The 56453-nt window shown below is 59.2% G+C and carries 57 protein-coding genes, 1 tRNA gene, 1 pseudogene and 1 riboswitch (2 of these 60 only partly in view); of the genes and pseudogenes, 9 read left to right on the top strand and 50 right to left on the bottom strand.

Features of this window, described 5'->3' with window-relative positions; genetic code table 11:
- Together rbsK and deoC are read right to left on the bottom strand one after the other, a co-directional pair.
- A protein-coding gene (gene rbsK, locus HMPREF1147_RS10610) for a ribokinase (protein ID WP_037351505.1) crosses the window boundary here: on the bottom strand, window positions 1-905 show its 5' portion. It extends 37 nt beyond the left edge of the window; only the first 905 of its 942 coding nucleotides appear in the window; the start codon lies at window positions 903-905; the stop codon falls past the left edge of the window.
- Between the two features lie 12 nt (window positions 906-917).
- Complete coding sequence (gene deoC / locus HMPREF1147_RS10605) at window positions 918-1559, bottom strand: deoxyribose-phosphate aldolase (RefSeq protein WP_009658809.1); 642 nt, start codon at window positions 1557-1559, stop codon at window positions 918-920.
- A 191-nt stretch (window positions 1560-1750) separates the two neighbouring features.
- Here deoC and HMPREF1147_RS10600 point away from each other — a divergent pair, with 191 nt between their 5' ends.
- The 4 genes from HMPREF1147_RS10600 (at window position 1751) to HMPREF1147_RS10585 (ending at window position 5395) form a co-directional block, all read left to right on the top strand.
- Window positions 1751-3799, top strand: a complete 2049-nt coding sequence (locus HMPREF1147_RS10600) for a TonB-dependent copper receptor (RefSeq protein WP_009658810.1) — start codon at window positions 1751-1753, stop codon at window positions 3797-3799.
- A gap of 410 nt (window positions 3800-4209) precedes the next feature.
- On the top strand, window positions 4210-4644 hold the full coding sequence (locus HMPREF1147_RS10595; protein WP_009349413.1) for a hypothetical protein: 435 nt from the start codon (window positions 4210-4212) through the stop codon (window positions 4642-4644).
- 43 nt (window positions 4645-4687) lie between these two features.
- Window positions 4688-4761: transfer RNA gene (locus HMPREF1147_RS10590), tRNA-Gly, on the top strand.
- A 160-nt stretch (window positions 4762-4921) separates the two neighbouring features.
- Window positions 4922-5395 carry a hypothetical protein gene (locus HMPREF1147_RS10585; protein WP_009658888.1) on the top strand — a complete coding sequence of 158 codons (474 nt, stop codon included), beginning with the start codon at window positions 4922-4924 and terminating at the stop codon, window positions 5393-5395.
- A gap of 503 nt (window positions 5396-5898) precedes the next feature.
- Here the strand turns inward: HMPREF1147_RS10585 and HMPREF1147_RS10580 are convergent.
- The 8 genes and pseudogenes from HMPREF1147_RS10580 to HMPREF1147_RS10550 all read right to left on the bottom strand — a co-directional run bounded on the left by HMPREF1147_RS10580 (window position 5899) and on the right by HMPREF1147_RS10550 (window position 11919).
- Window positions 5899-6354 (bottom strand): hypothetical protein, encoded by a 456-nt coding sequence (locus HMPREF1147_RS10580; RefSeq protein ID WP_009439359.1) that lies wholly within the window; start codon window positions 6352-6354, stop codon window positions 5899-5901.
- A gap of 718 nt (window positions 6355-7072) precedes the next feature.
- Entirely contained in the window at window positions 7073-7513 is a 441-nt protein-coding gene (locus tag HMPREF1147_RS10575; RefSeq protein WP_009439545.1) for a hypothetical protein, read from the bottom strand.
- A 44-nt stretch (window positions 7514-7557) separates the two neighbouring features.
- Entirely contained in the window at window positions 7558-7998 is a 441-nt protein-coding gene (locus tag HMPREF1147_RS10570) for a hypothetical protein (protein ID WP_009658795.1), read from the bottom strand.
- Window positions 7999-8135: 137 nt separating this feature from the next.
- Window positions 8136-8314, bottom strand: a pseudogene (locus tag HMPREF1147_RS12110) (alanine:cation symporter family protein); the annotation flags it as partial.
- Between the two features lie 399 nt (window positions 8315-8713).
- Entirely contained in the window at window positions 8714-8956 is a 243-nt protein-coding gene (locus HMPREF1147_RS12105) for a hypothetical protein (protein ID WP_156791334.1), read from the bottom strand.
- 71 nt (window positions 8957-9027) lie between these two features.
- Window positions 9028-9993 carry a D-2-hydroxyacid dehydrogenase gene (locus HMPREF1147_RS10560; protein WP_009658823.1) on the bottom strand — a complete coding sequence of 322 codons (966 nt, stop codon included), beginning with the start codon at window positions 9991-9993 and terminating at the stop codon, window positions 9028-9030.
- 66 nt (window positions 9994-10059) lie between these two features.
- A complete protein-coding gene (locus HMPREF1147_RS10555) occupies window positions 10060-11400 on the bottom strand; it encodes a sodium:alanine symporter family protein (protein ID WP_009658878.1) in 1341 nt (446 codons plus the stop codon).
- A gap of 120 nt (window positions 11401-11520) precedes the next feature.
- Window positions 11521-11919: a hypothetical protein gene (locus HMPREF1147_RS10550; protein WP_009658816.1), complete on the bottom strand. Its 399-nt coding sequence runs from the start codon at window positions 11917-11919 to the stop codon at window positions 11521-11523.
- 206 nt (window positions 11920-12125) lie between these two features.
- Here HMPREF1147_RS10550 and HMPREF1147_RS12100 point away from each other — a divergent pair, with 206 nt between their 5' ends.
- Together HMPREF1147_RS12100 and HMPREF1147_RS10545 are read left to right on the top strand one after the other, a co-directional pair.
- Window positions 12126-12281: a hypothetical protein gene (locus tag HMPREF1147_RS12100; protein WP_009658880.1), complete on the top strand. Its 156-nt coding sequence runs from the start codon at window positions 12126-12128 to the stop codon at window positions 12279-12281.
- 80 nt (window positions 12282-12361) lie between these two features.
- Entirely contained in the window at window positions 12362-13402 is a 1041-nt protein-coding gene (locus tag HMPREF1147_RS10545; RefSeq protein ID WP_009658819.1) for a low specificity L-threonine aldolase, read from the top strand.
- Between the two features lie 447 nt (window positions 13403-13849).
- Here the strand turns inward: HMPREF1147_RS10545 and HMPREF1147_RS10540 are convergent, their stop codons facing one another.
- The 3 genes from HMPREF1147_RS10540 to HMPREF1147_RS10530 are packed head-to-tail and all read right to left on the bottom strand — an operon-like array spanning window position 13850 to window position 16857.
- Window positions 13850-14956, bottom strand: coding sequence for an ABC transporter permease (locus HMPREF1147_RS10540; RefSeq protein WP_009350770.1), 1107 nt, complete (start codon window positions 14954-14956; stop codon window positions 13850-13852).
- A 4-nt stretch (window positions 14957-14960) separates the two neighbouring features.
- Complete coding sequence (locus HMPREF1147_RS10535; RefSeq protein ID WP_009439469.1) at window positions 14961-15875, bottom strand: ABC transporter ATP-binding protein; 915 nt, start codon at window positions 15873-15875, stop codon at window positions 14961-14963.
- On the bottom strand, window positions 15865-16857 hold the full coding sequence (locus tag HMPREF1147_RS10530; RefSeq protein WP_009658833.1) for an HlyD family secretion protein: 993 nt from the start codon (window positions 16855-16857) through the stop codon (window positions 15865-15867). Before HMPREF1147_RS10530 ends, HMPREF1147_RS10535 begins: the two co-directional genes overlap by 11 nt.
- Before the next feature lie 245 nt (window positions 16858-17102).
- On the opposite strand from HMPREF1147_RS10530, the gene HMPREF1147_RS11795 reads away from it, so the two are divergent.
- Window positions 17103-18194, top strand: coding sequence for an alpha/beta hydrolase fold domain-containing protein (locus HMPREF1147_RS11795; protein WP_009658886.1), 1092 nt, complete (start codon window positions 17103-17105; stop codon window positions 18192-18194).
- Between the two features lie 205 nt (window positions 18195-18399).
- On the opposite strand, the gene HMPREF1147_RS10515 is transcribed toward HMPREF1147_RS11795, so the two are convergent.
- The 15 genes from HMPREF1147_RS10515 to HMPREF1147_RS10450 form a co-directional block, all read right to left on the bottom strand.
- Window positions 18400-18711: a helix-turn-helix domain-containing protein gene (locus HMPREF1147_RS10515; protein ID WP_009439516.1), complete on the bottom strand. Its 312-nt coding sequence runs from the start codon at window positions 18709-18711 to the stop codon at window positions 18400-18402.
- A complete protein-coding gene (locus tag HMPREF1147_RS12445) occupies window positions 18708-18812 on the bottom strand; it encodes a type II toxin-antitoxin system RelE/ParE family toxin (RefSeq protein WP_369791753.1) in 105 nt (34 codons plus the stop codon). Before HMPREF1147_RS12445 ends, HMPREF1147_RS10515 begins: the two co-directional genes overlap by 4 nt.
- A gap of 13 nt (window positions 18813-18825) precedes the next feature.
- Window positions 18826-19104 carry a hypothetical protein gene (locus HMPREF1147_RS12440; RefSeq protein ID WP_369791752.1) on the bottom strand — a complete coding sequence of 93 codons (279 nt, stop codon included), beginning with the start codon at window positions 19102-19104 and terminating at the stop codon, window positions 18826-18828.
- Between the two features lie 123 nt (window positions 19105-19227).
- Window positions 19228-21120, bottom strand: coding sequence for a tRNA uridine-5-carboxymethylaminomethyl(34) synthesis enzyme MnmG (mnmG, locus tag HMPREF1147_RS10505; RefSeq protein WP_037351485.1), 1893 nt, complete (start codon window positions 21118-21120; stop codon window positions 19228-19230).
- A 386-nt stretch (window positions 21121-21506) separates the two neighbouring features.
- The gene (mnmE, locus tag HMPREF1147_RS10500; protein WP_009658813.1) at window positions 21507-22892 is read right to left on the bottom strand and encodes a tRNA uridine-5-carboxymethylaminomethyl(34) synthesis GTPase MnmE; all 1386 of its coding nucleotides are present in this window, start codon (window positions 22890-22892) and stop codon (window positions 21507-21509) included.
- Window positions 22893-23001: 109 nt separating this feature from the next.
- A complete protein-coding gene (locus tag HMPREF1147_RS10495) occupies window positions 23002-23316 on the bottom strand; it encodes a hypothetical protein (protein WP_009658852.1) in 315 nt (104 codons plus the stop codon).
- A 166-nt stretch (window positions 23317-23482) separates the two neighbouring features.
- Entirely contained in the window at window positions 23483-24811 is a 1329-nt protein-coding gene (gene glpT / locus HMPREF1147_RS10490; RefSeq protein WP_009658791.1) for a glycerol-3-phosphate transporter, read from the bottom strand.
- A 141-nt stretch (window positions 24812-24952) separates the two neighbouring features.
- Window positions 24953-25606 carry a response regulator transcription factor gene (locus tag HMPREF1147_RS10485; RefSeq protein WP_009658811.1) on the bottom strand — a complete coding sequence of 218 codons (654 nt, stop codon included), beginning with the start codon at window positions 25604-25606 and terminating at the stop codon, window positions 24953-24955.
- The gene (locus HMPREF1147_RS10480) at window positions 25603-26982 is read right to left on the bottom strand and encodes a histidine kinase (protein WP_009658846.1); all 1380 of its coding nucleotides are present in this window, start codon (window positions 26980-26982) and stop codon (window positions 25603-25605) included. Before HMPREF1147_RS10480 ends, HMPREF1147_RS10485 begins: the two co-directional genes overlap by 4 nt.
- Window positions 26982-27887, bottom strand: a complete 906-nt coding sequence (locus tag HMPREF1147_RS10475; RefSeq protein ID WP_009658854.1) for a PhnD/SsuA/transferrin family substrate-binding protein — start codon at window positions 27885-27887, stop codon at window positions 26982-26984. The genes HMPREF1147_RS10480 and HMPREF1147_RS10475 overlap by 1 nt, the downstream gene beginning before the upstream one ends.
- Before the next feature lie 31 nt (window positions 27888-27918).
- Window positions 27919-28380 (bottom strand): pyridoxamine 5'-phosphate oxidase family protein, encoded by a 462-nt coding sequence (locus HMPREF1147_RS10470; RefSeq protein WP_009658863.1) that lies wholly within the window; start codon window positions 28378-28380, stop codon window positions 27919-27921.
- 345 nt (window positions 28381-28725) lie between these two features.
- Window positions 28726-29391, bottom strand: coding sequence for a hypothetical protein (locus tag HMPREF1147_RS10465; RefSeq protein WP_071604427.1), 666 nt, complete (start codon window positions 29389-29391; stop codon window positions 28726-28728).
- Between the two features lie 128 nt (window positions 29392-29519).
- Window positions 29520-30143 (bottom strand): N-acetylmuramoyl-L-alanine amidase, encoded by a 624-nt coding sequence (locus HMPREF1147_RS10460; protein ID WP_009658775.1) that lies wholly within the window; start codon window positions 30141-30143, stop codon window positions 29520-29522.
- Window positions 30140-30334 (bottom strand): hypothetical protein, encoded by a 195-nt coding sequence (locus tag HMPREF1147_RS10455; protein WP_009658847.1) that lies wholly within the window; start codon window positions 30332-30334, stop codon window positions 30140-30142. Before HMPREF1147_RS10455 ends, HMPREF1147_RS10460 begins: the two co-directional genes overlap by 4 nt.
- Window positions 30335-30857: 523 nt before the next feature.
- Window positions 30858-31787, bottom strand: a complete 930-nt coding sequence (locus tag HMPREF1147_RS10450; protein WP_009658868.1) for a LysR family transcriptional regulator — start codon at window positions 31785-31787, stop codon at window positions 30858-30860.
- 248 nt (window positions 31788-32035) lie between these two features.
- On the opposite strand from HMPREF1147_RS10450, the gene HMPREF1147_RS12185 reads away from it, so the two are divergent.
- Entirely contained in the window at window positions 32036-32200 is a 165-nt protein-coding gene (locus tag HMPREF1147_RS12185; RefSeq protein ID WP_009658838.1) for a hypothetical protein, read from the top strand.
- Between the two features lie 235 nt (window positions 32201-32435).
- Here HMPREF1147_RS12185 and HMPREF1147_RS12095 read toward each other — a convergent pair whose 3' ends face one another.
- The 4 genes from HMPREF1147_RS12095 to HMPREF1147_RS10430 all read right to left on the bottom strand — a co-directional run bounded on the left by HMPREF1147_RS12095 (window position 32436) and on the right by HMPREF1147_RS10430 (window position 35138).
- Window positions 32436-32600 (bottom strand): hypothetical protein, encoded by a 165-nt coding sequence (locus HMPREF1147_RS12095; RefSeq protein WP_156791332.1) that lies wholly within the window; start codon window positions 32598-32600, stop codon window positions 32436-32438.
- A 186-nt stretch (window positions 32601-32786) separates the two neighbouring features.
- Entirely contained in the window at window positions 32787-33794 is a 1008-nt protein-coding gene (hypE, locus tag HMPREF1147_RS10440; protein ID WP_009658820.1) for a hydrogenase expression/formation protein HypE, read from the bottom strand.
- Window positions 33784-34893, bottom strand: a complete 1110-nt coding sequence (gene hypD / locus HMPREF1147_RS10435; protein WP_009658801.1) for a hydrogenase formation protein HypD — start codon at window positions 34891-34893, stop codon at window positions 33784-33786. The genes hypE and hypD overlap by 11 nt, the downstream gene beginning before the upstream one ends.
- Window positions 34893-35138: a HypC/HybG/HupF family hydrogenase formation chaperone gene (locus HMPREF1147_RS10430; protein ID WP_009658857.1), complete on the bottom strand. Its 246-nt coding sequence runs from the start codon at window positions 35136-35138 to the stop codon at window positions 34893-34895. Before HMPREF1147_RS10430 ends, hypD begins: the two co-directional genes overlap by 1 nt.
- A 433-nt stretch (window positions 35139-35571) precedes the next feature.
- Here HMPREF1147_RS10430 and HMPREF1147_RS10425 point away from each other — a divergent pair, with 433 nt between their 5' ends.
- The gene (locus HMPREF1147_RS10425; protein WP_009658859.1) at window positions 35572-36315 is read left to right on the top strand and encodes a hypothetical protein; all 744 of its coding nucleotides are present in this window, start codon (window positions 35572-35574) and stop codon (window positions 36313-36315) included.
- Between the two features lie 16 nt (window positions 36316-36331).
- On the opposite strand, the gene hypF is transcribed toward HMPREF1147_RS10425, so the two are convergent.
- The 18 genes from hypF to rplI form a co-directional block, all read right to left on the bottom strand.
- Window positions 36332-38731: a carbamoyltransferase HypF gene (hypF, locus tag HMPREF1147_RS10420; RefSeq protein ID WP_156791336.1), complete on the bottom strand. Its 2400-nt coding sequence runs from the start codon at window positions 38729-38731 to the stop codon at window positions 36332-36334.
- Window positions 38731-39261, bottom strand: a complete 531-nt coding sequence (locus HMPREF1147_RS10415) for a HyaD/HybD family hydrogenase maturation endopeptidase (RefSeq protein WP_009658836.1) — start codon at window positions 39259-39261, stop codon at window positions 38731-38733. The genes hypF and HMPREF1147_RS10415 overlap by 1 nt, the downstream gene beginning before the upstream one ends.
- Window positions 39251-39925: a hydrogenase nickel incorporation protein HypB gene (gene hypB, locus HMPREF1147_RS10410; protein ID WP_009658821.1), complete on the bottom strand. Its 675-nt coding sequence runs from the start codon at window positions 39923-39925 to the stop codon at window positions 39251-39253. Before hypB ends, HMPREF1147_RS10415 begins: the two co-directional genes overlap by 11 nt.
- Before the next feature lie 4 nt (window positions 39926-39929).
- Entirely contained in the window at window positions 39930-40268 is a 339-nt protein-coding gene (gene hypA / locus HMPREF1147_RS10405; protein ID WP_009658793.1) for a hydrogenase maturation nickel metallochaperone HypA, read from the bottom strand.
- 7 nt (window positions 40269-40275) lie between these two features.
- Window positions 40276-40521, bottom strand: a complete 246-nt coding sequence (locus HMPREF1147_RS10400) for a heavy-metal-associated domain-containing protein (RefSeq protein WP_009439398.1) — start codon at window positions 40519-40521, stop codon at window positions 40276-40278.
- Window positions 40522-40613: 92 nt separating this feature from the next.
- Window positions 40614-41297, bottom strand: a complete 684-nt coding sequence (gene cybH / locus HMPREF1147_RS10395; protein ID WP_009658826.1) for a Ni/Fe-hydrogenase, b-type cytochrome subunit — start codon at window positions 41295-41297, stop codon at window positions 40614-40616.
- Between the two features lie 11 nt (window positions 41298-41308).
- Window positions 41309-43222, bottom strand: coding sequence for a nickel-dependent hydrogenase large subunit (locus HMPREF1147_RS10390; protein WP_009658890.1), 1914 nt, complete (start codon window positions 43220-43222; stop codon window positions 41309-41311).
- Window positions 43219-44307, bottom strand: coding sequence for a hydrogenase small subunit (locus HMPREF1147_RS10385; protein WP_009658824.1), 1089 nt, complete (start codon window positions 44305-44307; stop codon window positions 43219-43221). The genes HMPREF1147_RS10390 and HMPREF1147_RS10385 overlap by 4 nt, the downstream gene beginning before the upstream one ends.
- 274 nt (window positions 44308-44581) lie before the next feature.
- Window positions 44582-44724: riboswitch (molybdenum cofactor riboswitch) on the bottom strand.
- A gap of 103 nt (window positions 44725-44827) precedes the next feature.
- Window positions 44828-45739, bottom strand: coding sequence for a hypothetical protein (locus tag HMPREF1147_RS10380; protein WP_009658870.1), 912 nt, complete (start codon window positions 45737-45739; stop codon window positions 44828-44830).
- Between the two features lie 29 nt (window positions 45740-45768).
- The gene (locus HMPREF1147_RS10375; RefSeq protein ID WP_009439327.1) at window positions 45769-46674 is read right to left on the bottom strand and encodes a M23 family metallopeptidase; all 906 of its coding nucleotides are present in this window, start codon (window positions 46672-46674) and stop codon (window positions 45769-45771) included.
- A gap of 227 nt (window positions 46675-46901) precedes the next feature.
- Window positions 46902-46952 carry a hypothetical protein gene (locus tag HMPREF1147_RS12435; protein ID WP_353935320.1) on the bottom strand — a complete coding sequence of 17 codons (51 nt, stop codon included), beginning with the start codon at window positions 46950-46952 and terminating at the stop codon, window positions 46902-46904.
- A 1033-nt stretch (window positions 46953-47985) separates the two neighbouring features.
- Window positions 47986-48507, bottom strand: a complete 522-nt coding sequence (locus HMPREF1147_RS10370) for a DUF4446 family protein (protein ID WP_009658808.1) — start codon at window positions 48505-48507, stop codon at window positions 47986-47988.
- Window positions 48508-48535: 28 nt separating this feature from the next.
- Window positions 48536-49615 (bottom strand): ParB/RepB/Spo0J family partition protein, encoded by a 1080-nt coding sequence (locus HMPREF1147_RS10365; protein WP_009658831.1) that lies wholly within the window; start codon window positions 49613-49615, stop codon window positions 48536-48538.
- Entirely contained in the window at window positions 49602-50366 is a 765-nt protein-coding gene (locus HMPREF1147_RS10360; protein WP_009658778.1) for a ParA family protein, read from the bottom strand. Before HMPREF1147_RS10360 ends, HMPREF1147_RS10365 begins: the two co-directional genes overlap by 14 nt.
- 39 nt (window positions 50367-50405) lie before the next feature.
- Window positions 50406-51368: a 6-phosphofructokinase gene (pfkA, locus tag HMPREF1147_RS10355; RefSeq protein WP_009439524.1), complete on the bottom strand. Its 963-nt coding sequence runs from the start codon at window positions 51366-51368 to the stop codon at window positions 50406-50408.
- Window positions 51369-52341: 973 nt separating this feature from the next.
- Window positions 52342-53664 carry a replicative DNA helicase gene (gene dnaB / locus HMPREF1147_RS10350; RefSeq protein WP_009350816.1) on the bottom strand — a complete coding sequence of 441 codons (1323 nt, stop codon included), beginning with the start codon at window positions 53662-53664 and terminating at the stop codon, window positions 52342-52344.
- A 34-nt stretch (window positions 53665-53698) separates the two neighbouring features.
- Window positions 53699-56143 carry a S16 family serine protease gene (locus tag HMPREF1147_RS10345; RefSeq protein ID WP_009658866.1) on the bottom strand — a complete coding sequence of 815 codons (2445 nt, stop codon included), beginning with the start codon at window positions 56141-56143 and terminating at the stop codon, window positions 53699-53701.
- A 3-nt stretch (window positions 56144-56146) separates the two neighbouring features.
- Window positions 56147-56453, bottom strand: partial view of a 50S ribosomal protein L9 gene (rplI, locus tag HMPREF1147_RS10340; protein WP_009439470.1) — the 3' portion only. It continues 137 nt past the right edge of the window; 307 of the gene's 444 nt are visible here — the last part of the coding sequence; its start codon lies beyond the right edge, outside the window — the gene reads right to left on this strand; its stop codon occupies window positions 56147-56149.

Raw genomic sequence — 56453 nt, 5'->3', positions numbered from 1 at the left:
GCAATGAACGTCTCCACCGCATCCTTCGCCGGATAGGACATCTGCGTCCCCTTCGCCGTAACGCTCAGCGCGGCAAAGGCGCTCGCCGTCTGCATCGCCGCCCGTACATCCCCGTGCCGCACATAGCAGCCTGCAAAACAGCCGATGAACGCATCCCCTGCCCCCGAAGTATCCACGGCAGCGACCTGATACGCCCCCAGGCTGTATTTCTCCGCGCCCGTCATCCAAAGACTCCCGCGTCCGCCCATCGTGACAATAACGTTCTTCAGTCCCCGCGCAAGCAGGGTCTCGGCGGCACGCTCGATCTCCTCAACGGTCTCCGCAGGCATTCCCGTCAGGATCGCAAGCTCCGTCTCGTTCGGCACGAAGAAATCGCACGCGCACACCTTCTCTATGGAGAGATCCTTCGTCGCGGGGGCAGGATTCAGCAGGACGGGGATGCCGTGTTTCTGCCCGAAATCGATGGCATAGTAAACGGTTTCAAGAGGAATCTCGAGCTGCAGCAGGATCATGCCGCATTTTTTCAGATCTGCCTCCGCCTCGTCGATGTCACGCGGCAGAAGGCGGTTGTTCGCGCCTTTGATGATCAGGATGCTGTTCTGTCCGCTGCGGTCGACAAAGATGGGTGCAACACCGCTCGAGCCCTCCGTTTTCCGCACATAGGTTGTGTTGACCCCGCACGCCTTAAAGTTTGCGATCGTGTTGTCAGCAAAGATATCGCTGCCGACCTTTGTCACCATCCACACGTCCGCATCGTACTTCGCGGCAGCGACCGCTTGATTCGCGCCCTTGCCGCCGCAGCCGAGTGCAAAGTCCGGCGCCTCAAGCGTCTCGCCGGGCGCCGGCATCCGATCAATATACGCGGTCAGATCCACCATGTTCGAGCCGATGACTGCGATCCTCATCATGTATCCCTCCTATCCTACAATATCCACGCCGCGGCTCGTGCCGATGCGCGTGGCACCTGCGGCGATCATCGCCTCCGCGTCCGCGCGCGAGCCGATACCGCCCGCCGCCTTAACGCCCATCTCCGCACCGACCGTTTCGCGCATGAGCCGGACATCCTCCACAGTCGCACCGTGCGTACTGAATCCCGTCGAGGTCTTAACGAAATCCGCCCCCGCTTCCTTGGCGAGACGGCACGCAATCTTCTTCTCCTCATCGGTGAGAAGGCAGCACTCGATAATGACCTTGACCAGTGCCTTCCCCTTGGCAGCGCTTACAACGGCGGCGATGTCCTTTTTCACATAGTCCTCGTCGCCGTCCTTCAGCATCCCGACGGCGATGACCATATCGACCTCCGTCGCACCGTCCGCGATCGCCTTTTGCGTCTCGAACGCCTTCACCTCGGTCGGTGTTGCGCCCTGCGGGAACCCGACGACGGTGCAGACCGCAACGCCCGTCCCCGCAAGCCGGTGCGCCGCATACGCAACACGAATCGGGCTGACGCAGACGGAGGCAAATCGATATGCCTTCGCCTCGGTGAGCAGTTTGTCCAGATCCTCTTTCCGTGCATCCGTACGCAGCAGGGTATGATCGATACACTTTGCAAGTTCCATACAGCTGACCTCCTAAATTTTTAGATATTTCAATACCTAAATTGTAACATTGAATCAAAAATAAGTAAATACAATAAATAGTCTGCACTTATAGAAAAATGATAGATTGATTAGTTTTCAAAACTATGATATTATTCTATTGTTGTTAGAATCAATCTCATTTACATGATAAACGCACAGGAGGTATTCCAATGACTCGAATGACGCGCCGCCGCATACTCCCACTCCTCGGTCTCTTGCCGGGGCTCGCGCTGATGAGCGCACATGCTTATGCGGCGGACACGATGCACAATATGGAGATGGGCATGAACGGGATGACGGGTTCTGCCATTGCTCAGACAGTCCCCGACGAGTCCTATGAGTTCACGCTGCCGGAGATCGTTGTGACGGGCTATCGCTCCGAATCGCCGTTGACGATCGTGACCGATCCGAGGAGACCGCGCCAGCCAATCCCCGCGGCGGATGGCGGCGGCTATCTGAAATCCATCCCCGGGTTCTCCGTCGTGCGCAAGGGCGGCATCGGCGGCGATCCGATGATGCGCGGCATGGGCGGTTCGCGCATGGTGATGCAGATGGACGGCATGAGCATGGCGGGCGGCTGCCCGAACCGCATGGATCCGACGGCGACGTACGCGTTCCTGGAGACATACAGCCGCATCATCGTGAACAAAGGACCGCAAAGCGTGCGCTACGGCGCAAGCATCGCGGGCAGCGTCATCTTTGAGCGCGAGACGGAGCGGTTCGAGAAACCGGGCGTGCGCGGCAACGTCTCGCTGATGGGCGCCTCCAATCACCGTTTTGACGAGATCGTCGATGTCACGGCGGGCGGCAAGGAGGGTTACGCACGATTCATCCAGACGCGCAATTATTCGCAGGACTACAAGGACGGCGACGGGAACCGCATTCACTCAGGCTACGGACGGCACAGTCTTTCGGGCATCATCGGTCTGACCCCCGATGTGGACACGCTGTTCGAAGTCGCCTATGATTCCAGCCGCGGCTGGGGCAAGTTTGCTCACGGCATGATGGACGGGAGCAAGTTCGACCGCGACAGCTGGGCGGTGAAGTTCGAGCGCGCGCATATGTCTCCTGTGGTTGAAAAACTCACGCTGAATTTTAACCACGCCGATATCGATCATCTCATGGACAACTATACGTTCCGCAAGGGCATGATGGGTACGGATGTCAAGCGCCGTCAGTACGGTGTGCGCGTCGTCGCCGATCTGAAGTTTTCCCCGCGCACGACGGGTGCTGTCGGCATCGAGCTGGCACAGCAGGAGCACGCCTTTGCCCGCGCGATGAAGAATATGCCGCGCGCACCGTTCTCCACCGATATGACGATCAAGAATCTCGGCATGTTCTTCGAGTACAGCCGTGAGATGAAGGAGCGCGACCGCCTAAAGGCAGGTCTGCGCTGGGATCGCACAACGGATCACTACCATCCGTACATGGGGCGGCAGTCGGGCACGACCACCGACAACATGATGAGCGGCTTTATCCGCTGGGAACACACGGCAAAATCACAGCCGCTCACATTCTACATCGGTCTTGGTCACGCGGAGCGTCCCGCCGACTACTGGGAAGCGTATCACACATGGAACGTGCACCATAATCTTTCCACGCGCCCAAAGAAGGAACGCAATACGCAGCTCGACCTCGGCTGGGTCTACGGCGGTGAGAAGAACAGCGGCAGCCTCTCCCTCTTTTACAGTCATGTGCAGGACTTCATCCTGCGCCGCCCTGCAAACGACTACGCGAACGTGAATGCGCGGCTCTACGGGTTCGAGGCGGACTACACGCACAGCTTCTCCGATGCATTCTCCATGAACGCCGCGCTCGCCTACACGCGCGGCGACGACCGCACGAACGACGCAGCGCTCCCGCAGATCGCACCGCTCGAGGCAAATCTCACGGCGAAGTACGCACACGGCAAGGCCGAGGCAAATGCCGTCTGGCGGCTCGTTGCCCGGCAGAACCGTTTCCACACGGGCTACGGCAGCGTCACGGGTACGGACAGCGGCGCAACGGGCGGATTCGGCATCCTCTCGCTGAGCCTCGCCTACCGCCCCGACCCGAACCTGACATTCTCGCTCGGCGTTGACAATCTCTTTAACAAGACCTACAGTGAATTCGTCAACCACACGGAGCTGGCGGATGTCGCCGGTTTCTCGCCGCCCTCCAAGGCACATATCAACGAGCCGGGGCGCACCGTATGGTTCAAGACCAATTATCGGTTCTAAGCAAAGCAGATTCCGACACATCCCTCTTGAAAAATAATCGGGCTCGTGCCAACATGAGCTATAAATGAAGCTAGTGTCAATGACACAAACGTGAACCACTAGGAGCAGCCACTCCTAGTGGTTTTTCATGTTGCTCGTTTCAATTGTCACTCTCAGGAAGGCGCCGGTGCGGCATATCGCAGGCATAACACACCGCCCCCGCGCATAAACAACACAATTTTTTCCGCCATATCACATCGCCCCACGCCGCCCTCATAGGGGCAGCACGGCGTGCTGCGCCCTGTAACGGCATACGGCGGCATATCTTCATCGCCCACAGCCGCGCATAAATATCCCTATGTCTCCTTTCACTTTTTCCTTCAGTATGTTATAATGATTTTAATTTCAACTGCGGCAGGAGGTGATTGGTCGTGACAGAGGCGGCCAAGGCATTCGAGGAATACATCAAGAAGGAAAACATCACGGGATTTCAGATTCGCGAACCGGGCGATGAGCGCCAAACCACCGTCTTTGAGAGCGAGCTTGAGATCGAGGGGCGGCGACTCCCGATCCTCGTCATCATTGACGCCACCGCGTACGCGACCGTGCGCATCCGCCTCGCGCAGAACGCCGTCGACGACACGAACGCCATGCTCCTCACCGGCTGGCTCATGCGGCAGAACCAAGACAGCCGCCTCGTGAAGTTCTACCTCACCTCCGACACGACCATCATCGCCGACGTCGTCGTACCGCATGCGCCCGAGCAGTTCGATCCCGACGTTATGGGGAGCGTTCTGCGCGTCTTTGTCCGCGACATCACAGCCCTTATGCCCGAGCTCATCCAGCTCCTGCCCGAGGCGGAATGAACGATTGACAAAACGCCGGATGTCTGCTATCATGTAGAACATCGCGGGCATAGTTCATCGGTAGAATGAAAGCTTCCCAAGCTTTAGAGGTGGGTTCGACTCCCATTGCCCGCTCCATAGGAAATAATAAGCCGTCCGGTTGGACGGCTTTTTTCGTATATTTTCATATTACAGATATGTGATATGGACAAGGAATAGAGCTTTACAATCATTGCCTCGCATTGTAAAATAAGATACAAATTATACGGATACAGTGACACACGAAGGAGAATCCCCCATGCGGATGCCGGAATTATTTGACAACACCAAAAACGTGGTCAAGGATGATTTGGCGCAGACCATCAAAAAGGGCGATCGGCTGTCCATTGCCGCCGCCTGTTTCTCCATCTACGCATACAGCGTCCTCAAGGAGCAGCTTGACGCCATCGACGAGCTGCGGTTCATCTTCACTGCGCCCACATTTTTGAAAGAAAAAGCGCCCAAAGAAAAACGCGAATTTTACATTCCGCGCCTCGGACGTGAGCGCTCCCTTTACGGAACAGCGTTCGAGGTGAAACTCCGCAACGAGTTGACACAGAAAGCCGTTGCGCGCGAATGCGCCGACTGGATTCGGAACAAAGTCCGTTTTCGCTCCAACCGCACCGGCGACACCATCCCGGGCTTTATGAACATCAACGGCACCGACGCCGTGACCTACATGCCGCTCAGCGGATTCACCACGGCGGACATCGGGTGCGAGCGCGGACTGTAGAAAAACACGTTTCCTATCTTCCGTTGAGGAAAAATGTCTGCAAGCAATAAACTCAATTGACTCGATAGTTCAGCCTTCAAAAATAATCTTCTCAGGTCCGTGAGCGCTAAGTCTCTATAATAATTATGGAATAAGCCCTTCCCCCAAAATAATATCAGTATATATCAACCAATTACTATTTTTAATTACATAAGAAATTATTGTCCTGAATTAGATAATAAAGATAATAAATTTACCATTCATAACGAAGATACTCTCAAAAAGCTTCTCTACGGAATTGAACAGCGTTACTATACAACGCCGGTTGGAGAAGAACGTCGTCTTGCAAACTCTGTGATATCGCTAAAATAAAGTGTGAGATGTTCAGCGACGAGGTACACGGGCATACAGGAGTTTTCTCGTTATGAGTCCTTTTCTTTGTTAAATTGTGTTGCACTTAGATTGTACATCCAAGACATGAAAACTCGAACTTGAACGCTGCCAATCAAATACTAATAGCTCCTCTAAAATTGCTCGGTGCAGATCAGCCACAACAAATAAAGCAGGGCGAACATCGAAAGGGGAACGCCCCATGCGAGAATTTCCAACCGCCATAGGAACGCAAAGTACTTGCGGTCAACGCGCGGCAGCAGCCCATCAATCAAAACACGCCGCCAATAACGCGTATAGACGCTAATCCCATAGCACGGGATGAGGTTCATCATCCAAACATAGAAGACAAAGACCTTCCCCCCTAAATCTGTATGTACAAATGAAAGAACAATACCGGAATACAGATCCACAAGATAGGGGATCACCCCCATCATCACCGCGCAAAAGATACTCGACATTACAAAGAGCAACGGCGTACTCGCTTCGCCCTTATGATGCCAATACAGGACATGAATAAACGCGCGCCCCGAGAGAATGGCAACCGCCGCAATCAGCGCGCGCATGAAATATACTTCTGATTCGCTCATATGCGCTTCCTCTTTTAATATAGTATCTCATGTCAGCCAAACAGGATCGGTACAGGCGAGCGCCTGCGCGGGCGATTCGACAAAGATAAAGACAGCACCGATCGAGATCAGCCCCATCATAAAGATGAAGTAGTCGAGTATCTGCCCGCAGACGAATGATTGAGCACAGCAGCGAAGGCAATCGCCGTTAAAAACATAAGCAGCAGTTTTTTGAAGAACCGGTCGCCGACTTGTATGTTGGGAGGAGATTCTACGGCAGCCTCCTTTGACTAAACCGCAGCCATTGACGCCATTATAACATAGACTGCCGTGCCGCGATAGAAAGAATCCGCGCGGCACGATCGTTTTTCCTGCGGCGGACTTGCGGGCAGCGGTACGATCTGCTATAATGGACACAGAAAGAACGCCCCCGGGCGGCATCTTTCCAAAATCGAATCGTTATTTACAGAGAAATAACCGCTCGACCTGGGAGAAGGGCGGTTATTTCTTTTGTATGATGAGCAGGTAACCAGTTGCCGCGACCAGTAAAACTATCGCATCAAATACAGTCATTGCCATCACCCCCTTTCGGGGGAAAGACACCGCCTCTGTCCGAGGAACGTTCCACGCACATGATAGCCGATACGCGGCTAAAAATCAAACATTTTTTCTGATTTGTCGAAAAGAATCCGTGCGCCAGCGGTTTTGTGCCGTGGATCCTTTTCGGCTGAGGCCGATCTCACGATGTGAAAAACGTATAGAGTCCGCCGATGACCATCCCGAGCGGCAGCGGACAAAGCCAATACGTGCCGCACGTCAGCCAAAGACTGAGGGAGCGATGCCGTGCGTCCGGCGGGGGCAGCGCGCCGACGTCCGGCCCTTTCAGATAGCGCCGATACCGGCAGCCCGGGTACCAACTAGTTAAGAGTGTGCATCCTATATAGAACGTAAGCAATCCACTCCCAACATCCGTTAAATGTCGCGGCAGGATAAAAGCGGCGGCAAATCCCCATAGCGCCAACATCCCCGCGGCAAGCGTCTGCCCGATGAGCCAGCATACCGCCTGCCTGCTGACACGCCCCTCCCGCTGCGCCGTCCACGCATGGTACGTCAGCCGGCCAAGGCCGACAGACATACCGAGAAACAAAGATAACCAAAGCGCCGCAAAAATCATCCACATAGCGCGCATCCCTCCTCCCGGCGATACATTTTTCTCACGAACAGCTACAGCGATGCGGCGACCATCAATATCCCGATCAGCATGACGAGCCCCCCGATAGGCCATATACAGAACCCATGCATTAAATATCCGTAGGAACGATAATGTTCCGCATCCATCGGAGGCAGATCATGCATATCCGTCCGCTTCAAATAGCGAATATACCTTCGATCCGTATACGATCCAATAAAAATTACACTCCCCATGCAAAAAACAAGCATTCCTCTCGCCGTCCCCGTTTGCATAAAGGGCGCCGTCCGGATCAGCGGATCCAAAAGGCCTAAAATCAGCACGATGACGATACCGTATAGCCGCCCCGCCATACGACAGAGCCTCCGTCCGCTGACCCGCCCTTCCCGATAATAGCCGACGAACCTGCACAGCCGCCGACCATAGAGGAACGTCCCCGCTGCAACGAGCAGAATACATAAAATATTTCCCCACATGGGAACCTCCCTCCCCGCTCCTGGTCATACGGTATTTCCTTCAGAATATCCCTTGATCATGGCACTGTCAATTGAAAAATGGTACCCTCACTCATGCATGCCGCTCCGACATAAAGTGCCGACATGAAAAGCGCGCGTCACCGCCCCATCTGCTCCATATACGCACGTGTCTCCCTCACAACGACGTCCGAAAGCGCGAGCAGGGCGATGAGGTTTAGGATCGCCCCGGAACCGTTGACGATGTCGGCGGACACCCAATCGCCTCGAGTTTGAGGAACGCGCCGAGCACAATGCGCATGATAAAGACGAGGTGGTACCGGGGCGTATGCCTCCGTGCCCATCATCCCTCCCTACCGCTGTAACACAACAAAAAGAAGGGGCTGTAACGAAATACTACAAACAAAGATTGGGTACATATCAGCCGGAAGCCCTGTATTTATTGCATAAGAAAAGGACTGTAACGAAAGTGCGAAAAACGCTATTTCGTTACAGTCCCCAATTCCACTTATCATAATGCTGCTTATTTTTAGAACGATACTCAAAAGGATCAGAACCCCGCCGAGCCACAATAATGCAAAACCTTTATACAAGCTGTCTTCGAACATCCTGCGGGAGGACAGCTTACGATCCATCGCGGGAAGGTCGTCCGGAGCAGTAGCTTCCAGGTATTTCAGATATCTTCGTGCCGTATGCCCGACAAGAACAGACGCGCCTCCTATAGAAAAAATCCATACGAGAAACGCTGTATCCTTCGATGTAAAACCAAATAAAAGGTCTCCCGAGCTACAGCAACTGAAAAAAGTCCCGCAAGCACTAAAACATAGATCAGTATTCCCATATAATAAACTGCGCGCTGTCCGCTTGCCGCCCCTTTTTCATGTTGGCGGCATCCATGCACAAACAGCGCGACGAAGATAAAAATAATCACCCATGCCCCTATGATATATTCTACATCCATGAGGGATTCTTATCTTTTGCCGAGATCCTTTTTAATTTTTACGCTGTTTTTTAGGATCGTCATACGGATTTTCAGCGATTAACGACGTTCTGCGGATGCCCTTCAATGAACGATCGCACGTTGTCTGCGGTGATCTGCATGATGCGTTCGCGGGCTTCCTTTGTTGCCCACGCGATGTGCGGGTTGATGATGCAGTGTGGGGCGTTGAGCAACGGATTGTCCGCGGTGATGGGCTCTGCGGATACGACGTCGACCGCCGCCCACGCGACCTTGCCGCTCCTGAGGGCGGCGGCGAGATCCTGCTCGACGATGAGCTGTCCGCGCCCGTTGTTGACGATGATCACGCCGTCCTTCATCCGGGCGATCGCCGCCGCGTCGACGATCCCCTCGGTCGCGGGGGTCAGCGGGCAGTGGAGGAAGATGAAATCAGAGCGCGCAAAGAGCGTATCGAGCGGCACATAGTCCGCGACGGCGCGCCCCTCGTCCGTCTCGGTGCGGCTGTAGGCGATGACGTTCACGTTCAGCGCGCGCAGGACGCGCGCGGTGGCTCTGCCGATGCGCCCAAGTCCGATGATGCCCGCGGTCTTGCCGCTGACCTCGATGAGGGGACGCTGCCAATAGCAAAAATCGATGCTGGACGTCCATTCGCCCGCATGGACGGAGCGGTCATGATGCCCGACCTGCGAGCACGCCTCGAGGAGGAGTGCGATTGCATTCTGACTTACATTGTCCGTACCGTAGCCGGGTACATTCATGACATCGATATTCTTTTTGCGTGCATAGGCAGCGTCGACTGTGTTGTATCCCGTAGCGAGTACGGCAACGGCACGCAGGTTCGGACAGGCGTCCATGGTTGCGGGGCTAATCGGCGTCTTGTTGATGACGATGATCTCGGCGTCGCCGATGCGTTCGCGGATGCGCGGCGATTCGTCGTACGATGTGCGGTCGTAGACCGTGAGGTCGCCGAGCGCCGCGAGGGGCGACCAGCTGATGTCGCCCGGATTCTCCGTATATCCGTCCAAAACAACGATCTTCATGCGCAGTCCTCCCATGAGATTATTTCGGTCATATTCCTTCTCAATAGGATTCGACGGTGCCCGCGCTCAGTCCTGCTTTTCCATGTATTTCCGCGTCTCGCGGACGACGACGCCCGAGAGGGCGAGCAGGGCGATGAGGTTCGGGATCGCCATGAGTCCGTTCACGATGTCGGCGAGAATCCAGATCGCCTCGAGTTTTAGAAATGCGCCGAGCGCGATGAGTACGATAAAGACGACGCGGTACGGGAGGATGCCGCCGCGCCCCGCGAGATAGACGACGGCGCGCTCGCCGTAGTAGTTCCAGCCGAGAATTGTGGTAAATGCGAAAAGGGCGAGCGAGACGGTGAGAAGCGCACCGCCGACCGCGCCGTAAAAGCTCGTGAACGCCGCGCCCGTCATGGCGGCGCCCGCCGTGTCCCCGTTCCATGCGCCCGTGAGTACAAGAACCAGTCCGGTCATAGAGCATATAATGATGGTGTCAATAAATGTGCCTGTCATGGAGACAAGTCCCTGCTCGGCGGGTTCGTTGGTCTTTGCCGCAGCCGCCGCGATCGGTGCGGAGCCAAGTCCCGATTCGTTCGAGAATACGCCGCGCGCGATGCCGTTTTTCATCGCCATCATGACGGTCGATCCTGCAAAGCCGCCCGCAGCCGCCGTTCCGGTAAAGGCACCATCAAGGATGAGCGCGATCGCGCCGGGGATCTCGCCGAGATGTGCAAGGATGATGCCGAGGCAGATGACGACGTAGAGCGCCGCCATAAAGGGGATGACGCGCGCCGCGACTGCCGCGATGCTCTTGAGTCCGCCGATGGTGATGGCGGCGATGACGAGCGTCAGCGCGATGTCCGTATAGAGACGCGGCACGCCGAACGACAGCTCCACCGAGTCCACGATCGCGTTGACCTGCGGGAACGTGCCGATGCCAAAGAACGCGACGAGGACGGTTGCTGCGGCAAAAAACGCGGCAAGCGGGCGGTATTTCTCTCCCATGCCGCGCCGGATGTAGTACATGGGGCCGCCCGCGATCTCGCCGCGCGCGTCCGTTTCGCGGTATTTGACGGCGAGCAGCCCCTCGGCGTATTTCGTCGCCATGCCGAAGAACGCCGCCGTCCACATCCAAAAGATCGCGCCGGGGCCGCCGACCTTCACCGCCGTCGCAACGCCGACGATGTTGCCCGTGCCGATGGTCGCGGCGAGTGCGACGCAGAGTGCCTTAAAGCTCGATATGTCACCGAGCCCCCGGCTCTTTGCTCGGAGAATCAGGCGCAGCGCCTGCGGCAGACGGACGACCTGGATCAGCGAGAGCCGCACGGTCAGCAGAATGCCCGTGCCGACAAGGAGCACGATGAGCGGCGCGCCCCAGAGAAAGGAGTCGATCGCATTTAGGATGGGAAGAAAGGATTCCATGGCACATACCTCCAAAAAAATGAAAATATGCGTGTATCGTATCAAAAATTGGCGCGAATGTCCAGGTATACAAAAAGACCTCTCTCCGGCAAGCGGACAAGAGGTCTTTGATCGTCGGCACTACACCGCCCTATTGACCAGTGCGGCAACGGCGCCTGCGCCCTGTGCTGCGCGAGAGGCAAGCAGGGACGCACGCCCGGGGGAGGTATCCGGGTACGGGTATCCCGCAATGCTGCGCAAGAGCCGGCGCTGCGCGGCTGCATTCGCCCCGCGCATGTGAGTCTCCGATATGAGCTGCTGCCCACGGTAAACCTGCACAAGAACCGAACCATCCGTGAGGAGACGCGTAAAGACGGCATCGCCCTCCGCCTCGGCGGAATGATTCGTTTCCGCAGGCTTAGAGCGCCTAAAATCCTCCAGGGCATCCTCGAATGCGCCCGAAGTGCCTTTCTGGGCAACACGCTGCACCGGTTTCACCGGCGATACAATGCGGTCGACATCAATTTTGTCAAGTACCATCAAGGTCTCCTCCTTTCACGGATGCGATTATTCTGTGCATCTTGTAAATAGTATCGGGGATATAGGTTAAGTCTTGCTTTGTAGAATGTTATGATACCATTTATAATTTATATGTCGTTAAAGTTAATGTATCCATCATACGCGTCTTCATACGTCTAAATAAGTACAAAAGACCTCTTATCCGGTCATCGGATAAGAGGTCTTTGTTGGCTTTTGCGATTTACATTACCGTGTTCATCACGGCTGCCGCCGCTCCCATTGCGCCCTGTGCGGCGCGTGAGTTTTCCCTCCTTTCGCGCTCCTGCAAATTTTTCGCTTCCTTTGATCATATCATCGGAATTTTTCACATAGAGTTTAAGTAAGAATTTGCTGAGCGAGCAGCGCAGCATTGTGTTTTGCTTCGCAGCACCGTATAATCAACGCATGGAATGGAGGAATACCAATGAGTAAAACGAATCGTCCCGGCTTTACGTCGGACTATATGGAGGGGGCGCACCCGACGATCCTGCAGCGTCTCGTCGAGACGAATATGGTGCAGGCGGCGGGCTACGGCTGCGATGAATTTTCCGAGGCGGCGCGTGAAAAAATCCGTGCAGCGTGCGGCGCGCCCGATGCGGAAATCCACTTCCTCGCAGGCGGGACGCAGACGAACATGACGGTGATTTCGGCGATGCTGCGCCCCTATCAGGGCGTCGTTGCGGCAGAGACGGGACACATCGCGCTGCACGAGGCGGGCGCGATCGAGCGCGGCGGGCACAAGGTACTCGCGCTGCCTGCCGTGGACGGGAAACTCACGGCGGAGGCTGTCGCTGCGTGTCTTTCGGCCTATGCGGACGATGAGAACCGCGACCACATGGTGATGCCCGGCATGGTCTATGTCACGCACCCGACGGAGTACGGGACACTCTACACGCGCGCGGAGCTGACCGCCATCAGCGAAATCTGCCGCGCACACGGCGTGCCGCTCTTCCTCGACGGCGCGCGCCTGGCGTACGCGCTCGGCTGCGGCGCGAACGATGTGACGCTCCCGGATATCGCGCGGCTGACGGATGTGTTCTACATCGGCGGGACGAAGTGCGGCGCGCTCATCGGCGAGGCGGTCGTCTTCCCTCAGCCGGGAACGGTGCCGCATTTCTTCTCCATCGTGAAACAATGCGGCGCCCTGCTCGCAAAGGGGCGCCTGCTCGGCATCCAGTTCGACACGCTCTTCACGGACGATCTCTATCGGCGCTGCGGAGCGCACGCGATCGCTGGCGCCGACCGCATCCGTACAGCGCTCCGGGAACGCGGCTATCGGTTCGCATGGGAAACGCCGACGAATCAGATCTTCCTCGCGCTGAGCCCTGCGGAGCGGGAACGCCTCGAACGCGATGCGCAGATCGATTTCTGGGAGAAGGTCTCGGACGAGACGACCGTCATGCGCATCGCCACGAGCTGGGCGACGCGCGCCGAGGATGTCGACCGGCTGATTGCGGTGCTGTAAACACTGGGCTTTCTGAATGGGAGGCACACCACCGGAACTACCGTGCGGCAGCAGCACGCTATCCTGTACCGTTCCCCGGGGAGGAAGTCCCCTGCGATAATTTTATTGCACGTTTATAGAACGCCGCTTTGCGGTTTTCCCACACAACAAAAAGACACGTTGCATGCGTGTCTTTCCACTGATATAATGTGTACAGGCGCTGCCACAGCGGTAGGCGGTCGAATCTTGCCCCTAGAGAGGGGCGATGCTTATGGAGCTCTACGATTTTTTATCGTTGGTTTTCCTCGTTACAATTTGCTTTGCAGCGTTACGAGCATAAGAATCCCCGCCTCTAGTCTCCAGCTCTAGGCGGGGTTCTTACTCAGTTGATTGTTTGGGGCTGACCGTCTGCCGGCAGCGCCTTTTTCTATGCTCATTATAGCTTTTCCCCGGAGCTTCGTCAAGCCCTCACCCGACGGAGCGCTTGAACTTGCGGACGGCGACGCCGAAAAAGAGGAGTGTAAAGCCCGCGAGGAAGAGGGTCTGATGCCAGAGCGCGGCGATGCCGCCGCCCTTGAGAAAGATCATGCGCTGGATCTCGATGTAGTGGGTCATGGGGATGGCGAGGCTGATGTATTGAAAAATCGCCGGCATGGCATCGCGCGGGAACATGAATCCCGAGAGGAGAACGGCGGGCAGGAGGGTCGCGAGGCTGAGAAGCCCTGCCTGTAACTGGCTGCGCGCGAGTGAGGAGATCATGAGCCCCATCGTGAGGGAGGCAAGCAAAAACAGGGTCGTGAGTGCATAGAGAAGCGGAATGCTGCCGCGCAGCGGCACGCCGAACACAGCAAGCGCAACGATGATCGAGACGGTTGCCTGGATATAGCCGAGGGCGATGTACGGCAGTATCTTTCCAACGAGCAGCTCCCACACATGCAGCGGCGTGACAAGAAGCTGCTCCAGCGTGCCTGTCTCGCGCTCGCGCACGATCGCCATTGAGGTCATGAGCACCATCGTGAGACTGAGGATGATGCCCATAAGCGCGGGCAGCATGTAGTAGGCGGTGACGGCATCCGGGTTGTACCACGCACGGATGCGCACATCGTACGCGGGCGTGATCGCCGGTGTGCCGCGCGCGGCAACGGGTCGGACGTGTATGCCGAGCCCTGTAAGCGCAGCGATCGCAGAGGTCGACCCGATAGAGTCGGAAGCGTCCACGATCGCCTGAATCGGCACCGTCCGCCCCCGGTTTGCCTCCGCCGTGAGATCAGGCGGGAAAACGATGCCGATGCGCGCATCCCCGTTTTGAATCCGCTCATCAAGCTCCTCATAGCTGTAGGCGATATAGCGCAGGTCAAAATACCCGCTCGCCGTCATGGCCGCAAGGAAACTGCGGCTCTCCTCACTCCGCGACTGGTCGAACACGACGGTCGACTGATGCTTCACATCCGTACTGATTGCCATCCCGAACACGATGAGATAGACGAGCGGCAGGAGGAAGGTCACACCGATCGTCATGGGGTCGCGCCGCATCTGTATCAGCTCCTTGCGCAGGAGCGCAACAATGCGCATCATCTCCTCACCCCCTCTGCTGTCGATCGTAATAGATGAAGACATCCTCCATCGAGAGTGCTGCGGGCTGTGCCTGCACCTCCGACGGCACTTCCGCGCCCCTTGGGATGAGCGCACGCACCTGGCGTCCGAACACATAAACCTCGTCATACTGCGCATGTGCCGCACGCAGCGCGGCCTCCGCCTCTCCCGTGCTCTCATAGGGCAAAACGAACAGGCGCGCCGGCAATTCATCCTTGAGCTCGGCGGGCGAACCCGCGGCAATCTTACGCCCCGCCTGTAAAAAGGCGATCTCATCGCAGTGTTCCGCCTCGTCCATGAAATGTGTCGTGACAAAGACAGTCGTGCCCTCGCCGCCCGCCATCTCCGAGAGCAGGTTCCAAAAGAGCCGCCGCGACGTAGGATCGACGGCAGACGTCGGTTCGTCAAGGACGAGCAGTGCCGGACGGTGCAGAATCGCACAGCCGAGCGCAAGACGCTGCTTCTGCCCGCCCGAGAGCCCGCCTGCGAGGACGTCCCGCTTTTCAACCAACTGCATCTGCGCGAGCACGTCCGCGCAGCGGCATCGGCGCTCCTCTTTTGCAAGGCCGTAGAGCCCGCCGTAGAACATCATATTCTCCCACACCGTAAGGTTCTCATAGAGACTGAAGCGCTGCGACATATAGCCGATCGACTGTTTCACCCGTTCAGGGTGTACGGCTGTATCGCAGCCGAGGACGAGCGCTGTGCCGTGCGTCGGGGAGAGCAGCCCGCAGATCATGCGGATCGCGGTGGATTTTCCCGAGCCGTTCGACCCAATGAAACCAAAGATCGAGGCGCGCCGCACGGTAAGGTTCAGCCGATCGACGGCCGTATAGCTGCCGAATACGCGAGTGAGGTCGTGCGTCTCGATGACGGCGCCTTCGGATATTTTATCTTGCATGATGCCAGTCCAAATCTACATCAGCCGGCATGCCCGGCTTCAGCGCGCCGTCCTCGTTGTGCACCGCGACCTTAACCGCAAAGACAAGATTGGCACGCTCGTCCTTCGTGATGCTCTGACGCAGTGTGTACTCGGCCGCATCGCTGATCTCCTTGATCGTCCCGTTGAGCGGTTCCGCACGGCCGTCGATGTAGACAAGCGCCGCATCCCCGATGCGCAGATCGCCGAGGACGTCGGTCGTCACATAAACCTTCACCCAAACGTCCTGCGGGTCGATGATGGTCGCGAGCGCCGCGCCCGCACGGACGTACTCACCCGGCTCATAGTTCTTCGTAAGGACGACACCGTCCGCGGGTACGCTGACCGTGAGGTCGTCGACCGCAGCGTCGTCGATCGCGAGGATCGCCTGCTGTCGCTTCACATCCTCGGCGGCCATGCGGATATCCTCGGGGCGGCTGCCATTTTTGAGAAGCGCTTCCTGCTGCTCGGCAGCGCGCAGATTTGCCTCGGATGCCTCCCGTTCCTCACGCAGGGCATCGAATGCCTGCGGTGCGATCGCTCCCTCCGCGAGGAGCTGTGCCCCACGTTCATAGTCTGCCGCCGCCTTATCCGCTGCCGCGCGTGCCGCCCGCGTGCGTGCCGCCGCCGCAGAGATATCCTCCGCCCGGCTGCCGTGCACCGCACGGTCGAGATGTGCCTGTGCATACGCAAGTGCCGCCTCATCCCGCAGCCGTGCTGCCATAAGATCATTGCGCCGGATGCGTGCAGCAATATCCCCTTGATGTACCTCCATCCCCTCCGTGAGCAGCAGTTCCTCAATGGTTCCGCTCTCCTTCGCACTGATGTCGATGCGCGTTGCTTCAACTGTGCCCGTGAGGAGATTCGTCCGTGCTGTCTGCGCACTGTAAGAGCGGTAGGCGATCACAGACAGTATGATGACCGCGATAAGAATGAGCGCAATACGTATGTGTTTTAGTTTCATCCGGTTCATCCTTTCTAGGGCGATAAATATACTCTGTTGTTGGTATAATAATTACTGAATTAATAGAAAATATTATAGCATACGATTTTAAGGGGCAATCACTAATTTTCGATTAGATATGCGGATCAACATATTACATATACGCCTATGCACGCTAAACCACGCTTCACGATTGAAAGCACGAGGTGCACGTCATACAATGGATACAGAAGCTTTCACAACACTCCCCGAAAGGAGCGTGCACCATGAAGAAGATGCTCACTCTGCTCGTGTTGGCGGTTTTCCTGCTCAGCGCTGCGGGCTGCGGCTCTGCGCAGGAAGCCGATGTGCCGGCACAACATGCGACGGCAAATGCCCGGTCGGCTCCCCCTGCGCTAAAAACGAAAGTACTCTTCATCAACACAAGCCGTGACCCAAACGGCAATACGTACAAGATGGGAGAAGCGTTCCTCGCCGGCGTTCCGCACGACACGCTCTTTCTGAACGACTACAAAATCTACCAGCTCGGCCAGCACTATGACGACGACCGGCTCGCCGACGTTCTTGCGGCGACAGCGCAGGCGGATACCATCGTCATCGGCACGCCCGTCTACTGGCACACGATGAGCGGCGCGCTCAAGACCTTCATCGACCGCACCGTCCTCTTCCTTCATGGCGGCGGCTATATTGGGGGGCTGCACGGTCGGTATCTCGACTGGGGGCTGCACCAGGGCGACCTCGCGGACGCCGGCACGCTCTTTGCCGTGGACTACCGCCTCGCCCCGGAGAACACCTATCCTGCGGCGCTTGAGGATGCCGTGACCGCATATCGCGCAATTCTAAAAGCGGGAACCGATCCGCAGCAGATTGTGCTCGTCGGAGACTCCGCCGGCGGAAACCTCGCCGCAGCGCTGCTCCTCTCTCTGCGCAACAACAACATGCCGCTGCCAAAGGCGGCCATCCTCATATCGCCATGGGGTTATCTCGGCAGCGACCTGCCGTCGCATATGAACAACATCCCGAAGGATCAAGTGCTCGGCGAAAAGAACGTCCGCCTCGGCGGTGAGGTCGCCCGTCCGTCCTACCGCAAGGATGCCCCTGTCACCGATCCGTACATCTCCCCCGTCTATGCCGACCTCACGGGACTGCCGCCCATGCTGATCACGTCGGGCGGCGACGAACTCTTCCTCGATGACGCGGCGCTCCTCGCGGCACACGCGACGGCCGCGGGCGTCCCCGTGCAGTTTACCATCTACCCGCGCATGTCGCACGACTGGACGCTCCTCCTGCCCGAGCTGCCCGAATCCGCCGCAATGGACGCGGAGATCCGGCAGTTTGTCGATGCGCAGCTGAGATAAACGATCGCGCCGTCTATATCGATTATAGCGTCGTGACATGGATGGGCGGCATCATCGACATCGCGCCTGAGACGCTGCACGACTAGAGCGAACCGATACCGGAACCGAATCCTGCATAATTTACACAATATCAAAAGCCTCCGTACGGACACCCTATACGGAGGCTTTTACATATACAATAGATGTCGATTCGTGACACTAGATGTCAATTCGTGACACTCATGCGGTTACCGGAAAGTGGGACGATAGCAAGCGTTTTCCCAAGCGGCGCCAATACCTTGAGCAGTGTGCCAAGCTGCGGGTTCGCATCCCCGCGCTCCATTCTCGCGATTTGCGGTTGTTTGATCCCCGTCAACTCCTCGAGTTGACGCTGACTGATGCCTTTCTCCTCACGCGCGTTGACGAGTGCCGTAATCAGCGCTGCCTGCATATCGCTTTCCGCGATTTCCTCCGCCGTATAATGCGCGCGGTCGAAATCGTCATCCCATATGGGAAATCCGCCTTTGGTGCAGTTCATGCCTGTCCCTCCCTTGCTTTGAAATCCGCCAATTCGTGCTTGGCTTGCTCTATTTCTCTCTTCGGTGTCTTTTGGCTCTTTTTCACAAAACTGTGGAGCAGGACAAATGCGCCGTCATGCCAGCCTGCAAATAAGATGCGATCCCTTATGGGGCCGCAGTTCCCAAATTTCTCCTTCTAGGTGTTGGCAATATGTTTCGGGAAGTCGTGTGCCATTCATCACAAGAGCCTTCACATACGCGCGGATTTTGGTGCGCTTGATGCGGCTGTCCTTGCTGCCATCATTTTCTAATGACTCTATGTAATCAAGCAGAGGCGACTTCCCGTTCCTATCGACGTAAATGATAATTTGATGCACCCGTCTCCCCTTCTCTCTTCCCTCAAGATAATTCATATGTTATCGCCTGTCAAGCTCTTTACGTTATCCAAGTAACGATTCCTGACTGCAAGTGCATATACAAAAAGCCCCCGAAAGTGCCGCCCACACTCTCAGGGGATTCGTCGTTTGGTGACAATTTTATCGGGATGTTTCCGCGGTGAGCGTCAACTTCTCGAGATAAACCAGCAGCACCGAAACATCCGCCGGCGACACACCGCTGATGCGGGACGCCTGCCCGATGGAGTGCGGACGAACGGCGGCGAGTTTTTCCTGCGCCTCAAGACGCAGGCTCGTAATAGCAGCGTAGTCGATCTCCTCCGGGATACGGCGCCGTTCGAGCCGCTCCATGCGCGCGATCTGCTCCCGCTGTTTGCGGATATAGCCGTCGTAGCGCACGGTGATCTCGACTTCTTCCTTCACATCGTCCGCGAGTATTGGGAGGTTAAAGATGCGTGCGAGCACGTCGTAGCTGCCCTCGCGGCGCAGGAGCGCGGCGAGATTCATCGGCGTGCGCAGAGGGAGAAGTCCCGCATCCGCAAGCCGCCCTTCCGTCGCCGCGTCAGGCGTGAGTTTCGTAGTCTCAAGGAGACGCAGCGCCGCCGCGATGGCGTCGCGTTTCGCGGTAAACTTCGCCCAGCGCGCATCGCTCACGAGTCCGATCTCGCGCCCGACGGGCGTCAGGCGCAGATCGGCATTGTCCTGACGTAGGATCAGCCGATACTCGGCACGGCTCGTCATCATGCGGTAGGGTTCCTCCGTCCCCTTCGTCACGAGGTCGTCGATGAGGACGCCGATGTAGCCGTCGCTGCGCCCGAGGATGAGCGGTTCCTCGCCTGCAGCCTCACGCGCGGCGTTGATGCCCGCGATCAGCCCCTGCGCCGCCGCCTCCTCGTAGCCGCTCGTGCCGTTCGCCTGCCCGCAGCTGTAAAGCCCCGCGATGCCCTTCACGGCGAGCGACGGTTCGAGTCCAAGAGGGTCAAAACAATCGTACTCGATGGCGTAGCCGGGGCGCATGATGCGCGCGTGCTCCAGCCCCGCGATGGTCGTGAGGAACGCCTCCTGTACATCGGTCGGCAGGCTTGTAGACATCCCCTGCACATACATCTCATTGGTATGCAGCCCCTCCGGCTCGAGGAAGAGCTGATGCCGCTCCTTGTCCGGGAACCGCGCAATCTTCGTCTCGACGGAAGGGCAGTAGCGCGGCCCAATGCCCTCGATGACCCCGTTCGCCATCGGCGCGCGGTGGAGATTTGCACGGATGACTTCGTGCGTCTCGACATTGGTATAGGTGAGCCAGCAGCGCACCTGCTCACGCGGCATCTTCTCGGTCATAAAGGAAAAGGGCGGCGCGCTCTCCTCGCCCTCCTGCACCTGCGTCCGAGCAAAGTCGACCGTACGTGCATCCACACGTGCGGGCGTGCCGGTCTTGAACCGCATGATTTTGAGCCCCAACGCCCGCAGGGAATCCGAGAGCTGCATCGCGGGGCGCTGTCCGTTTGGCCCGCCGTCGTAGATGGTTTCGCCGAGGATAATGCGTCCGCGCAGATACGTCCCCGTCGCAAGGATGACGGCGCGCGCAGTGATCTGTTCGCCCGTCTCACAGCGGACGCCCGTGACGCGTCTGCCGTCCTCCGTCTCCTCGCTCAGCAGCTCCGTGACGAGAAGCTGACGCACGTCGAGGTGCGGCGTATTTTCGAGTGTTTCCTTCATGATGCGCTGATAGAGGAATTTATCCGCCTGCATCCGGAGCGCGTGGACGGCGGGTCCTTTGCCCGTATTGAGGAGCCGCCGCTGGATGGACGCCCTGTCCGCCGCGATGCCCATCTCGCCGCCGAGCGCATCGATCTCGCGCACGAGGTGGCTCTTGCCGGGCCCGCCGACGGACGGGTTGCAGGGCATCATCGCGATGTTGTCGAGCGAAAGCGTCACGCAGAGCGTACGCCGCCCGAGCCGCGCCGCTGCGAGCGCCGCCTCGACACCCGCGTGCCCCGCACCGACGACGATAATGTCGTAATCTGTCGAATGATTCATAATTCCTTCCAAAGTTTTCCGGTTGATTCAGACAAGAAAAAATCCGTCCCGGCGGACGGCTATACTCATGGCAAAGTAAAACTTGCACGGTATGTTTCATTTTGCTATACTTACGATAAGGCACTGTCAGTCACAGGCAGGCGGTCAATTCTCGCCCCCAATATTCAGAGGGGGTGATTGGTATGGAGATATATGAGTTCCTAACGGTTCTTGTGCTGCTCCTCGCGCTAATCGTAGCGATTAAGTCGTAAACGAGAAATCCCCGCCTTCGCATCTCCAAGCAGTAGGCGGGATTCTCGTTCACTTGCTCTGGGGGCAATCGCTTGTCGACAGTGCCCCTTTTATGCTCTTATTTTACCATCCAACATATATTTCGTCAAGCGTCCCTACTTCCCGATGCAGAATTCGCTGAAGATCTTGTCGATGAGGTCGGTGTCTACTGTCTCGCCCAATATCTCGCCGAGGATTTCGTAGGCGGCGCGCAGGTCGATGGACACAAAGTCTGTGCCCATGTCCGCCGCAAGCGTCTCCTGCGCCGCCTGCAGATGCTCTGCCGCACGGCGCAGTGCCTCCGTCTCGCGCTCCACGTTCGGGAGCGCGCCGTCACCGAGGTCTCCTTCCATACGCCGGACGATCTCCGCAATCGCGCGGCGCAGGTCGTCCAGCCCCGTCCCAGCCTGTGCCGAGATAACGAGCACGGGCGCATCGAGCATCGAGAAATCCGCCGCTGTGAGGACAGAATCGCGATCCTCCTTGTTGCAAAGGATAATCATCTCCGCCGCGCAGTTCCGGAGACGCACGATCAAGTCCTCGTCCTCCGGCGTAAGCGGAGCCGCCCCGTCAAAGACGGCGAGGACAAGCTCGGCATCGGCGAGGTGCCTCTGTGTTCGCGCGACGCCGATCTGCTCCACGGCATCCTCCGCCGCGCGCAGTCCCGCCGTATCGAGCAGACGCAGAGGGATTCCCTCGATCACGATCTGCTCCTCGATCACGTCGCGCGTCGTCCCCGGCACATCCGTCACGATGGCACGCTCCATGCCGAGCAGGGCGTTGAGGAGACTCGATTTCCCGACGTTCGGCCGCCCGACGATCACGGTCTTCATCCCCTCGCGCAGAATGCGTCCTGCATCCGCCCCCGCGCGCAGCCGCGCGACATCCGCGGATGCCGCTGCGATATCTGCCGCGAGCGCCCCTGTTCGTGCCTCCGGAATATCGTCCTCAGGGAAATCAATCCCCGCCTCGATGTGTGCGATTGCCCCGAGGAGACGCGTACGGATCCCCGCAATTTTCTCCGCGAGCGCCCCCGCCATACGCTCCCGCGCCACACGCACCGCACGCGCGCTCTTTGCAGAGATCAGCTCCATCACGCCCTCGGCGCGCGAGAGATCGAGCCGCCCATTCAGGAAGGCGCGCTTTGTAAACTCACCCGCCTCGGCAGGTCTTGCCCCCGCCTCCCATGTGCGCAGCAGCACCTCACGCAGAACGAGCGTCCCGCCGTGGCATTGGAGCTCTGCGGTATCCTCGCCCGTGTAGGAATGCGGCGCGCGCATATAGAGCAGCACGCACTCGTCGATCACCGTACCGTCCGCCGCCACGATATGCCCGTAGCGCGCCGTATAGGGCTCGATGCCCTCGAGCCGCCCGCCGCGTGCAGGACGGAACACCGCGCGCGCCACATGCAGCGCATCCGCCCCGCTCACACGGACGATTCCAATGCCGCCCGCCCCCGGCGGCGTTGCGATCTGACTGATGGTATCGCGCTCTCCTCGCATCATAGCTCCTTTATCCTATCGTCAAAAAAAGCAGCCCGCGGCTGCGCTGTTCCTGTGCACATATTATACTGCCGCCCCGCCCAAACTGCAAGCATCGCCCCGCAGTCCTTCAATCCCGCTCCGCAGTTATTTTCCTCCACAAGAGGCGCACAATATACAGGATAGAGGCGCATGCGGCAACGACCAGGATCAGTACCACAAACGCGGTATGAAGTCGGCTCCATAGGGTGACGCCAAAGAGAACCAGCCCCATACAGTTTATCGGCAGCAGAACCATGACGATGAGGATCGTATGGTGCGATTGGCATTTGCCTAATTTTTTCAGCGCTGCATTGAGCAGCAGCATAACGCCCGTGCCAATCACAGTGTTCCCTATGATGGTTCCTACCATAAATCCCAATTCATAGGGCGTAAGATGATCCATATGCTTCGTCCCCTTTCATGGATCCAGCGGCCTTATATATCTGATTATAGCACATTCCCTCGCAATATTTCAGCGATGCTTTATGCCGCCGTCCTCACAGCACAAAACCGCCGCACCTTAGCTTTTCCACTAAGATGCGGCGGCTTTTCTATAAAGGAGGGAGATTTTATGCCTTTGCCCTTTTCCCGCCCATGGTCATGAACAGGAAGAAAATGGCGAGGACGCAGGAGGTGAGGAGGCTGATGAAGCCGCCCGTCCATCCGAAGTGATCGACGACGAATCCCATGTAGACGCCGGCGAACGCAGAGCCGACGATGTAGCCCATGAGTCCGGTGAGCCCTGTGGCACCGCCGGTTGCGACGCGCGGCACCATGTCGGCTGCCTGCAGTCCGATCATCATGACGGGACCGTAAATGAGGAAGCCGATGGCGATGAGGGCGAGGTTGTCGACGAGGATATTGCCCGGCGGGTTGAACCAGTAGACGAGGATGGCGACGATGACGAGCGCCATGAAGATCATGGTCGCGGGCGCGCGCCGTCCGCGGAACACGCGGTCGCTGAGGTAGCCGCTGACGAGCATTCCGGGGATGCCCGCCCATTCATAGAGGAAGTACGCCCAGCGCGAGCTCTCCTTGCTGAATCCTTTGATGGCAGCGAGGTAGGTCGGCGCCCAGTCGACGACGCCGTAGCGGATGAAGTAGACGAAGATGTTCGCGATGGCAAGATACCAGAGGAGTTTGTTCTTGAGGACGTACTTCATGAGTACTTCCTTTGCCGTCATTTGCTTCTCCATGAAGGCGCCGTGCTCTTTCGGGTAGTCGTTCTTGTACTCCTCGATGGGCGGCAGTCCGCAGGACTGGGGCGTGTCGCGCAGGAGGAAAAAGGTGAGGATCGCGAGCGCGATGGAGATCATCGCGGGGAAGAAAAAGATGCTGTTCCACGTGCCAAAGATGGCGATGCCGATGGTCGCAAGCGGCGCAATGAGCCCGCCGCCGAGGTTGTGCGAGACGTTCCACCATGACCACCACGCGCCGCGCTCGGTCTGGGAGAACCATGTGACCATGGACTTTGCGTACGGAGGATAGCCCATGCCTTGGAACCATCCGTTCATAAAGCTCAGCGCGCACATGATGGGGATGCTCGTCATGACGCCCGGCACGACGCCGAACGCGAGGGTGACGAGGGCGCTGAGGAGGAGTCCAACGGTCGCAAAATACTTCGGATTCGACCGGTCGGAGATATTTCCCATGACGAATTTGCTGACGCCGTACGCGACGGAGAGCATGGTAAGGACGATGCCGAGATCCGCCTTCGAGTAGCCGTAATCCTGTATCATGTACGGGATCGCAAGGCTGAAATTCTTGCGGATGAGGTAAAATGTCGCATAGCCGATGAATGTGCCGAGGAACACCTGCCGGCGGATCGATTTGTACCGCTCGTCGACGAGGTGCGCGGGCAGCCGCTCGATATGCGGTGCGGGGGAAAAGATAGACATGCCGCTTCATCTCCTTTGTGTGTTTTTCATCTGTAATTAGTATACAGAATGAAAAATCGGGAGACCATCGGCAAAGTTCTTCTTTTTCATCAGATTTTCAGAGAAAAATTCCGCCCCCGCATCAGGAAAATTCTGATGGGACTATACGCCCGGTGTCTGTAAAAGTCCGTGGCGGATGGCGAGCGCGACGAGGTCGCTGCGGCGGCTGCATCCGAGTTTTTCGTAGATGTGCGTCTTGTGCGTGTCGACGGTCTTGCCGCTCAGGTGGAGCTGCTCTGCGGTCTCGGTGACTGTGTAGCCGCGGATGAGGCGGTCGAACACCTCTTTTTCGCGCTCGGTGAGCCGTGCGCGCGGGTCTTCCTCGGCGTCCCCGGGGCGGCTGAACATGGCAGCGAGGAGCGACTGCTGTGCGTTCGGGCTGAGGTAGCGGCGTCCCTCGGCGAGGGCGTGCAGGGCGTCGAAGAGTTCGTCGTCCGCCGAGGTCTTTGGGAGATAGCCCATCGCGCCCGACTGCATCGCCTTGTAGATGTATTCCTCATCCTCGTGCATACTGAGGACGAGGATCTTCACAGTGGGATACTGCGCGCCGATGGCGCGGATGGCGGCAAGCCCGCCCATGCCGGGCATGGAGATGTCGAGGATCACGAGGTCGACGGGCGTCTCCCTCAGCAGCGCGAGCGCTTCCTCTGCGCTGCCCGCCTCGGCGGTGACGCGGTACTCGCGCGCGTTCTTCAGCAGGAGCTTGATCCCCGCGCGGATCAAGAGGTGATCGTCGATGATCATCAGGTTCATCATGTGCGCGCCCCCTTTGTGCGAAATTCGATGCGGTAGACGGTCGCCCAGTCGGGCGGCTCGCTGCCGATCTCCATGCGTCCCGCGAGCAGGCGGACGCGTTCCTCGATGCCGTAGATGCCCATGTGGTTCTCGCGGCGTGCGGCACGCATCCGCTCGCCCGTGATGCCGACGCCGTTGTCCTTGACCCACAGGGTGATGCGCTCCCCGACGTCCAGGCGGACGAGTGCGCGCGTCGCGCCTGCGTGGCGGATGATGTTCGTGAGACATTCCTGCACGATGCGGTAGACGGCAAGGCTCTCGACGTCGCTGAGCGTGCCCTCGATGCGACAGGAGAGTGTGATCGCGGGCGCATCGCCGCCGCGGTAGTCGTGGACGAGCTTTTCCAGCGCCGCCTCGATGCCGAGCTCGTCGAGCGCGGGCGGGCGCAGCTCCACGGCGAGACGGCGGAGTTTCGTCAGGGTATCGGCGGTCTCGTCGCGAATGGCGAGGAGCGCCTTTTGCATATTTTCATCCGCGGTCTCGTTGGCGAGCGCGCGCAGGGAGAACAGGAGCGCGGTCAGCGTCTGCCCGGTCTCGTCGTGCAGCTCCATCGCGATGCGCTTGCGCTCCTCCTCCTGCGCGGTGATGATGTGGCGGATCAGGCGGGTGCGCTCGCGCGCGCCTTCTTTCAGGTGCTCCTCCATGCGGTTCATGGCGTTCGCGAGACGTCCGATCTCGTCCGACGAGGAGAGCGCGATGCTGCGCGGGGAGAAATGCCCCTTTGAGATGTGCTCGGCGCGCTCCATGAGGTGAAAGAGCGGGCGCGTGAGGATTTCGGACAGGCGGAAAATGAGCAGCGTCGCGAGCAGCAGAATACCGAGCGTGATGCCGCTGAGCTTAAAGAGATTCGTCCGCAATAGTCCCGCGAGCGCGTCCTCACTCACGCCGACGCGCACCGTGCCGAGCGCGCCGCCCTCGATGGGCGCGCTGACATCGCGGATGCGCCCGCGGTCGGTGCGGATCTCCATGACGTCGGGTTCTTCCCCTGCCGCCGTGTGCAGTTCGCGCAGGTGGAGCGGCATTCCCTTCGAGAACGTATGCGCCATGACGCGCCCCTGCTCGTCGAGGAGGAAGATGTACGCGACGAAATCGTTGTTGCGCTTCGTCGTGTGGATGAGTTCTTCGAGGGCAAAGAGATTGCCCGTTTGGATCGCCTCGCTGCTCAGCTCCGCCACCTCGACGGCAACGCTCGTGCCGCGCCGCTCAAGCGATGCGCGCATGACGTCTGAGATCGTCGACCAAAAGAGCAACCCCGTCAGGAGGGCAAAGAGGAGCACGATTGCCATCATGACGGCGGTCAGTTTCCCCGCAATGCGGAGTTTTGCAAACCAGCGCATCAGATCCCCTCTTCCGGTGAAAACTGCGGGTACAGCTCGGGCTGCGGCGGGACGAAGCGGTCAATGAGCAGATGCTGCATCGCTTCTTTTGCCTCGGCGTCCGCATCGAGATGGAGCAAAATCTCCTGCACGGCGTCCGCATCTCCGAGATCGCGGCGTGCGACGACGGGCCCCATGCCGCTGCCGGGCATCGCCTCAAGGAGGTGAATCCTGTCGAGGATCGCGGGCGCGTTCACGCGGTAATAGTCGTAGGTGAGACTCGCGATGACGCCACCGTCCACGAGCCCGTCCGCGACGGCGCGCAGCGAGTCGTCGTGACTATAGGTAAAGTAGTACGAGCCGAAGAAATGCTCGGGATCTTCGCCCATTGTGCGCAGGCGCGCCCGCAGCTCGATGTAGCCGGAGTAACTGAGGGGATCGACATAGACGAACCGCCGCCCGCGCAGATCGCTCAGCGCCTGTGCGGGAGAGGTGCGCGGAACGATAATGTACGAAAAATAGCGGTTCGCCCCGTCCCGCTCCGGCATCGCGAGCAGGCGGACATCCTCCTTTTTCCCGTAGACCATGTACGCCCCGCTCGACAGGAACGCAACGTCGGCGTCGCCGCGCGCGAGGAGCTGATTGATCTCCGCGTAGCTGCGGCGGTGCAGCAGGAGCACCGGGCGCCCGAGGAGCCGCCCGATGCTGCGCACCATCGCGTGCTGATATTCGTCCGTCGTTTGATGGTTCAGCACCGAGATCATCGCGATCCGCAGCGGCTGCTCACGCAGCTCGACCTTATACCCCGGGATCGCTTCCACCCGATCGAAATAGACCTGTATCCGCTCCTCCGAGAGCGTGTGAACGAGGACGGCGGCGAGTACCGCCAGCACTGCCCCGAGGAAAATGTATTGCCGCACCCGCATCACGTCCCCTCCTTTGGCTTTTCCCTTGCCTTTACTTCTTGCGCGCCTTCCCGGTCAGCGTCTCGATGTGCAGGCAGAGCGCCGCCGTCCGGTGCAGATTCGCGGCGATGTAACGACGCCCCGCCCGCATATAGTCCGCGCTGTATTTCACGAGGAGATGTTCGAGCGCGGCTGTCTTTGCCGCCTCCTCCGTGATCTCCTCCATGCGCCCCGCCGCGATCACCGACCAATAAATCGTCGCGAACTGATCCGGCAGCACCTGCGTATCCGTCACAGCGGTAAAGACCGCGCGGCTGTCATGCGCCATGCAGTCCATCTTCGCGCCGCCCTCCGTCGTCCCATGGAAATAGATCGTGTCCCCGACCGCCGCATAGCTCATCGGCACGGCATACGGCGCGCCGTCCGCCGTCACGAGCGAGAGCACACCGTACTCTCCTCGCTGCAGCACCTCGCGCGCCTCTTCCTCCGTCAGCTCCCTGTCTTTTCGTCTCATTTTCGATTCCCTCTCATCGTGCAGAAAAACAGCCCGCCGCGGCGGCAGGCTATACGAACCAATCACCATTCAACGTTGCAGAAATACGGCATATTTAAGTCGATAAGCCGCAAGCCAGGCATCTCCAGGGATCACTCCGGCGCCTCACCTTCCTTTGCAGGAATGAAATAGTATCCAAAGCCCACTCCACAGCATGCCCTCTCTCGATTTTATTTTACTGGATTGTTGCTCTTCTTGCAAGAATCAGCACAATAAAACCTCCCGCTGCAGCTCTTTCTATTTTACAGCAAGAGGTTTTTTCATGGTCAATTATTTAGAACACCGTCCAATGGAACCCTTTCAGAACTATTGGATTGTAATCGCGACGCCGTGCGGTTTCTCCGGATTCATTGCTTCCGGCAGTTCATCAATCGTAACGTTGAGATCCGTATCAGCCGCAACCTTTGCTTCAAAAACTGATCCCTCAGGAAACGATACATTTGCCCCCCTCATGAGTGCACCTCCGAGAATACTGACCACAGCGACGACAGCAACAGCACCGCCATCGTTGTGTCTCTTCCGCTCAGCAGTGTATTCAAGCGGAATCTCCACGCCATTGACAGCCTTTACGCTATCCACAGTGAACTCTAGTTTTCCCGCACGGCCAAACATACCGGATCTCGTGACGCGTGTGACTTTCGCAAACACCTTCGCTCCAGCCGGTACAACAACCACGCCATTGACGATTAAATTCTCTGCTAACTTCAAGGGAACCATATCCCCTTTGCGAGCTCTTTTGGATGTCAGTTCACTGGTCAAAATAACGGATAAAACGGTATCCTTTGGAATATATGCGTGGTCTTTAGGGATTTTAGAAATGACAGGCTTGCCCCCATCCAAAGACGGCTTAAACGGCTCCCATGTACCTGTCTCATGAGTACGCTGCACAGGCTCAGCAGCAAAGGCAGGCACAGCAGTGGACAGAGTTGCGGCACATAGTCCAAGTGCCATTGTTTTCTTAAATTTTCTCATCACGGTATCCTTTCCTGAACAAAACATCCAAAATATTGAGTCAAGCATATTATAATATTATTCTCACCTTAGGTCAAGATGTTCTATATACAAAATCATCTGCCTACTTGATACACTCTATCCCTGCCTTATCTCTTCCATAGCTCCCTATAAAATGCCGCCTTGCCCCGGAGGACGTCGCCGCCGCGCGTGCCGTCCGCCGACCACGGCGCGAACGCGGGGCTCTCGGGCGTGCCGAGATACTCGAGATCCCAACGCTCGCAGGTCGAGTGCGGTCCATAGGGCGCATGCGCGTACACGCCGTCCTCATTATCCGCCGCCTCGCCGTGCGTCATGATGCGTTCCTTATCGATCGTCAGCCAAAGCCCGCCCGCAAGCGCGGCAATCGTCTGTGCCGCCGCCTCGATCTGCGCGCCCGTCGGCGGCTCATCCCCGAGATGCTCGGTCGTTGCCCCATAGGCGCAGAGGAGCGCGATACTTACACTCCCGCTGTTGCGCATGTAGGTCGCGGCGCGCAGTGCATCGAGCGCACCGTCCCCCACGACATAGACGCCGCCGTCCGCATCGATCTGCACATGATAGTCCGCAAAGAACTGCCCGTAATGCCCCGCCGTCCAGTGCAGATACAGCTTTGTCTCCCGATCATAGCGTGCCGCCGCATCGTGCAGAGCGGCGCGGTATCTTGCACCGAGCGATACAAGATCATGCAGCGTCACACGCGTCATCTCCCCACGCGGGAGTACGCCGCTCATCGGAGCACCCCCTGCTCATTTTGTCGTGACCGTCGTTCCTCCCGTCCGGCGACCGTCCGCCCGAGGAAGCCGATCAGCCCCGACGCAATATTGCTCGTCAGCTCCGCGCTCCCGTAGAACACTGAGAGAATCGCAAGCGCGACCAGCCCCGTCCCCACCATCCAATCCACACGCGGCAATTTTTCATGCATATGACGCACTCCTTTCTGTTCCTACCGGCTCAGGTACATATACTGCCTATGTACCTGCATGAAGCGCGGAAAAGAAGAGGTGCGCATAAAAAGAGGTTCTGTACGAAATAGGTACAGAACCTCTTTTTTGAACGCGTGAAAAATTGCCCTTGCAGGGACACATTACATACGCCATTCTCCACAACGATCCGCGCTGCCGCGCCCTGTAACGATATGCGGCGACGTAATTTGCCATGCGCGAAAATCCCGCGTCACGTCTCTCTACCGCAACCTGAGTGAAGCAGAAGTTTGGATGCAGAGCAGGGAATGAGAGAAACACAAGCGCCGGCGTAGTTAAAGCCCTACGTCAAGCGCAGTGTTTTTCGATATGACACAGCTATGCGTCCCGTCATACCGCAACGTAAGTGATGCGGAAGTTTCGATGCATAGCTAGGAGATGAGGAGAACGCGAGGAAGGCGTAGCCAAAACCTACGTCGACGAAGCGTTCGACGAAACGACGACGCTAGGCGCGAAAATCCCGCGTCACGCCTCGCGCGTCACGCCGAGTCCTTGGGGGCGATCCTTCCCTTCTATCAGCATCTCCTTCGTCAGTGTCCTCAGATAGTTCATGACGAGGCGCACGTCGTCGAGGGTTTGGCGTCCTTTTTTGACGACGAGTCCGCTGTTGATGAAGATGGGGTCGAGGAGGGGGATCTGTACGAAGTCGTCGGACGGGAGGACGGACGGACGGGCGAGGATGGTGGAGGCGATGCCGCTGCGCACGAGATTTTTGACGGTGTGGAGGTAGGGCGAGTAGTGGACGACGTTCGGTTTTTCGCCGATGTGTCCGAAGGCGTCCTGGACGAGGCGGTCGATGAAGAAGCTGCTGTCGAGCATGACGAGCGGTTCGTCGCGCAGTTCGCGGATGCTGACGGTGTGGCGTTTTGCCAGGGGATGTTCAAAGCGTGTGACGAAGGTGCATTCGCAGTCAAAGAGTTTCGAGTAGTTCAGGCGTGCGCTGAAGTCGACGGTGTAGTTGGTGAGGGCGAAGTCGAGTTTTTCTTCTTCGACCATTTGAAGGGCGCTGACGCCGCCGGTTTCGATGATTTCGAGTTCGATTTCGGGGTGCGCTTCGTGAAATTCGCCGAGGAGGTACGGCAAGAAGACGACGCCGAGCTGGAGGGGCATGGCGATGCGGACTTTTGCGTGGCGGTGTGCCATGTCGCGGATCTCGTCGTCGAGGCGGGTGACTTCGCCGAGGATGAAGGAGATTTTGCTGAGAAGTTTTGCGCCGTCGCTTGTGACGGTGATTTTACGCCCTTCGCGGTGAAAGAGGTTGAGTCCGGTTTCGGTCTCGATCGCCTGCATGGCGACGGTGACGGTCGGCTGGGAGACGTGGAGCTGCTCTGCCGCCTTGGTGATATTTTGCCATTGACAAACTTCATAAAAATACCGCATTTGTACAAGCGTCATAGGGTCATCTCCTTCCGCCGCCTACGGGCGTCTCCAACCGTGCTGTGTTATTAGTTTACTATATATATAAATATTCAAATATGATAAATATCACAAAATCGATAGTTTTCATCGATAGTTTAGCACTATTTTTGATTAAAAAGGGGTATTTCTCTTTTGGTCGTGTTCGTGCTATGTTAATTCTAGTTCAAATGCGCCGATGTGCGGCGCTTTACGATAGTTGAAAAGATGAGAAAGGGGAATTTACGATGGCAGTGTATTTTGCAGATGCGGTGGAGCGTTTTGTGGAGGATATGCTGGAGGCGAACGCGGACAATCTGAAGGCGTTCGAGACGAAGCCGGGTGTGTATTCGAATGTGGATCTGGAGACGCATCACGAGGTGGAGATTCCCGATGTGCATCTGACGAAGTAAGATGGTACGGTGAAGAGCGGTCTATAGGATCGCTCTTTTTTGTTGGGGTTTGTGGTAGGATGAGGGTATATGTTATAGAGTGGTGCAAGGTGGAATTATAAGGGGATTTTATAGCGCGGCTCAGGGCATATTTCTTGCCGCTGCGCAAACGGTACGGCAGGAACTTTTCATCATATAGATAGTCCCGCCGCACAGTCCTATGCCGCTGCGCGTCATGGACTGCAAAGCGGCGGTCTCACATTCCCCTGTCTTGAATCGCTATGTGCCGTACCGCCCCCTGCGGGGGTAAATGCTCCGCGGCTGCGATCATACGCCCGTTCGCCGCACGTCCCTGTTCCGTTCTATACGCGTGGATCGTATCGCCGCCCCTGCGCAGATAGGCGATCCACGGCGGCGTCACGTACCGCCAACGCTATGCGCCAAAATCCCGCATCCCGCCCTATGATATGCCGTAACCTGAGTGACGCGGAAGTTTGGATGCAGAGCAAGGAACGAGAAAAATACAAGCGCCGGCGTAGTTAAGAGCTACGTCAAGCGCAGTATTTTTCGCAGTGACACAGCTATGCGCCAAAATCCCGCGTCACCTTTAGCAAATTCTAGGGACGAGTTCCCCCGCTGGCATATCCACAACTCTCACTCCTCCCAGCGGGGTGCGTATGCCGACGGCGCCGGGGGCGTCGGCGCCGGTCTCGCCGATGACGACGGCTTCTTTGCCGTAGACGTTCTCGTGCATGACGCGGAGGACGCACGCGGTGTCTTCGGGCGGGACGAAGGCGAGGAGCTTTCCTTCGTTGGCAAGCGTCAGGGGGTCGAATCCGAGCAGTTCGCAGACACCCTCTACTTCGGGGCGCACGGGGATCGCATCCTCGTCGAGGAGGATGCCGACGCCCGCGGCATTTGCGATCTCGTTGAGCGATGCCGCCGCGCCGCCGCGTGTGGGGTCGCGCAGGACGGCGATGCGGGGCGCAGCCTTTAGCATTTCTTCGACCATATGGGAGAGCGGGGCGCAGTCGCTCGTGATGCCGGGCGGGAGGGTCAGATTGTGCCGCGCCGCCATGACGGTGGCGGCGTGGTCGCCGAGTGTGCCGGAGACAATGATGTCCATTCCGGGGCGCACGTTCGTCGGGGCGATATGCGCACCCTCGATGAGCCGCCCGACGCCCGCTGTGTTGATGTAGATGCCGTCGCCCGCCCCGCGCGGGACGACCTTGGTATCGCCCGTGACGATGAGGACGCCCGCCTCCTCTGCCGCGGTGCGGATGTCCGCGACGACGCGGCGCAGGGTCTCTATGGGAAGTCCTTCTTCGAGGATGAGGGCGAGCGAGAGGTACTCAGGGCGCGCGCCCGTCATGGCGAGGTCGTTCACGGTGCCGCAGACGGCGAGCCGCCCGATGCTGCCGCCCGGGAAAAAATGCGGCTGTACGACGTAGGAATCTGTGGTAAACGCGATTTTCCCCTCTGCCGGCAGAACCACGCCGTCATGCAGTCCGTTCAGCAGTGTATTGCCGAGCGCGGGGAGGACGATCTCCTCGGTCAGGGCGCGCGACAGCCGCCCGCCCGCGCCGTGCGCAAGTGTGATCATTTCATGCTCCATAGCGGAACCTCCCCGCACCGTATTTGTACCACGCGGCGCACGTTCCTTCGACGGACACCATGCAGGGTCCGACGGCGTGCTCCGGGACGCAGCTCCGTCCAAAAAGTCCGCAGTCCTTCGGCACGATTTTCCCGCGCAAGACCTCGCCGCAGCGGCATCCGCGCCGTCCGTCGGGGACGTCGATCGCGCCGAGGGGGCGCACGGCGGCGAAATCATAGGCGGCGTATTCTGCGCGCATTCTGAGCCCCGATGCGGGGATCATGCCGAGTCCGCGCCACGCTGTGTCCGCGGGTTCGTAGACGCGATCCACCGCCGTCTGCGCGGTGGGATTTCCCTCAGGGCGCACGACGCTCCCGTAGGCGTTCTCGACGCGCGCTTCGCCCACCGCCAGTTGGCGCACGAGCATATGAAGGGCGCACAGGATCTCCTCAGGGCGAAATCCGCCGACGACGCCCGGCATATGATAGTCCTCGGCGAGGAAGTCAAAAAGCCGCGTCCCGGTGACGACGGCGACATGCCCGGGCAGGAGGAATCCGTCGACCTGCGCGGTAGGGTCGTCGAGGAGGGCGCGCATGACGGGCGGGACGAGTTTTTGCGCGGAGAGCAGGAAGAAATTCGTGAGCCCTTGCCGCTCCGCGGCGAGGACTGCCGCCGCTTCGGTCGGGGCGGTCGTTTCGAAGCCGACCGCGAGGAATACGATTTTTTTCTCAGGATGCGCCGCCGCAACCACGAGTGCATCGAGCGGCGAGTAGACGACGCGGACGTCCGCGCCCGCCGCCTGCGCCGCGGCGAGGCTCGATGTGCTCCCGGGGACTTTCAGCATGTCGCCGAAGGTCGTGATGATGACGTCCTCCTGCCCCGCGTACGCAATCGCGGCGTCGATGTAGGCGTCGTGCGTGACGCAGACGGGACAGCCGGGGCCTGAGACGAGCTCGATTTCCTCGGGGAGGATCTGGCGCAGTCCCGCACGGAAAATCGCGACGGTGTGCGTGCCGCAGACCTCCATAATGCGGATGCGGCGTCCAAGGGGGGCGAGCAGGCGGTGCATTTCGCCTGTGACCTCCGCCGTGAGCGCGCGCATGTCGTTTGCCGTCCGCATCAGTGCGTCCTCAAGGCGTCGACTGTGCGCGGCGCGCCCTGCATCTCTGCGCGCAGGGCTTCCATCGCGCGCACCTCTTCCTCGTCTACGATCTGCATCGCAAAACCCGCGTGGACGAGCACATAGTCGCCCACCGCCGCTTCGGGCAGGAGCATCAGGCTCGCCGAACGGCGCACGCCCTGCACCTCGACGGCGGCGAGTTGGTCTTCGATGGAAACGACCCGAGCGGGTACTGCCAAACACATATTTATCCTTCTTTCTATCGATGACGCGGGATTTTCGCATCATTTAGGTTATGGTAAATCGGCGGGATTTTCGCGTTGCGTTGTTTGTTATTGTACGGCGGTAAGTTACGCCGCCGTGGATCGCTCGAGGGCGCAGCGGCGCGGCGCCCCTACGGGGGCGGTATAGATGCCGGGTTTGCCTATTTATCGGTTGGCGCGCGTAGATTGATAGGATTTATAACGTGCCGCCGAGGCGTCCGCCGCAGCGATTTTTAAGCCCCGCTTTTTTCGCAAGGCGGATGCCTCGGCGGTGATACAAGCCCCGCGCGTAGATTGCGCCGCGATATTCCCTTTCCCACATATTTGTCGACGAAACGTTATGATTCTATAGACATTATGGTATTCCGGTCGATATTATAAACAGCAGGATTGATTGAACCATGGAGGTACGATCATGAGAATTCAAGGCACATCCTCTTTTCCGGGGAGCGAGACACATTCTATCATACACGGAACGCAGGCGCGCCGCAAGCCACCCGAGGCCATCCTTTCCCGCGCCGCGGAGGTATTCATCAGCAAGCGCGGGGCGCAGCTCCAAAAGGGCGATACGGACATGGACGCACTTTTGACCCCCGCGGAGCTTGCGCTTGCCGCCGATCAAAAGGAAATCGACGACAAGAGGGAAAAGAAGTCGCAGGCGGCGGATATCGAAGCGCGCATCCGCACGGACGTGACCCTGTCCGACGAGGATAAGAGCGTCCTGCAAAAGCAGGCGGACAAGCTAAAGAAAGAGGGCATGACCGACGAGGACAGGCTCGCGCAGCTCTATCGAGAGCGCGGTGTTTGGGAAAAGCGTTCTATGAGCGATACCGCCGCGCCCGATGAGAAAATCGCCGCCGGCAGTATGATCGTGCACTACGACGGCAGGATCGATAATCTTAGGCGCACGATGCAGGAAAAAGAAACGCACAAGATGCACCTGCGCACCCAAGCGGTACAGGAGCGCGCCGATCTCGAAGCCGCCGCGCAAAAGGAACAGGAGAAGATCGACGACGCTATAATCGGGGCGAGCGGCGACGACGCGTCTGCGCTCGAGACGCTGCTGCGGTACGAAGCGCAGCGCAAAGCCGCCAAGGATAACGCCGCGGTGCGCGAGGATGCCGCACCTGCGGGGCAGAGTCAAACGTCAAGTACATAGTGTGTATCGTGTATCATTAGGAAACATCTTCTTGAGGAAGGTGTTTCCTTTTTTCTCGGTTCGAGAGAGCTACCGCTGCTTGACCATACGCCACCCCCCCGTCGTTCGGCGGCACATGATGTCCAAGCAGAACCCGGTAGGACTCTCCAATCTGCGCTAGGAGCAATTCAAGCAAGAGCGCGTTTTGAAAGACCCCGCCGGAGAAGGCGACGGTGCGAAGCCCGGTCTCGCGTGAAAGGCGGTCGAGGAGGTCGTAGGTCGCGGCGGCGAGCGTGACGTGGAAGTCGAGGGCGCGCCCGGCGCGCTCTTCGTCCGAGAGCTGTTCCGCTTCGTCCGCGATCGTCCGAAGCACGGGCATGAAGTCGATCGTGCGCGGCGCGCCGCGCTCATCCGCCCTCCGCAAGGCATACAGCAGTACTCGCCCGCGCCGCCGCGCTCTGCGCGCGCATTGCTCTAGCTCGATTGCCGCCCGGCCCTCGTATGTGTTCACATAGGTGATGCCGAGGAGCGCCGCCGCGGCGTCAAAGAGCCGCCCGACGCTCGATGTGAGCGGCGCATTGATGCCCGCCGCCGTCGCCTGCATGAGGAGCTGCCATCCGGATGGGAGCTGCGCGGCGAATACGGGACAACGCGCCGCGAGCGCATCTCCATGCACGCCGCAGAGTACCCACAGCGCAAGCCGCCACGGCTCTGCGGCGGCTTTGTCCCCGCCCGGCAGGGGCAGATATGCAAAATGCGCGAGCCGCTCATAGCCCGTAAGGTCTGCGGCGAGGAACTCCCCGCCCCACGCGTGCCCGTCGTCCCCGTAGCCCGTGCCGTCAAACGCCGCGCCGAGGACGCGCTCCGTGCATCCGTGCTCCGCGAGCACCGCCGCGATATGCGCGTGATGATGCTGGACGCGGACGAGGGGGATCCCCTCCTCCGCCGCGCGTTCCTCAAGGCAGCGCGTCGATAAATAGCTCGGGTGCAGATCGGCGGCGAGAAGCTGCGGATGCAGGTCGAACAGCCGCTCATAATGCGCGATCGTCCCCTCGTAGGACGCGCGTACCTTCGCATTCGTGAGGTCACCGATGTGCTCGCTGAGGAACGCTTCGCGCCCGCGCGTCAGGCAAAACGTACTCTTGAGCTCCGCCCCGCCCGCGAGCACGGCGATCTTCGAATCAAAGGGGAGCGCGACGGGCGTCGGTGCAAAGCCGCGGCTGCGGCGCACGATCATGCGCCCGCCCGCCGCCATGCGCACGACCGAGTCGTCCACGCGGTGCGCGATCTCGCGGTTGTGCATCAATATCGCGTCGGCAATGCCCGGGAGTTCCCGCCGCGCCGCCGCGTCCTCGTAGAGGATCGGCTCGCCGCTGAGATTCGCGCTCGTCATGACCCAGAGGTCGCCCGGCGCGAGCAGGAGGAGGTGCACGGGCGCATAGGGGAGCATCACGCCGAGGTACGCGTTCCCCGGCGCGACGGACGGTGCGACGCCGCCGTCGGCATCCCCCGCGCCATCCGCAGCATCCGCCGCATCCCGCCGATGCCGCCGCAGGAGGACGATGGGCGCGACGGGCGATGTGAGCAGCCGCTCCTCGTCCGCCGATACTTCGCACAGCTCCCGCACGGTCTCCGGTGATCCCACCATCACGGCGAGCGCCTTGTCCTCGCGGTGTTTGCGTGCGCGCAGACGCGTGACCGCCGCTTCGCTCCGTGCATCGCAGACGAGATGATAGCCGCCGATGCCCTTCACCGCGACGATGCCGCCCGCGGCGACGATGCGCCGCGTCTCGGCGATCGCATCTCCGTCAAACGCCCCCGTCTCCGTCAGCAGGCGGTACGCGGGTCCGCAGTCCGCGCAGGCGTTCGGCTGCGCGTGAAATCTGCGGTCGGCGGGATCGTCATACTCCCTTTGGCACGCATCGCACATGCGGAACGCCGCCATCGTCGTGAGCGGACGGTCGTACGGCACGCCGCGGATGATGGAGTAGCGCGGGCCGCAGTTCGTACAGTTCGTAAAGGCGTAGCCGTGCCGACGATCGCGCGCGTCCATGGTCTCGCGCCTGCAGTCGGCGCAGACGGCGAGATCGGGCGAGACGAGCGTGCGCGGCGCGTCCCCCGCAGGGCTTGGCAGGATGCGAAACACAGTCTCCCCAAGGGGCGGCACATCCCGCACGGTCACCGCCGTCACGGATGCGGCGAGCGGCGCCTCGTCACGCAGCGCGGCAGCGAACGCATCAAGCGACGCCGCCGCGCCCTCCACCTCGATGCCGACGCCCGCGCTGTCATTGAGTACCCATCCGCCGAGCCCACAGCGCATAGCAAGCCGATAGACAAACGGGCGAAACCCGACCCCCTGCACGATCCCTGAGACACGAAAGGCGCGCCGCTCAGCGGCGCACCTCTCTCCGCTCTGCGCGGACAATCGTTCCTCCATCATGCGATCCGCACGCTGCGCTGCATCCCGCGCGGAGACGGCACCGCGCCCCAACGCACGAGCTCCTCCACCGCGCGCGCGGCAAAGGACGGGAGCGCCGCCGCCATCTCGGGGCTGAGCGTGAGTCCCGCCGACAGCTCGTACGGCTGCATCCCGAGGACTACTACCTGCGGGATCGCGCGGTTCGTGATCGTGAGCCACGCGAGCACATCCTGAATGCCGATCTCGTGCGAGGAGAGTTTTTCCTGAAAATGCGCCATCACGGCGTCGTTCTCGAACCGGTAGACTTTCCCCGGCGCACCGCCCCCCGAAATCGCGTCGAGGATGAGGAGCCGCTGCGTCCCCATGACGAAGTGCAGCAGCTCTGGACCGAGCGTGCCGCCGTCGAGCAGGCGCACCTCCTCGGGGAAGTTCCATCCCTCCTGCAGGTACTCCATCGCGCGCACGCCGAATCCCTCGTCGCGCAGGATGATGTTGCCGATGCCGAGCACCGTGATGGGCGCGACCTCGACCAGCGATTCATCGTTCATGTGCTCCCCCTTTCCTCTTCGCGGCGACCGCCGCGCGCAGCCATGCGAGCCACTGTGCCATGCCGTCCTCCGTACGTGCGGAGACGGGCAGGACGGCGATGCCCGGATGCAGCGCCGCGATGTCCCGCCGCGCCGCCGCCATGTCAAAATCGGTGTACGGCAGCAGATCGCATTTATTCAGCAATGCCGCCGCAGACTCTTTGAAAATGAGCGGGTACTTGAGCGGTTTATCGTCGCCCTCCGTGACGGATAGGACAACCGCCTTTGCGTCCTCGCCGAGCGCGAACTCGGCGGGGCAGACGAGATTGCCGACGTTCTCGATGACGATGAGGTCGAGCGCGGTGAGATCGAGCTGCGCAAATGCCGCCGCGACCATCGCCGCGTCGAGATGACAGCCGCCGCTCGTGTTGATCTGCACGACGGGCGCGCCGCAACGCTCAATGCGCGCCGCGTCCTTATCCGTAAAGAGGTCGCCCTCGACAACCGCGATGCGGAGCTCTCCCGAAAGAGCGGCGAGTGTCCGCTCAAGCAGCGTTGTCTTGCCCGCCCCGGGCGAGCCGAGGAGGTTCAGCACGTAGATCCCATGCCGCGCGAGGAGCGCGGCGTTCTCCGCCGCCGCGTTCTCGTTGCGTCCGAGGATGTCCGCTTTGACCAGTACCTTCATCGTATCATTCCATCTCTATGTAGTCGACACGCATCTCGCGCCCGCCGGTGATCTCCATCCCGCCCCCGCAATCCGGACACAGGACGTTCTGCGGTCGTATATGCATCTCCCTGCCACAGTCATGACAGCGACCTGTGAGCGGCACGCGCTCCCATGTGAGCGCCGCCCCCGCCGCGATTGTCCCCCGTACGAGGGTGTCAAAAGCGAGGGAGAGCGACTCTGTCTCAACGCCCGCGAGTTCGCCGAGGACGAGATGTACCTCTGCAATACGGTGTGCATCATTCTGCCGTGCATAGTCCATCGCGATGTCGACGATGCCCTCGGCGAGCGCCATTTCGTGCATTGCCCGATTACAGCTCCGCTGTGAGACCGTGCGCCTCGATCGTGCGCGCGATCTCCATCAGTTTCGTCTTTGCGGGGGCATAGTCCACCGTCGTCTCTCCGTCATGCACATGGATATGCACATAGAGGACGCCGGGGAGACCGAGCAGGGCGTTTTGCACCGCCGCCGCGTTCTCCTCCGTATAGCCCCGCACAAAAAACTGCACATGCGTTGTGCTCTCGGCGATCTCGCCGCAGCCGCAGTCTTTACACATGGGATCATTCTCCTTCAGCGCAGGGATCTGTACCTGGCGCTTTACATAATTGCGCATTTTGTACAATGCGCGTTCACAATCATACAGCCCAATCATTCAACGTCTCTTGCGTCCGCCGGGGTATGCCGGAGCAGCTTGCTGCCGGCGAACATACTCGAGACTTCCGCTTCTCCTTCCATAAACTCTGAACGTACGACCAGATAGAAATGCCCGATGGCAAAGAGGATGATGACCCACGCCATATAATGATGTACGACGTGCGCCATGTACTCGCCGCCGAGAATGCGGTTCACCCATCCGAACATGATGCCGCCGAGGGCGTTCGGCTCGGTCATATAGTACATCGCAAATCCCGTCAGCACCTCGACCGCCACCATGCCGTAGAGCCCCGCGTACGCGGCGCGCGCGAGCGGGTTGCGCAGGAACGGCTTGTGCGAGAGCTTGAGGAACATATAGTGCCGCGCGACCTCGATGGCGTCGCGGTAGTACATGAGGTTCCAAAAATGCGGGAAAAGGCGGTCGCCGCGGTTGATGATAAACCCGTACACGCGCCCGATGAATCCCGCGCAGAACGCGAACGCCGCGACGAAGTGGATGTTCCGGATGAGGTTCATCAGGAGCGGCGAGTAGGTCGGCTCGGTAAAGAGCATCGTCGGCGGCTTCGTGATGAGCAGTCCCGTCACGGTGAGCACGACGATCGCCGTGGCCATCAGCCAGTGAAAGATGCGCAGGAAGGGACTAAAGAGGTAGTATTCCTTCCGTTCTTCTCGTTTCATAGCGCTTCCCCCTATTCGTCGATACGGAGACCCGCATAGGGGTCTGTGGTTACGACGCGGATCTTCTCCCCCTTTGCGTTGAAGAGATGCGTCGAGCACGCCATACACGGGTCGAACGAGCGCACCGCCTTGACGATCTCAAGCGGCTTGTCGGGGATCTTGACCACCGTGTCCATCATGGACGCTTCGAACGCGCCATGTCCCTCCGCATCGTCGCGCGGGCAGGCGTTCCACGTCGTCGGGACGACCGCCTGATAGTTCGCGACCTTGCCGTCCTTGATGACGACCCAATGACTGAGACCGCCGCGCGGAGCCTCGTAGAAACCGACGCCCTTCGCTTCCTTCGGCCACGAGGAGGGTTCCCACTTCTCGTTGTTGACGACCGTCGTGTCGCCGCTCTTGATATTCGCGACGAGCTTGTCAAAGAAATATTTGCTGATCTCGGCTTGGAGCTGTGCGTCCAGTGCGCGCGCCGCCGTGCGTCCGACGGTCGAGGGGAGCCACGCCTCGGGCGGCACGCCGAGTACCTTCGTCACGGCGTCGACCTGATCGACGATCATCTGCTCCGCCCATGTGAGCTGCCCAAGGAGCCCCTGTTTTGCCTTCGTATAGAGGACGATGTAGCGGGCGAGGGGGCCGACCTCGCAGAGCTTGCCGCGCCATTTCGGCGTCTTGAGCCAAGAGTATTTGCCCTGTTCGTTGAGCGCCTTCCACTCGGTCTTTGTGCCTTCCTTCGGCTCGGTGTAGTTCGGGTCGGTGACGCCCTCCCACGGATGGAGCGCGTTCTTGTCGCCATTCGGATATTTGTACCACGCGTGATCGACGCTCTCGGCGATGCCCGCGGGATCGGAGACGTCCTCCATCGTGAACTCATGCACCTTTGCCTGCATGACGCCGCCCGCGAAGTCCTCGACGACGCCGTTGCAGCGCACGAGGAGGTTCTTGAAGAAATCGCCGTTCGTTGCGCCCGCGAAGGGTTCCTCGGGGAACATGCCGAACGCGAGGCAGCGCTTTTTCGCAAGTCCGCCGCCGTGTGTATAGCCCTGCTTGACGTACATCGCGCCGATGGCGAGGACGTCCGGGAGATAGTAGTCGTTCATCATGTCCCGCGCCGCGTTGATGGAGCGGTCGACGATAGCGAGCCGCGCCGCATTGATCGGGGCGTTGCCGTCCTCCATGGAGATGGAGCAGGGCATCCCGCCGAGAACGTAGTGCGGGTGCGGGTTCTTGCCGCCGAAGACGACGTGCGGGATAACGAGATCCTTTTGCTTGTCGAGCATCTCGAGGTAATGCGAGATCGCCATGAGATGCACCTCGGGCGGCAGCATCTGAAAGTCCGGATGATCCCACCACTGTGCGGAGAAGATGCCGAGCTGTCCGCTCTCGATGATCTTTTGAATCTTTGCCTTGAGCGCGGCGTAGTAGGAGGGCGTCGCGACAGGCATATCGTGCGGGTACGCCTCGGTGTCGAGTCCCGCGGGGCCGCGGAAGGGGAGGCGGTAGGTATCGAGCACCGTATTCTGGAGCGCCGCCGTCGCTGCGGGGTCGGCTTTGAGCGCTTCGATGGGGCTGACCCAGTCGAGCGCGTGCAGATGATAGAAGTGGACAATATGATCGTGTTCTCCGAGCGATGCCGCGATGATGTTGCGAATGTAATGCGCGTTCTTCGGGATCGTGATGCCGAACGCATCCTCCACGGCGCGCAGACAGCCGAGCGCATGGGACGACGTGCAGACGCCGCAGATGCGCTGGATATATGCCCACGCGTCGCGCGGGTCACGGTCGTGCATGACGAGCTCGAGCCCGCGCCATGCCGTGCCGGAAGAGATCGCATCCTGTACTTTCCCCGTTGCCTCGTCGACCTGAATCTCGACGCGCAGATGTCCCTCAATGCGGGTGATGGGGTCTACAACAACGTGTTTCATTCGTGCACCTCTTTCTCATGCGCGGCGAGTTCTTTCTCATGCATACGTTTCTGCACGAGACTTGCGCCCGCGTGCGCCGCAACGCCGACCGCAGTCGCCACGGCAAGACCTGCGCCGACCATGTCGACGTCGATGCCGTTATACTCCGGGAGACGGCGCGAGAACGGCGCCTGATCCCAGAAGTTCGCATTGCTGCACCCGATGCACGGCGCACCCGACTGGATCGGATACGACATGCCCTGGTACCAGCGGAGATTGCCGCAGGAGTTATAGGTCTCGGGGCCCCTGCAGCCGAGGTGATAGAGACACCAGCCCGCCTTTGCGCCCTCGTCGTCAAAGCGCTCGGCGAACATGCCCGCGTCGAAGAACGGGCGGCGGTAGCAGGTGTCGTGAATACGGTTGCCGTAGAACTGTTTCGGCCGTCCCTCCGCATCGAGCGGCGGCAGCGTGCCAAAGAGGGCGACGTGCATGAGAACGCCCGTCATGACCTCCGGGATCGGCGGGCAGCCGGGGACGGCGATGTAGGGTTTCGCTCCGATGAGCGAGCGGATGCCGCGCGACTCCGTGGGATTCGGCGCCGCCGCCTGAATACCTCCCGAGGTGGCGCAGGTGCCGTAGGCGACAACCGCCTTTGCGCCCGCGGCGACGCGTTTGAGCGTGTGCTCGAAGGAATGCCCGCCCGACATGCAGGTGTATGCATGTGTGCCGACCGCAACGCCGCCCTCGACGGCGAGAATGTATTCGCCGTGATACTTCTCCATTGTCTTTTCGAGGTGCTCCTCGAACGGCGCGCCGCAGCCCGCGCTCAGCACATGGCTGTATTCGAGCGCAATGCAGTTCAGTACGAGGTCGGAGGCGAGCGGCGCCCCCGAGCGGATGAACGACTCGTCACAGCCCGTACACTCGTGGCCGTGCAGCCAAATGACGACCGGCAGCGGTTTGACCTCCGCCGCCTCAACGACCTTCGTGAGGTTGTCCGTGCTCAATCCCATGAGCGACGTCAGCGTGACGCAGGCTTTCAAAAAGCTGCGCCGGCTCATACCCTTCGCCAGGTATGCCTCCCATAGACTCTCCCTCTTGTCCACGCTCCTGCCTCCTAACAATAATACACAGGCGATTGCCTTTCGGCACGGATAATAAATTCTTCCTATGAAGATTTTTTATTATTATACACCCGACGGGGCGAAGAAGATATATAATTCGCCCTCTTCCTCCAATCATTTTTATCTGCGCCAATCCCAACTTTATATATAAAAAGGGGACCGCCTCCCGTGCCAAATGCACGACAAACAATCCCTCTGCATCCTGCGCGGCTGCTCATTCCGCACGGTAAGATCGCAAGCAGGTCTTGCGGCAGCGGTTATTCGTCGTTTCCTTTTCGATACGGGAAGGCGCGCGCATTTCTGCGCGTACCCGGTGCGCGCGGGGCGGAAGTCCCCCGGCGCAGGCGCAATATCATAGGCGAAGCCCTTAGATATTTTTGCTCGGAAACGCGGGACGATAGTAATTCTCTATCTGCCCCATAGTTATTTAATGATAACTTCATACTATCAGGATTCACGCCCGCTGTCAATAATCTACGCGAATACTACGGTAAAATTTTATTTATTGTTTGAATTTCAGCCTGTGCGCGAGTTTTTTCACCGTATCGCGCTCCTTCTCCGCCATGGTGTCCGGGCGGATCTCTGCCGGCTCACCGTCGCGTGCGCTGTCGGCGAGTACCTTTTCGTCCGCGCCGACGGCAATCACCGCGTAGGTGCTGACCGTATTTTTCTTGAGATCCATGACCCGCCGCTGGAGTGTGTAGCGCAGCTCTTTGTAGTCCTCGTCGTGCATGGCGTCCGCGAACTGCGCACGACCGAACTCGTTGTAGAGGATGAGCTGCCAGTAGGAAATGGTGCCGTCTTTATTCCGGTGCATTTTGCCGCGGTCAACGAACCACCCGCGCCGCTCGTCGCCCTCAACGAAGACCCAGTGCCCCTCTGCAAGTGTGGGCGCTTTGAGATGGGGATTTACTTCGTAGATCTTATCGATCAGCTTTTCGATCTCCGCGGTCACCTCGTCCACGGCGGCATTGATCTCATCCTCATCTTCCGTATCCGCCGTCCTGTCTGCGGCCATGGCGCTCTGCCATGCGTCCTTATCGCCGACATACGCATACCCCACCGGGCGGTCGTCTTTCGTGGGCGGGGCATCCGTTTCGTGTGCGGCATCGGCGCGCGCACCATGCTCATCGGATGATACAGTGCTTTTTTCCTCTGTGCTGTCTTGGCCGCTTTCCTTGCCATCCTGTTTGACGCGGGTATCCTGCGGTTCCTCAACTTCGCCGCCGAGTTCGTCCATCTCCTCGGCGAGCTTCTTATCCTCGCTTGCGGGAGCGTCGTTCTTCGCCTCGTCTGCAGATGTTTCCTCCGCTGTGGTCACCGTGTGGCTCTCCGATTTCTCCGCTGCGATACCGCAAACGGGGAGGAGTAAAATCCCTGCAGCGAGAAGATATGCGAACGATTTTGTTTGCATGACAAGATTCCTTTCTCTCTATCTCTCTATCAAAGGTACGGTGCCGGGTTCACGGGCTGTCCGTTCAGGCGCACCTCATAGTGCAGGTGCGGCCCGGTGGAATGCCCTGTCGAGCCGACATAGGCGATGATCTGACCGCGGCGCACCTGTTCGCCCGCCGTAACGGCAACCGCCGAGGCGTGCCCGTAGCGGGTCATGACACCATTTCCATGATCGATATCAACCATGTTGCCGTAGCCGCTCCCGCTCCACCCGGCGGCAGTGACGACGCCGTCGGCAGTCGCCGTGATGGGTGTGCCGGTGTCGGCGGCAATATCGATGCCCTGATGGAACTCCGCTCCGCCAAAACGCAGACCGTAGGGCGAGCTGATGAAGCCGTCCGTCGGCCATCCGGTCGGGGTCGTGACGGGCGCTGTGCCGCCAAGGCCAGACGCTCCCGGGTAGTTCTTCTGCACGATGCCGCTGAGTTCATCGAGCGATGCACGGCGCACTCCGATATGCCGCTCGAGCGCCGCGAGTGCCTCGCTGAGGTCGTCCGTTGTCGCACTGTGGGGCACCCCGCCCGTAGGCGCGGCGTCTCCGACCTGCGGATTGTCGTCCTCAGGCTGCGTCTCAGGGGCGCCGACGATGGCGCGCAGTCCGTCCTCCGTGCGGCGGAGCTTGCCCAGCTCCTCTTCGAGCGCGGCAGCTTTTTTTGACACCGTGAGGATCTGCTCCTGCTGTATGCGGTTCGCCTCGCGCAGCTGTGCCGTCTCCGCCTCATGACGGTAAGAGTGCATGAGCGTGTAGACTGAGAGCGCGGATGCGCCGATGAGTACGGCAAGTCCCGCGCCCGCCCCGACGGCAAGCATCCGCACAGCGCGCAGGGAGAGATGTACCGAGCGCGTCACATCGCTCTCTGTGTCAAAGAGCCGGAGTGTAAAGCGTTTTCCCACAGCTTCTGTGGATGTGGGAGGAACGGTAATGTGATTTGTGCTGTTGTTTATGCTGTTATCTTCGTTGTTGTTTATGTTGTTTGTGTTATTATCCATGTTATTTCCCATGTTATCGGTGGATTCTTATCGCCGATATTGAATGAATACTCGTCTATGCAGGCGTTCATATTTTCGTTCCTCTATCCTACTCTGCACAAATGAAAACCTGCTGAGTTTTCAGCAGGTCGTTATTCGTAATGTCCTTTGCACGACAAAAGTTCTATAAAGTCGTTTGTGATGCGATAGACGAGCCGATTCTGCTCGTCAATGCGTCCGGATCGATCAATTCATGAGGGATACCTTTGCCGGCATTGAGCTGTGAGATTCCTCGCCGAAGATGTCTCATATTGCTCTCTGAGCAGAACACGTCTGAAATTCTCTCTGCTGATTCTGTATCGCAAAGTTCTACGTTCTCATGCGACATATCGTTACTCCTACTACAAGGTTTTGTATTTAATCGCGGCTCAGGGTATCTTTCTCGCTGCTTCGCAACGGAAAATACGCTGTTTCTTCGGTTCGGGGGCATATTCTTGTCGCTGCGCAAACGGCGTGCGCGTCACGCCCGATGATAAAAGATACTGCGCCGCACCGCCGGGCAGTACCGCGGCGCGGCGACATCTGTACGGAACGAAAATGTCGGAGCACGCCGCCCCCTATGGGGGTAAAAGCTCCGCGACCGCGAATACGCCCCCTCACCGTGCGATAGAAAACGGCGATACACCTCATACGGCAATCAACGGCACACCGTACATCCGCTTATATAGCGGAAAGATATACGTTCCATGCCGCCCCCCATAGGGGCACGGCGTGCCGTGCCCTGTATCGATATATGGCGGCGTAACGTATCGCTTGATTATGAGGTCATACGCGTATGGCGTTACCTTTGGGCGGCGAACGGTGTGCGCTCTCGTGACGCTTAGCATCACCCGAAGGGGCGGGGCGGCGCGGATAGATGCGAGATACGAGGATGTGAGAACGCCGCCATACGGCTCTCGGAGCAGTGCGAGCTAGAGCCGTGGCGGCGTACTTTCTAGGTATCATGCATGGACTGCCGTCCCGTTTGCGCTGCGGAACGAAGTGCACACCTGAGCCGCGAAGGAAAACCTAAGATGCCAAAATCCCGCATCATACCTTTCCTATCGATACGCGCGCGTCAATCGCTAGAGGGCACACCAACGCCGTGCCCCTACAATGCGCGCATACATTGACACGACATCCCACGATGTTAAAAAACATGAAACAGCTAGGCGCCAAAATCCCGCGTAACATCTCTCACCATTTGATGGGCAGCGCCTGCCCCATTGCCTCCTTTAATACGCCTTGCTCCTCATCCGTCAGCGCATAATCGGATGTTCCCCCCTTGATGGGTTTGATATAACTGCGTGAATCGTCGCGGGCAAAGATGCTGGAAAAGATGATGCCGTCGTTGTTCGCGTCCAGCATAGCGACCGCATAGCTGAGGTCGCCGCCCATGTCCTCAAACGCACGGAAGCGCACAGAGGCAGTACGGACAAGGGTGCGGCGCAGGAATTGGCGGATAAGTTCATTTTCCTCAAGGAGGCGTGCATTGGTCGCGGCGACCGTCTCGACCTCCCTGACATGCTTGATGAGCATACTCTCCAGATCCTCAACCTCCGTGCCGCGCATCATTTCGCGGTAACGGCTGCGCATCCCTGAGATTCGTATCATTTGATAGAGAACAAGGATTAACAACACAACAATGAGAATCATGGAGGCGAGCAAGAGCGTCGCTTCATGCGCTCCAATATAATTCACAAGATTTTGCAGAAACACTTCTTTCTTCCCTTCTTTGGTTCTTCGCTCAGACGGTGAAATTCTGCGCGGAAACGGCACGCAGCGCCGCGCGCTTATCCTCCTTCGCTGCACCGTCCACAGCCGTGAGGAGTCCGAGGAGCCGTTCGAGGTCGTCCGCGGAGAAATAGCTGATCTCGAGCTTCCCTTTGCCCTCTTCGCGCCCTGCCCGGATCGAGACTTTCGTCCCAAGGCTGCGTGTCAAACGTTCCTCCGCCTCGCGAACGAAGATATCGGGAGCGGAGCGCTGCGCGGGTGCCGCAGACGTTTTTTTGAGGGCATTCGGGTCTTTGACGAGCCGCTTGACGAGCGCTTCGACGCCGCGCGCGGTGAGCTCGTGCTCCTGGATGTATTCGGCAGCTTCACTCTGGAGCGTCTTGCTTTCAAGGACGAGGAGAGGGCGTACCTGCCCGGTCGTGAGGACGCCGTTCGCCAGAAATGCCTGTACGGATGCGGCCAGGCGCAAAAGGCGTACACTGTTGGCGATCGCAGAGCGGCTGCGTGCGACGCGGCGGGCGAGCTGTTCCTGCGAGAGTTTGAACTCACCGAGGAGGCGCTCGTAGGCACGCGCTTCTTCGATGGGGTTCAGATCCTCGCGTTGGAGGTTCTCGATGAGCGCCATCTCGGCAAGCTCGGCATCCGCCGCAATGCGAAATACGGCGGGGATTTCCGTAAGCCCCGCGAGCTTTGCCGCACGCAGGCGGCGCTCGCCTGCAATGAGTTCGTACATGCCGCCGCCGATATCGCGAACGATGAGGGGCTGTAGGATGCCGTGCTGCGCGATGGATTCCCGCAGTTCCTCAAGAGCGCCCTCATCGAATTCGCGGCGCGGCTGGAACCGGTTCGGCTGTATACGGTCTATGGAAAGAAGCGCCGGGGTTCCGGCACTGCCTGCGGAATGCGGAGGCACCGCCCCTGCGGTTTTCACAGAACTTCCTTTTCCTTTGGCGGCGGATGACGCCGTTTTCTTCGCCCCGGTTTTTTTTGCACCCGCAGGAGCGGGAGATGCGGTGCCCTCCGGCGCTAGGATATTTTTCCCGAGTCCGAGCGCACCGAGTCCGCGTCCGAGTCCGCTTTTATTTTTCTTCACGCTGCATCACCTCCCTCGCAAGTGCTATATACATCTCCGCGCCGCGCGACGTGATATCGTAGGACGTAATGGGCTGTCCGAACGACGGTGCCTCGGAAAGGCGGACATTGCGCGGAATGAGCGTCTCATAGAGGGCGGCGCCAAAGACGCTGCGCACCTCCTCGACGACCTGCACGGCGATGCGCGTGCGCCCGTCGTACATGGTCATGACGACGCCCTGCACGGTGAGTGCGGGATTTGCGCTCTCCTGCACGAGCCCGATGGTGTTCATGAGCTGTGCAACGCCCTCGAGTGCGTAGAACTCACACTGGATGGGGATGAGGACGGAATGCGCCGCGGCGAGTGCGTTCAGTGTCAAGAATCCGAGTGAAGGCGGGCAGTCGATGAAGATGTAGTCGTAATCCCGCTCGACCCCGGTGAGGGCATCGCGCAGTCGCGTCTCGCGCCGCTCAAGATCTGCGAGCTCAACCTCGGCGCCCGCGAGCTCGACGTTCGCGGGAACGATGTCCACACGGTAGTCCGATGCGATGCGCACATCGGCAAGCCGCGCCCCCGCGATGAGCACTTCGTAGGTGGTCGCGGTCAGCGTATTTTTTTCGATGCCGAATCCGCTGGTTGCGTTGCCCTGCGGGTCGATATCGACGAGCAAAACGCGGCGTTTTGCGCGCGCAATTGCAGCGGCGAGATTCACCGCCGTCGTTGTTTTGCCGACGCCGCCCTTTTGACTTGCAATCGCGATGATATGTGCCACGGGATCATCCTTTCCGCATCTTTTCTTTGTATCCCCCGGTTAGAACAGCACCTTTGCGAGGCGGAGGTATTCGGGGTCGAGTTTCTTCTTGTTATTGACGGCATCGTAGAGGTTCACCGAGACGACATGCCCCTTGCTGTAGCCAAACACGACGCCGGAGAGTCCGGAGATGAGGGCGAGCGCCGCCTGCTCGCCGAGCTGGCTCGCGCGCACGCGGTCGATGACGGACGGAGCACCGCCGCGCTGAATATGACCGAGCACGGAGACGCGCGTCTCGATGTCCGTGTGCTGCGCGATGTAGTCGCAGATGTCCTGTCCCTTTGCCGCGCCTTCGGCAACAACGATGAGGATGTAGCGCTTTCCTTTTTCATAGGCAACCGCGAGATTTTCGGTGATCTCGGCGATGTCAAATTCCTCCTCGGGAACGAGGATGTATTCCGCGCCGCCGGAGATGCCCGCGACGAGGGCGAGCCAGCCGCAGTTGCGCCCCATGACCTCGAGGACAATGACCCGGCGATGCGCCGAGGCGGTGTCGCGCAGCTTGTTGATGGCATCAATGATCGTGTTCGCCGCCGTATCGCAGCCGATCGTGTAGTCCATGCCCCAGACATCGTTGTCGATCGTTCCCGGCAGCCCGACGATGGGGAAGCCATACTCCTCGGACAGGAGCTGTGCCCCGCGCAGCGAGCCGTCACCGCCGATGACACAGAGTCCCTCGATACCGCGCTTAATGAGATTTTCATGTCCGAGACGCCGCCCCTCGGGGGTCTGCCAGCGTTTGCACCGTGCAGTGCCAAGGAACGTGCCGCCGCGCTGGATGATGTCGCCGACATCCTTTGACTCGAGTTCACGCAGATCTTCTTCCAATAGCCCATGATAGCCGTCGTTGATGCCCCACACCCGGACGCCCTCGTAAAGCGCCGTCCGCGCCACGGCACGCGCCGCAGCGTTCATGCCGGGGCTGTCCCCCCCGCTTGTCATGATGGCAATGCTCTTTAACATGACCGTTCCTCCCCTACCCGGTTGTAAAATGCGTGCAGACGCCCGCATCCATTTTCCTAAACTCCCTTCATCATATCACAAATGACAAAAAAAATCCCCTCTTTTTTCAAGGGGATGGGGGGAGATTGTTTCACGTGAAACAAAAATTTATTTGGTTTTTAGAGCGGCTCAGGGGTGTCTTTCTCCACGCTCCGCAAACGATGCGGCAGAACAATATCGCTATATAGTTCATTCCGCCGCACAGTCCTTTGGACTGCAAAGCGGCGTTCTGACAAATCACTGTCTAGGATCACTACGAGCCGCATCGCCCTTCGGGTTTCATGCTGCGCGTTGTCGATAAGATACCCCGTTCGCCGCATGATACATTACATAATAATCGATATGTGTGTGTTTCATGTGAAACAATTGGGGAAGGGCGTTAAATAGCGCAATTTATTTTTGTAATGACGATAGAGACGACGGATATTTCCCCTGCACGTTGTGTACGACATGATGTGATGCGTCCTGTATCGATATACGGCAGCATAACGTATCGCACGTTATTTGTTGTCATACGCGCGTGGTTACCTATGGGCGGCGAACGGTGTGCTCTCTCGTGACGCTTAGCATCACCCGAAGGGCGGGGCGGCACGAATAGATGTAAGATGTGGGAATGTGAGAACGCTGTCATACGGCTCTCGGAGCTGTGCGACCTAGAGCCGTGGCAGCGTGCTTTCTAGGCATCATAAATGGACTGCCGTCCCGTTTGCGCTGCGGAACGAAGGGCGCACCTGAGCCGCGAGGTAAAATCAAAAAGTACGATGCGCCAAAATCCCGCGTCACGTCTCTCCTATACAGGAATCCTAAGTGGGACGTCAGCTTTGATGCATAGCGAGGAACGAGAAGGACGCGAGGGCAGGCGTAGATGAAACCTACGTCAACCGACGCGTCCGACGATGTGACAAAGCTAGGCGCAAAGATCACGTTCCACGTCTCAGGGTTCGCGGGCGAGATCGCGAAACCTCGTATACTCCTTCTGAAAATACATTTTTATCGTATCGGTTGCGCCGTTGCGGTGCTTTGCGATGCTGAGCTCGGTGATATTGGCGTTCTCAGTGTCTTGGTTGTAGTAGTCCTCACGATAGAGGAACATGACAATATCCGCATCCTGCTCGATAGAGCCGGATTCGCGCAGATCGGAGAGCATGGGACGTTTATCCGACCGTCCTTCGGTGGCACGTGAGAGCTGCGAGAGGACGACAATCGGCACGTTCAGCTCACGCGCGAGAATCTTCAATGAGCGTGTCATCTCGGCAACAGCAAGCGTGCGGTTCTCCACGCGCCCCGGTGCCTGAATGAGCTGGAGGTAATCGATGGCGATGAGGTCGAGCCCATGTTCCGCCTTGAGCCGACGCGCACGTGAGCGAATGTCCATAACTGTCGTGCTGCTGGTATCGTCGAAATAAAGGTGCGTCTTCATCATGCGATCCGCCACCTTTACAAGACGCTCCCACTCTACCTCGTCGAGCTCGCCGCGCGCGAGATGGGTCGCGTCAATTTGTCCTTCGGCACAGAAAATACGGTGCATGAGCTGTTCACGCGGCATCTCAAGGGAGAAAAATGCGACGGTTTTCCCCTGCAGTGCGGCATGGGTGGCGACATTCAGGACGAATGCGGTTTTTCCCATCGCAGGGCGCGCCGCAACGATGATGAGGTCAGAGGGCTGCAAGCCGCGTGTCACGCTGTCAAGCGAGGCGAGCCCTGTCGGGAGCCCCGTGATGCCGCCCTTTGACTCCGAGAGCTCACTGATGCGCTCCACAGCGTCAAAGACGACGCGCTCTGCTGGTGTAAACTCTGCGGTGTTCTGCCCGCTGCTGATGGCAAAGATCTTGCGTTCTGCGTCGCTGAGCTGCTGCCCAATCTCGTCGCTGCCCTCATATGCCGCGCCTGCAATCTCTGTGCTGACGTCGATGAGACTGCGCAAAATCGATTTCTCCTTGACGATTTTGGCGTAGTGTTCAAGATTTGCCGTACTGGGGACAGCATTCGTCAGGTTGGCAAGGAAAGAGATACCGCCGACCTGATCCAAATGTCCCGCCTTTTTCAGTGCCTCGGTCACGGTCACGATATCCACGGGTTCGCCCGCGCGCACGAGCCCCTCCATCGCGGAGAAGGCTGCGCGGTGCGCCTGGCGGTAGAAGTCCTCTGCACGCAGGAGCTCGAGCGCCTGCGTCGCGGCGTTTGCCTTGAGCATCATCGCACCGAGGACGGAGAGTTCCGCCTCGATACTCTGGGGGGGGATGCGTCCTTCCTGCATTACTCGACTCCTTTCAGCTTGATTTTTATATTCTTCATGCGCTCTTTTCCTCCGGCACAGGTGCTTTCCATGCGTCATTCGCAAAGAGTACGTCAAACGCCTCCTCCGCATGTTTCAGGCGGCGGATATCCAGCCCCAGATGTTCCTCGGGGATGTCCTTCTCGTTCTCCCACGGGATGATGAGCGTTGTGATCCCCGCCTGCCGCGCGCCGTATGCCTTCTCAAAGACGCCGCCCACGGGTTTGATCTCCCCTTGCAGAGAGATCTCGCCCGTCACCGCCACGTCCTGACGGATCGGCGCACCCGTCACCGCACTGACGATCGCCGTCAGAATCGCTGTGCCTGCGCTGGGACCGTCGATGTTTCCGCCGCCGATTACGTTTACATGGATGTCGTAGTCGTGGAGGTCACGCCCCGTCAATCGGCGCATCACAGCTGCCGCGTTGAACACAGAGTCCTTTGCCATGCTGCCCGCCGTCTCGTTGAAGCGCACCGTTCCTTTCCCCTTCTCCGCAGCAGGAAACGCCACTGCCTCGATCTCAATAATTGATCCAAGGAAACCCGCAACGCCAAGCCCAAAGACTCTCCCCACCGCAGGCGTATCGGACGCCTTCTTGCGCCCGAACGGATACAGGCGGCTCACCTGAACTACCTCATAGATATCATCCTTCGTCACAACTACGCTGAGCGCTCGCAGAGCTTCACTATTCCCCCCGATTGTTTCACGTGAAACAGCCCCGCCGGACACTATCGTGTCGGGAACAGCATCCGCCGCATCCGATTTTAAGCCCTGCTTACTATCTCCTTCGTCCTCTATTGTTTCACGTGAAACAGTCTCTCCGGATTCCGGCTCGGCGGAAGTAGCGTCCGGCGCAGCCGGTTTTAAGCCCCGCTTACTTTCATTCTCTCCCTCGATTGTTTCATGTGAAACGCCCCCACCAGACACTTGCGTGCCGCGAGCGGTATCCGATGCACCGAATTTTAAGCCATGCGTACTTTCTCTCTCGCCCCCGATTGTTTCACGTGAAACAGTTCCGCCGAATTCCGGCTTGGCGGGAGCGGTGTCCGGCGCAGCCATTTTTAAGCCCTGCTTTTTTGGCAAGCCGGACACCCGACCGCCCCCTATACCCTCATCCGCACTATTTGTTTCACGTGAAACAATCTCCTCTATCTCGGGGTCGGTGAGCCGATTCACCGCGAGACTATAGGCGTCCGCGAGAATGTTGATCGCCTTGCGGCCCTCGATCGTGTATTCGCTGATCAGCTCCGCGACGCCCTCCCCGAGCGTCACATGCAGCCGCCGCGCCGCATTCTCCACGATCCGCAGAATATGCGCGGGCGTCAGCGGCTCGAAATAGATCTCCGCGCAGCGCGACCGGAGCGCGGGGTTGATGTGATCTGCATCGCGCGTCGTCGCTCCGATCAGCACGAAGTCCGCGGGCGCCCCTTCCTCGAACAGCTTCTTGATGTAGGGCGGCACCCGTTTATCATCAGGATCGTAATATGCCGACTCAAAATACGCACGCTTGTCCTCAAGCACCTTCAGCAGCTTGTTTTGCAGCATCTCATCCATCTCGCCGATCTCGTCGATAAAGAGAATGCCGCCGTGCGCCTCCGTGACGAGTCCCGGCTTTGGTTCCGGCACTCCGCTGTCCGCGAGACTTTTTTGCGCGCCCTGATAAATGGGGTCATGCACCGAGCCGAGCAGGGGATTCGTCATATCGCGCGGATCCCAGCGCAGCGTCGTCCCGTCCGTCTCCACAAACGGCGCGCTCTCCCCAAAGGGAGAGACGGCGCGTTTTTTCGCCGCCTCGAGCACAAGGCGAGCCGCTGTCGTTTTCCCGACGCCCGGCGGTCCGTAGAGCAGGAGGTGCTGCGGGTAGGGCGAGCTGAGCTTTGCCATGAGCGACCGCACGGCGCGCTCCTGCCCAATGATCTCGTCAAAGTTCTGCGGGCGCAGGAGTTCCACCACCGACTGTGTGAGCCGGATATTCTCGAGGGCTTCGAGGTCTTCGCGCTTTTTCTTATCATGCGGCGACTCCGCACCGGGACTCTCCTCGGAGATGACCTGACGGCGGATGTCCTCGACGTACTCCTCGTGATCCTGTTCGAGTTTTTCCGTAACCTTGCGCTCGATGCGATCCTCAAGATCCCGGCGCACGCGAATGCGCGCGATCTCCTCCGTCATGCGGACAAGGATCTCCGGGATCTCCGCCTCGGACGGCGGCGGCGCGAGCATCGGATCCTCTTCGAGGATGCGCATGAGGGCGAGAACGCGCTCGCGGCGATTCTCCGAGCGCATGAGCGCCATTGCGTTCATCTTACCCGCCTGTATGACGAGGTTTTCCGTCCCCATCATATCTGCGAGCATACGAAAGATAGCGGCAATCTCGATGTCGAGCGCCGTCTCCCCCGTGGGAGCGGGCAGGACATCGGATGTGCCGCCGTGACTGCCAAACAAATCCTTAAAAAACGACATAGACTATTCCTTACGAACGTGAATCTTGATCGTCGTGGCGATGCTCGGATGCACCTTCACGACTGCCTCGTAAATGCCCTCGCCCGTCACTTCGCCGCGGATCGCAATCTTGCGGCGGTCGACGTCGATGTTCTGCTTCTTCAGCGCCTCGGCGACGTCTTTCCCCGTCACTGCGCCGAAGAGCCGCCCATTCTCGCCGATGCGCACGGGGATGTCCACCGTGACCTTTTCGAGCTGCGCCGCCATCAGCCGCGCCTCGTCCTCCGCCATGGCGTCCTTGCGCGCCTTTGCCCCTGCCTGTGCCTTTGCC

It is taken from the genome of Selenomonas sp. FOBRC9, from assembly GCF_000287655.1.
GTDB lineage: Bacteria > Bacillota > Negativicutes > Selenomonadales > Selenomonadaceae > Centipeda > Centipeda artemidis.
Note: the sequence above shows the minus strand (reverse complement) of the source record. Positions and strands in the feature narration are given on the sequence as shown.

Bases quoted from the DNA above. Each gene is read 5' to 3' on its own strand.
- deoC (WP_009658809.1), bottom strand. From the start codon at position 1,559: ATGGAACTTGCAAAGTGTATCGATCATACCCTGCTGCGTACGGATGCA.
- HMPREF1147_RS10600 (WP_009658810.1), top strand. From the start codon at position 1,751: ATGACTCGAATGACGCGCCGCCGCATACTCCCACTCCTCGGTCTCTTG.
- HMPREF1147_RS10585 (WP_009658888.1), top strand. From the start codon at position 4,922: ATGCGGATGCCGGAATTATTTGACAACACCAAAAACGTGGTCAAGGAT.
- HMPREF1147_RS10580 (WP_009439359.1), bottom strand. From the start codon at position 6,354: ATGAGCGAATCAGAAGTATATTTCATGCGCGCGCTGATTGCGGCGGTT.
- HMPREF1147_RS10575 (WP_009439545.1), bottom strand. From the start codon at position 7,513: ATGTGGATGATTTTTGCGGCGCTTTGGTTATCTTTGTTTCTCGGTATG.
- HMPREF1147_RS10570 (WP_009658795.1), bottom strand. From the start codon at position 7,998: ATGTGGGGAAATATTTTATGTATTCTGCTCGTTGCAGCGGGGACGTTC.
- HMPREF1147_RS12105 (WP_156791334.1), bottom strand. From the start codon at position 8,956: ATGGATGTAGAATATATCATAGGGGCATGGGTGATTATTTTTATCTTC.
- HMPREF1147_RS10560 (WP_009658823.1), bottom strand. From the start codon at position 9,993: ATGAAGATCGTTGTTTTGGACGGATATACGGAGAATCCGGGCGACATC.
- HMPREF1147_RS10555 (WP_009658878.1), bottom strand. From the start codon at position 11,400: ATGGAATCCTTTCTTCCCATCCTAAATGCGATCGACTCCTTTCTCTGG.
- HMPREF1147_RS10550 (WP_009658816.1), bottom strand. From the start codon at position 11,919: ATGGTACTTGACAAAATTGATGTCGACCGCATTGTATCGCCGGTGAAA.
- HMPREF1147_RS10545 (WP_009658819.1), top strand. From the start codon at position 12,362: ATGAGTAAAACGAATCGTCCCGGCTTTACGTCGGACTATATGGAGGGG.
- HMPREF1147_RS10540 (WP_009350770.1), bottom strand. From the start codon at position 14,956: ATGATGCGCATTGTTGCGCTCCTGCGCAAGGAGCTGATACAGATGCGG.
- HMPREF1147_RS10535 (WP_009439469.1), bottom strand. From the start codon at position 15,875: ATGCAAGATAAAATATCCGAAGGCGCCGTCATCGAGACGCACGACCTC.
- HMPREF1147_RS10530 (WP_009658833.1), bottom strand. From the start codon at position 16,857: ATGAAACTAAAACACATACGTATTGCGCTCATTCTTATCGCGGTCATC.
- HMPREF1147_RS11795 (WP_009658886.1), top strand. From the start codon at position 17,103: ATGAAGAAGATGCTCACTCTGCTCGTGTTGGCGGTTTTCCTGCTCAGC.
- HMPREF1147_RS10515 (WP_009439516.1), bottom strand. From the start codon at position 18,711: ATGAACTGCACCAAAGGCGGATTTCCCATATGGGATGACGATTTCGAC.
- HMPREF1147_RS12440 (WP_369791752.1), bottom strand. From the start codon at position 19,104: ATGAATTATCTTGAGGGAAGAGAGAAGGGGAGACGGGTGCATCAAATT.
- mnmG (WP_037351485.1), bottom strand. From the start codon at position 21,120: ATGAATCATTCGACAGATTACGACATTATCGTCGTCGGTGCGGGGCAC.
- mnmE (WP_009658813.1), bottom strand. From the start codon at position 22,892: ATGCGAGGAGAGCGCGATACCATCAGTCAGATCGCAACGCCGCCGGGG.
- HMPREF1147_RS10495 (WP_009658852.1), bottom strand. From the start codon at position 23,316: ATGGATCATCTTACGCCCTATGAATTGGGATTTATGGTAGGAACCATC.
- glpT (WP_009658791.1), bottom strand. From the start codon at position 24,811: ATGTCTATCTTTTCCCCCGCACCGCATATCGAGCGGCTGCCCGCGCAC.
- HMPREF1147_RS10485 (WP_009658811.1), bottom strand. From the start codon at position 25,606: ATGATGAACCTGATGATCATCGACGATCACCTCTTGATCCGCGCGGGG.
- HMPREF1147_RS10480 (WP_009658846.1), bottom strand. From the start codon at position 26,982: ATGCGCTGGTTTGCAAAACTCCGCATTGCGGGGAAACTGACCGCCGTC.
- HMPREF1147_RS10475 (WP_009658854.1), bottom strand. From the start codon at position 27,887: ATGCGGGTGCGGCAATACATTTTCCTCGGGGCAGTGCTGGCGGTACTC.
- HMPREF1147_RS10470 (WP_009658863.1), bottom strand. From the start codon at position 28,380: ATGAGACGAAAAGACAGGGAGCTGACGGAGGAAGAGGCGCGCGAGGTG.
- HMPREF1147_RS10465 (WP_071604427.1), bottom strand. From the start codon at position 29,391: ATGAGAAAATTTAAGAAAACAATGGCACTTGGACTATGTGCCGCAACT.
- HMPREF1147_RS10460 (WP_009658775.1), bottom strand. From the start codon at position 30,143: ATGAGCGGCGTACTCCCGCGTGGGGAGATGACGCGTGTGACGCTGCAT.
- HMPREF1147_RS10455 (WP_009658847.1), bottom strand. From the start codon at position 30,334: ATGCATGAAAAATTGCCGCGTGTGGATTGGATGGTGGGGACGGGGCTG.
- HMPREF1147_RS10450 (WP_009658868.1), bottom strand. From the start codon at position 31,787: ATGACGCTTGTACAAATGCGGTATTTTTATGAAGTTTGTCAATGGCAA.
- HMPREF1147_RS12185 (WP_009658838.1), top strand. From the start codon at position 32,036: ATGGCAGTGTATTTTGCAGATGCGGTGGAGCGTTTTGTGGAGGATATG.
- hypE (WP_009658820.1), bottom strand. From the start codon at position 33,794: ATGGAGCATGAAATGATCACACTTGCGCACGGCGCGGGCGGGCGGCTG.
- hypD (WP_009658801.1), bottom strand. From the start codon at position 34,893: ATGCGGACGGCAAACGACATGCGCGCGCTCACGGCGGAGGTCACAGGC.
- HMPREF1147_RS10430 (WP_009658857.1), bottom strand. From the start codon at position 35,138: ATGTGTTTGGCAGTACCCGCTCGGGTCGTTTCCATCGAAGACCAACTC.
- HMPREF1147_RS10425 (WP_009658859.1), top strand. From the start codon at position 35,572: ATGAGAATTCAAGGCACATCCTCTTTTCCGGGGAGCGAGACACATTCT.
- hypF (WP_156791336.1), bottom strand. From the start codon at position 38,731: ATGGAGGAACGATTGTCCGCGCAGAGCGGAGAGAGGTGCGCCGCTGAG.
- HMPREF1147_RS10415 (WP_009658836.1), bottom strand. From the start codon at position 39,261: ATGAACGATGAATCGCTGGTCGAGGTCGCGCCCATCACGGTGCTCGGC.
- hypB (WP_009658821.1), bottom strand. From the start codon at position 39,925: ATGAAGGTACTGGTCAAAGCGGACATCCTCGGACGCAACGAGAACGCG.
- hypA (WP_009658793.1), bottom strand. From the start codon at position 40,268: ATGCACGAAATGGCGCTCGCCGAGGGCATCGTCGACATCGCGATGGAC.
- HMPREF1147_RS10400 (WP_009439398.1), bottom strand. From the start codon at position 40,521: ATGTGTAAAGACTGCGGCTGCGGCGAGATCGCCGAGAGCACAACGCAT.
- cybH (WP_009658826.1), bottom strand. From the start codon at position 41,297: ATGAAACGAGAAGAACGGAAGGAATACTACCTCTTTAGTCCCTTCCTG.
- HMPREF1147_RS10390 (WP_009658890.1), bottom strand. From the start codon at position 43,222: ATGAAACACGTTGTTGTAGACCCCATCACCCGCATTGAGGGACATCTG.
- HMPREF1147_RS10380 (WP_009658870.1), bottom strand. From the start codon at position 45,739: ATGCAAACAAAATCGTTCGCATATCTTCTCGCTGCAGGGATTTTACTC.
- pfkA (WP_009439524.1), bottom strand. From the start codon at position 51,368: ATGTTAAAGAGCATTGCCATCATGACAAGCGGGGGGGACAGCCCCGGC.
- dnaB (WP_009350816.1), bottom strand. From the start codon at position 53,664: ATGCAGGAAGGACGCATCCCCCCCCAGAGTATCGAGGCGGAACTCTCC.
- HMPREF1147_RS10345 (WP_009658866.1), bottom strand. From the start codon at position 56,143: ATGTCGTTTTTTAAGGATTTGTTTGGCAGTCACGGCGGCACATCCGAT.